The following is a 56,639-nucleotide window of genomic DNA, read 5'->3' on the forward strand; positions in this document are numbered from 1 at the left end:
GGCCGACGACCCGGTGGCCGTCGACCAGCGCGCCGATGACCTGCGGGCCGTCGACCGGTGCGCCGATGACCGGGGGGCCGTCGACCAGGGGCCCGCCGACCATCGTGCCGACGACCGGGGGCCCGAAAGGCGGCGTCCCGACAGCCGTCGGCCTGATGACCGTCCGCCCGTCGACCGTTCGCCCGTCGACCGTCGGGACGTCGACCGTTCGCCTGTCGACCGGCGGCCCGTCGGGCGTTCCGCCGCCGCCCCGGTCTACGGCAGCCATGGGGCACGGCTGAACGCCACCGCCGGGTATGGCACGACCTGGGCGCGTCGGGCGGCTCACGCGCGCGAGGGCGTCGACGAGGACACGGTCGCCCTGTTCGTGGGACGCCCCGGGTACGAACGGGAGGCGCTGCTGGCGGACACGCCGACGCTGAAGGGGCGGCCCGCTCAGGCGTCCGACCCGGTCGAGCGAGGCGAGGGGGCGGGGGAGGGCGGGGCACGGGGCCGGGGGGTCGGGAGGGGACGGTCGGCTCTGGGCGGGGGGCGGGAGCGGTGGGTCGGGGGCGGGTTGTGGGGCCTGCTCGGCTTGGCCACCGTGGGCTTCTGGGTGGCGCTGCGCGATCTGCCGTGGTTCGACGGCCCGACCGAGGACCTGCCGACCGGACGTCGGCTGCTGGCGGCGCTGCCGCCCACGGCGCTCGCAGCGGGGGGCCTGCTGCTCGTGGTGTTCGTCGGCGCGGTGACGCTGCGCACGGCACGCGGCGCGCTGTTACCGGGGACGGCCCTGGCCTCGGTGCTGCTCGCCCTGTACGCCGTACCCTGCGCCTTCGGCCGGCAGCCGACAGCGGTGGACGGGGGGCCGTACGCGAAGGCGGCCGGGTCGCTCGCGGCGGGGACGGGGCTCGACGGGCCCGAGCCGCTGCTCCGCTGGGCACCCCCGGCCGTGCAGCTGCTGTGTCTCGTACCGCTGTGGCTGCTGCTCGCGCGGGCGGACCGGTGGCTGACGTGGCCGGGGCGCTGGGGCCTCCTTCACCTCGTCGCGGTGGGCGGTTGGGTGTGGCGGCGGGAGCTCGCGCCGGCGGCCCTGCCCCTGCTCGTCGTCCTCGTCCTCGCCGCCGTGTTCCTGCCGCTCGCCACCCGGGCCCGGGCGATGGCCGGACGGCCGCGGGGTGCCGTCGCGGTCAGCGGGAGGGCACCGGCTGGTGGAAGTAGCCGTTCCGACCCGCCTCCCGGTACCCCTCGAGACCGGCGCCCTCGTTGACGGTGAGGTCGCACTCGGGCTTCTCGGAGGTGGGCCGGTTCCAGTGCACGAGGGCCTTCACCTCCGGGAGCTTGCGTACGGCGGCGGGGATCCGCCGGTACCAGTCGCGCTGGCGGTGCGGGGCGCCGGCGTCCGGGGCGGTGGCGAACTCGGCCAGCATCACCGGCTTCTCGTCGCTGATGTTCTCGCGCAGCCATGCGTAGCTGGGCTGTTGACTGCGCAGGAAGTCCTTCCAGTCCGTGGTGCCGTGGCACCGGTAGTAGTTGTACTGGTCCATGGCGATCCAGTCGACGTAGTCGTCCCCGGGGTAGAGCGCCTTCATGTCGGCCGCGCTGCCGAGGTAGCCGGAGACGGTCCACACCCACACCACGTTGTCGGCGCCCAGTTCACGGAACCGGTCGCGGACATGGCGGTAGGCGGCGACGAACTCCCGCGGGGTGCCCGCGCCTTCCTTGATGCGGGCGTCGGTCTCCTGGTCGAAGGAGAGGAAGACGCGTTTGCCGTAGGCCTTGATGCGCCGGATCTGCGGATCGAGGATCTCCTCGTCGAACTTGCCGGAGGCGATGTTCTTCCAGCCGAGCTGGGTCTCCGTCCAGTTCTCGTGGTGCGGCTCGGTCCAGACGGTGGACTCCCAGGCCAGCATGAGCAACCGGTCCCTGCCGAGCTCCTGTTCGTCCGGGGTGAGCAGTTCGCCGTCGGCCTTGGTGCCCGACATGTCGTGGTAGTTGTAGACGAGGTCCAGCTTGCGGCCGATCCTCTTCTCGAAGCCGTGCACGGCGTCCTTGAGGGAACCGTCCTCGGCGTACGGTACGGCGGCGCCCCACCATGCGCCGCAGGGCGGGACCAGGGTGTCGGTGGGGGCGCAGGAACCGGTGGGCAGCTCACCCGAGGCGGCGTTGTCGGGCAGGGCGTCCGCGGCGGAGTCCGGGTCCTCGGAGTGGCGGGCCCAGATGCCGAGCACGGCGAGCAGCGCGGCCACCGCCACCAGCGCGACCGCCGCGTAGGCGCGCCTGGCACTTCTCGGGTCGTCTCCCGGGCCCTGCGCTGATCGACTCCGCACGCTGTCTGCCCGGGTGCCGTCCGCCCGCAGGCTGTTCGCCCGGGTGCCGTCCGCCCGTGCGCTGTTCGCCCGGGTGCCCTCCGCCCCCGCGCTGTCAGCCCGGGTGCTGTCCGCCCGGGCGCTTCCCGGGCCGTCCGCCCACCGGCGGGCTCCTGTGCGTCGGTCCGTCATGTGCCACTGCCGCGGTAGGGCCCGCGCCTGACCCCGGCGCGCTCGACCGCTCCGCGCCGGGCGGCCGGCAGCGGCAGCCCCGGCAGGGCCGCGGTGAGCGTGGTGAAGCAGGCGAGCGAGACCAGGAAGGCGGTCATCGAGAATGCCTCCACCAGGAACAGCGAGGTGGCGGTGAGCACTCCGAGCGAGAGGCTGACGGGCGCGGCGAGCGCGACCGCCTCCAGCCTGGCGCCGGAAGCCAGGGGACCCGGTTGCGGGTACAGCGCCGCACAGCCGGGACCGAACAGGACGAACAGCAGCACCGGGATCCAGCGCAGGGGGGAGGGGCCGGGCACGGCGGTGGCGGCCAGCGCCGACCAGCCCGAGACCGCGACGAGAGCCCTCAGCTGCACCGAGGTGAACCGGACGCCTTTGGTCTCCCCGGACACCCTGGCCTCCCCGGGCGCCCCCGCCCCTCCATCCTCCCCGGTCTCGCTGGTTCTCCCCGCGTCGCCCGCCACCCCGCTGCCCAGATGTCCGCTGCCCAGATGTCCGTGGCCCAGATGTCCATGGCCCGGGTTCACGCCGCCCCCGTCGGCGGTGTTCCCGTTGCCGATGTCCTCGGAGTCCGTGGTCGTCACTTCGATCACCTTGTGTCCGTCAGCGGGCGGCCGGGTGGGCGGGTGGCGTGGCGGCCGGGCGGTACTCCAGGACGACGCCGTACGGATGGCTCTCGACGGTCCGGAAGAGGGGCGAGGCGGCCAGCTTCGAGCGCAGGGTCTCGAAGCCGTCGGGCGGCAGCAGGCCCTCCCCGGCGGCGTAGATGTCCTGGGTGCGGGTGAGGACGACGTACGCCTTCGTGCCCGGTGGGATCCCGTCCGCGAGGTGGCCGGCCGGGTCCCTCAGCATCCTCACGTTCTCGGACAGCGCCTGTTCGGCGAAGAACCAGTGCTCGAGACGGTCGTAGCGGTGGAGGGCCTGTGGGAAGGAGCCGCTGGTGGCGAGGATCAGCGAGCCGTCGGGAGCGTTGTCGAGGGCCCTGGTGACCAGCGCGGTCTCCTCCGGCGGCGTGTAGAACATCCTCTCCTTGCCGTAGTACGACGGCAGGAAGCCGGCCAGCAGCACCAGCAGGACGGCCGGCAGGGCGACGGCCGCCGTCCTGCGCCGCAGCGCCTTCGCCCTGCTGCGGTGTGTCCCCGCGACGGCCGGCACGAGCGCGGCGGCGGCGAAGAAGGCCGCGCCGGGCAGGGCGAACAGATAGACGCGGAAGAGCATTTCGCCGCCGTAGTCGTTGACGGCGAACAGGGGCACCGGGGCGACGGACACCAGCAGCAGGGGCAGCGCGCCGCGGGTCAGGCGGCGCCGCAGGACGACGGCGGTCCCGGCGAGGACGGCGATCGCGAGCACCATCACCACGTTGGCGGTGCCCGCGAGTTCCGGTCCGGGGCCGGTGAGCCGGCCCGTGTAGCCGGCGCGGGAGTTCTCCGTCAGCTCGCCGATCGACTTCCTGATGGTGGAGAGCGTCTCGACGAACAGGGGCCGCCCCATGGTCAGGTCCCAGGTGAGCATCAGCAGCGCGGCGACGGCCAGCAGCCCGTAGTTGCGGTAGCGGCGGGTGAGGCAGAGCACGGCCAGACAGACGGTGAGCATCACCGGGGTGAGCTGGTGGGTGGCGTTGATGGCGGCGATCAGCGGCGCCAGGATCACCACGCACACCGCGCGCTGTCTCCTGTCCGTCGGCGGCGGGACGGGTGCGGCCACCGGGTCGAGGAAGGTGCGGTCGCGCAGCCGTCCGGCGGACCCGGGCCGCACGAAGTGCCGGAGCACCACCGCGAGGACCGTCAGATGCAGCGGATAGGCGAGCGCCTGCGGGGCGAAGTAGTCCTGGCCCACCCAGTTGGCGAGCTGGAAGATCCACACGGCGGTCCAGATCAGCCGCCAGTCCTCGCAGAAGGTGCGGTAGATCAGGACCAGTACCGGCAGCATGAGCAGGCCGACGACGATCGGGGCCCAGTTGGCGTACACGGCGGCGCTCTGCACGCCGAAGGCGCGCACCAGACCCGCGTCGAGGGTGAAGAAGCCGGGCCACTGGTCGTACGCGGACATGTTGCCCGACAGCGCCGCGCCCGGTCGCAGCTCACCGTTGGCGAGCAGGGTGTCGACGACGGCGTCGTGCTTGGACGCCCACGGGTAGCGCACCGCGTCGTACAGCACGGCCGGTGGCGCCTTCAGGGCGAGGAGCAGCGCGGCGCAGTGCGCCGCCGGCCACCAGGGCGCGGTGCCCGCGCGCCGCAGAGCGAGGACGAAACCCGCCGTGAGGACCAGCAAGGAGAGGTAGTAGGTGACCGGCAGCCGGTCCAGCAGGCCGTACTCGCCCATCTCGCGAAAACCGATGCGGGGCAGCGCGTACACCCACAGCCCGGTGGCGAGCAGCAGCGTCAGCAGGCCCGCGTCGGGTGCACGGCGCGGGACCCGCCACGGTCCGCGATCACGGCCGACACCTGGATCCGGCCCTGAACCCGGATCGGGCCCCGAATCCGAATCAGAGCCCGAGCCCGAGCCCGAACCCGGACCCGAACCCGGACTCGGCCCCCGAACCGGACCGCCCGGGTCTTCCGGGCCGGTGGGGAGCTCAGGGGTGGGCAGGTCGCTGCTCTCGGTGCTCGGTGCGGGCACGTGGTGATGCACGTCGAGGCCCCCCTCCCTCAAGTCGACTATAGGAATTTCCGCTTCTTTTCACACCAAAATCGTCGAACCCGGCTCAACCCGCGAACACCGGACCCTGTACGACGGCGCGGGCGCGTCGGTACCAGCGCCAGCCGACCGTCTTCGGCCCGTCGCGGTACGGGGCGACACGGGCGCCTGATCCCGCCAGCCAGGCCCGGACGTCGGCGACGGTGTGACCGCGGCGCACGATGAGCCGGGCGATGCGGTAGGGCTCGTCGTGGTCCGAACTCAGCGCGTGCCGCACGGCGGTGGCCGTCTCGTAGCCCAGGGCCGCGGCGGTCCGCCGCACCCGGCCGCTGTTGTAGCCGTGCGGATAGGCGAGATGACGTATCCGGTGACCGAGGGCGTCCTCCAACACCGATCGGGAGAAACGCAGTTCGTGTGCGAGCGCCCGGGGTGCGAGGGTGTCCAACTGGGCGTGGGTGACGGTGTGGCTGCCGATCTCCATGCCGTACGACTCGAGTCGCGCCGCCTGATCCAGCGTCATCATCGGCGCGGGCGGCAGCAGACTGCGCCCGCCCCGGGTGATCGCCCCGGTGGTGAGGTAGGCGGTGGCGGACAGTCCGCGTCCGGCCAGCGCCTCGGCGGTCGCGCCGGGCAGATCGGCGAAGCCGTCGTCGAAGGTGAGCAGCACCGGCCGGGGCGGCAGCGGCGCCCGCCCCGCGAGGTGGTCGGCGAGCGCGCTGATCGTGACAGGCGTACGGCCGCTGTCCACGACGGCGTCCAGATGCTGGCCGAACTGCTTCGGGCTGACGGTGAACTCGGCGATCCAGCCCGGCGGTTCCTCCATCACCGCGTGATAGAGGAACACCGGGATACTCGCGCCGCCCCCGCCCCCGCCCCCGCCCCCGCCCCCGCCCCCGCCGTCGCCGCTACGACGGTTGCCGTCATAGCGACCGCTGCCGCCGCCACGAGGGTGACCGGCAGCGCTGCCGCCCCCACGAGGGTGACCGGCGGCGCTTCCGCCTTCGTCGGATCCGCGCGCGGACGCCGTCATCGCGCGGCACCTCGCAGCGCGTGCCGGGCCCGCAGATACCCCACCGGCCCGTAGAGCATGCCGCGCCGCTGGAGCCGGGAGAGCCGGGCGGGCCAGGCGTGGGTCCGGGCGTCGTGCCCGCCCGGGGCGCCGTCGGGAGAGCCGTGCGCCCCGGGTTCCGCCGCCCGGCTCGCCGTCAGCGTGCGCGCGTGGACGAGCCCCCGGGGCAGCCGGGCCAGGAACGCGGGCAGCAGGGCGGGCCGGTGGACGAGGATCGCCGTCAGGTAGGCGGTCAGGCCGGCGCCGTAGCCGTACGCCTGGGTCTCCAGGTCCCGCCAGGTCTCCCGGTGGTGGTGCCAGACCAGGGCCAGCGGCGTGTAGTGCAGCCGGTGGCCCCCGGCGAGGACCCGGACGAACCCGTAGAGGTCGTCACCGCCCCGCGCGCGAGTCCCCGCGCCGGTCGCCGGGTCGAAACCGCCGACCGCCCGCAGCACCTCCGTACGGAACGCCATGTTGGCGCCGGAGCCGAAACGGCCGGCGGTGAACGGGAACAGCGGTTCGTCGGCGGGCGGGTCCTGCGGGTCGTACGTGCGGGCCGAGAAGCCCTTGGCGAAGCCGCCGTGGCTCTCCAGGAGGACCTGGGCCGGGGTCCGCAGCCGGGCCGGCAGGATCAGGCCGGTGACGCAGCCGAGGCCCGGGTCGGCGGTGAAGGGCACGGTGAGTTCCGTGAGCCAGCGCGGGTCCGCCACGACGTCGTCGTCGGTGAAGGCGATCACCTCGCCGTGCGCGCTCCCGACGCCCCTGTTGTGGGCGACGGCGAGGCCCGGCACCGGTTCGGTGATGTACCGCACGCGCTCCGCGTACTTGCGTTGGACCAGCTCCCGGGTGGCGTCCGTCGCGGGGGCGTTGTCGACGACGACGATCTCGAAGTCCGGGTGATCCTGGGCGAGCAGCGAGTCGAGGGCGTGGGCGAGCTTCTCGACACGCTCACGGGTGGCGACGACGACGGTGGTGAAAGGCACGGTGGCGGTCGGGACTACGGCGGTCGTGGCGGTGGCGGTGGCGGTGGCGGTGGCGGACGGGACGGCGGCGGTCGCGGTCGGGGTCGGGGCGGCGGCGGTCGTGGCCCGGGCGGTCGGGTTCGGGGCGGTCGGGGTCGGGGCGGCCCCGGGTGCGGGCTCCGCCGAGTGCGGCGGGAGTGCCCGCTCGCCGACGGCCAGGCCCATCAGTACCGCCTTCGGGTCCGCGCCCTCCGGTACCGACCCCAGCAGTGTCCCGATCGGCCGCCCACCCCTCCTGACCAGGACGAACACCTCGCCGTGGGTCACGGGCGGACTTCCCGGCCCCGGCCCGAGGACACCCCCGTCGTCCAGTTCGAGCTCGGCGACCTGCACCGGCTCGATGTCCAGGAACCTCTGGATCTCCCGCTGTGCACGTGCAGCGCGGTGCATGAACCCCCCTTGTCTCACGCCGATGACGGCCCTCGCATCCGTCGGCCCGTCCCGCCCGTCCCGCCCGTCCCGCCCATCCGCCCATCGGCCCGTCCCGCCCGTCGGACCCCTTACATCCCCCGGCGTGCCTACTGGCCGCCGCCGCCCGTTGCGGTCACCGTCACCGTCACCGTCACCGTCACCGTCACCAGCGCCAGCACCGGCACCAGCACCGGCACGGTCATGGTCATGGTCGGCGCAGTCGGCCCGCACCCTTCAGGGTCCGCGCGGCCGCCGCGGCGAGTCTCGGTCGGTTGCGCACGAAGTGATGCGCCCGGCGGGACGGCTCACGGCTGAGCCAGTGGAGCGCGGCGCCCACCCCCGGGCACGACCACGCTCCCTCGTACACGGGCAGCTCCCCGGTCTTCAGCGAGTCCTTGTACTCGGACGCGCCCCGCCCCAGGTCGAGCAGTGCGATGCCCTCGGCGGCGGCCGACTCGGCCATCCGCAGATGCAGCACCAGGCCGGGCGAGAACTTCGCGAACTCCGGTTCGTAGGAAGGGAACCAGCAGGCCAGGACGGTCGACGAACGCAGCCCGAAGTGCGCGGCGACCGGCCGGTCACCGGCGTAGAGGACGGAGAGCGTGCCGGAGCACTCCGGCGCGCGGGTCGCGGAGAGCAGGTCCACGAGCCGGGTGATCCACTCCTGCGCGAACCGGTCCCGGCGGCCGGTCCTGCGGTACTGCGCGGACTTCCACGCCCTGAGCGTGCGCAGCGCGGCCGGATCACGCTCGTCGAACACGAACCGCAGCTCCCCGACCTGGCGGCCGAGCCTGCGCTCCTTGGCCAGGGTCGTCTTCAGGAACTTCGGCGACTGGGCGCGCAGCACGGACTCGTACGTCTCGTAACCCTTTGCCACGTCGATGACATAGGAGGCGTACTCCTCGGCGGCGTGCGCGGTGAACAGCCCTTGCCCCGCCTCCAGGTTGTCGAAGGCGAAGCTCGACAGGGCGCACGCCCCCATCAGTTCGGCGGCGTCCAGCCCGATGCCCGGGGCCAGCACCGCGCCCTGCGCGTCCGAGACGCCGTACGCGAGGGCCTGACCCTGTCCGAGCCGGCCGCGCTCGTGCGGCAGGAAGCCGACCGGATCCCGCCCCTCGTACACCACGGCCACCCGCGAGCGTGGCCGTACCAGGCCCACGGCGTCGGTGAACTCCGGTTCCATGAAGGGGTTTCGCGGAAGCGCCGACGCGGCGCGCAGCGTGCGCCAGCACTCCCTCTCCCCCTCGCCGAGGTCCTGCGGACTCAGCACACGAATGCGCCCACTGCTCAACCCGACCCCCCGATCAAGTCCCCCTGGACACCTGGACGGTACCGCTCCAACCGGGCGTGGCGGTAGGTAGCGTCATATGTTGCTGCCAACCGGTGCAGAGGCCTTCAACCGTGCGCTACCCGGCGATGTGCCAGAAAGGCACTTCAATGAGTCGGTCGGCAGCCAGTCGTGAGCCAGGCGCACAAGGGGAGTTGGCAGAACCGGACAGGACTTGGACGTCGTCCGGTTCGCGTCGAACCCGGGGGGCTCGGGATCCGTATTCTCTGATCATGGCCGCACCCACCGCATATGCCGAGCGCACCGCGTACTCCCTCATCGCCACCGATCTGGACGGGACGCTGCTCCGCGGCGACGACACCTTCTCCGACCGGTCGCTCGACGCGCTCGCGCGGGTGGCGGCCGCCGGCGCACGCCATCTGGTGGTGACGGGACGGCCCGCGCCCCGGGTGCGCCCGTTGCTCGACCGGCTGCACAGCAGGGGGCTCGCGGTGTGCGGACAGGGCGCGCAGTTGTACGACGCCGCCGCGGACCGTCTGCTGTGGTCGGTCACCCTGGACCGGGAGCTGGCCGAGACCGCGCTCGGCAAGATCGAGGCGGAGGTCGGGCAGCTGTACGCGGCCGTCGACCAGGACGGGGTGGACGGGCTGACGCTCATCGAGCCGGGCTACCGGATGCCGCATCCGACGCTGCCCGCCCTGCGCGTCGGTCGGCGCGACGACCTGTGGTGCGAGCCGATCAGCAAGGTGCTGCTGCGCCATCCGACGCTGTCGGACGACGAGTTGGCGTCGACGGCCCGCTCGGTGGTCGGTTCGCTGGCCACCGTCACCATGTCGGGGCCGGGCACGGTCGAGCTCCAGCCCTGCGGGATCACCAAGGCGACGGGCCTGGCCCTGGCCGCCGGACATCTGGGGCTGCGGCCCGAGGACACCATCGCCTTCGGGGACATGCCCAACGACATCCCGATGTTCGACTGGGCGGCTCGTGGCGTCGCCATGGCCAACGCCCATCCGGAACTCAAGGTGGTGGCCGACGAGGTCACGACGTCGAACGAGGACGACGGCGTGGCCGTCGTCCTCGAACGCATGTTCCCTTAACCGGTCACCTCGGCTACCGGCTACCGGCTACCGGGCGCCGGTCACCGGCCGCCGGGCCCCGGGCCCCGGCGGTCGGTGAGCCGGTGACCGGTCTGGGTCGATCAGTACGCGCCGAACACGTTGTCGATCGAGCCGTAGCGCGCGGCCGCGTAGTTGCAGGCGGCGGTGATGTTCGCGACCGGGTCGTAGGAGTCCCACGACGTACCGTCGACGTGGTAGGCGCGGAAGGTCGGGTCGATGACCTGGAGCAGCCCCTTGGACGGGATGCCCGCGGCCGCGTTGGAGTCCCAGAGGTTGATGGCGTTGGGGTTGCCGGAGGACTCGCGGATGACGTTGCGGTAGATGCCGTTGTACGTCCCCGGGATGCCGTGCTGCCCCATGACCTGGAGGGAGGCGCGGATCCAGCCGTCGAGGTTGTTGGCGTAGCCGAGGCTGGTGGCGGTGGAGACGGCCGGGGTCGCCGCGGAGGCGGTGGTCGCCCCGAGTACGGGGAGAGCGAGCACGGCCGCGCCGGTGGCGGCGACGGCGAGCGTGCGGACGAAACGGTTGCGGCGCGGCTGAGCGGCAGCGGGCATGACGAATTTCCTCTCCGGCGCCTGCGAGGTGAGCTGTCGGGTTCGGGCGGGAGCTGCCCGGTCGCGTCCTGACGGTCGCGGCTTGACCCCTAGCCGTACGGCTTGTCCGTTTCGTCTTGCATATCCAAGACATCCGGAAAATCCGTTTCGGCGACTTACCTGGTTCCCCCGCTCCTGCCGAGCGTTATCGATGGGTGTACGGGCGGCGGCAGGATTCGGCGTTCCGCCCGACAGGCCGGGAACGTATGCGAGAGCACATGTCCGGAACAAGTACCGGATTCACAGATGACCCCTATTGACCTTGGTCTGTGGCCTATGGGGTGCTTGATCCTTTGTGGGTGCAAACCTCCAACTTGCTTGAGGGGTGCGGAGGATAGGTGAGGAAGCGGCCTAAACCGGATCTTCGTCGGGAGTGAGCCAACTCACCGGCATCCACAAGTGCGGCAAATCGGGCATTAATCCCAACTCATTGTTAAAGGAACGGCAATGGAGTGTGGAGGAAAAAGCCCGCCGCCATAGGTGGCGCATTACGGGGGGCGGGCGGCGCATTGAGGGGAACGCGGGAGGAAATGCGTGATCGTCGTCACGTGGCGAAGAGGCGGCCGGACGTGCCGGGCCGGCGGATGCCGCGGTGCGGGACATGAATCCCGGCTTCGCGGAAACTCTCTCCATGTCCGCTCATATGAGCTGATCAACAACATATCGGGCGTGATCCCATAGCGCCTGGCCTGCGCGGCGCCTCCCGGGCGGGCCCATTCGAGCCCGCGGGACGTGGGGGCTATCGGTGATCGAAACGTGACCGGATACGCTGACTTGAGTGATGGCAGAGACCTATCGACAAACCGCGTAATCGCCAGTAGACACCAGCAGACAGGAGACCCCTCGTGACCGTCGTCGGGCCGTTCGGGCTGAGCGTGCGGGACCAGGCTCTGGAAGCCGATGTCCAGGCCGGATTGGCGGCTGTCGAGGAAGGCTTGCTCGAGGCCACCAAGAGTGAGGTCCCGTTCATCACGGAGGCCGCCCAGCACCTCGTACGCGCGGGCGGGAAGCGGTTCCGTCCGCTGCTCGTGGTGCTCGCGTCGCAGTTCGGTGACCCGTACGCGCCGGGTGTCGTGCCCTCGGCCGTGGTGGTGGAGCTGACGCATCTGGCCACGCTGTACCACGACGACGTCATGGACGAGGCGGCCGTGCGGCGCGGGGTGTCCAGCGCGAACACCCGCTGGGGGAACTCCGTCGCCGTCCTCACGGGTGACTTCCTCTTCGCGCGGGCCTCGCACATCCTGGCCGACCTCGGGCCCGAGGCGGTACGGGTGCAGGCGGAGGCGTTCGAGCGGCTGGTCACCGGGCAGATCCTGGAGACCGCGGGGCCGACGGACGGGCGGGACCCGGTCGACCACTACCTCGACGTGCTCGGCGGCAAGACGGGTTCGCTGGTGGCCGTGGCCTGTCGGTTCGGCGCGATGATGTCCGGCGCCGACGAGACGGTCGTCGACGTGCTCACGCAGTACGGCGAGCGGCTCGGCGTCGCCTTCCAGCTGGCGGACGACGTCCTGGACATCGCCTCCGACTCGCACGAGTCGGGCAAGACGCCGGGGACGGACCTGCGCGAGGGCGTTCCCACGCTGCCGGTGCTGCGGCTGCGGGAGCGGGCGGCACGGCTGTCGCTGCCCGAGGACATCGCCCTGTGCGAGCTGCTGGACTCCGACCTGACCGACGACGACCGGCACACCGAGGCGCTGGAGAGGCTCCGGGCCCACCCGGCGCTGGAGCAGGCCCGCCGGGACACCGTGCGCTACGCGAAGGAAGCACGGTCCGCGCTGGCGCCGCTGCGGGAGTGCGACGCGAAGGCGGCGCTGCTGGAACTCTGCGACGCGGTGGTCCACCGAGCGGGCTGACCCCGGCGGCCCCCCTACCAGTCCGGGACTGACCCCGGTGGCTCCGTACGGGTCCGGGGCTGACCCCGAAGGCCCCCGCCGGTCCGGGCTGATCCCTGGGACCCCTACGGGTCGGGTGTCGGCTCGTCACCTTCGTGTCATACCGCAGGCGTATGTGGAGTTGAGCCCTCGGGTTGACGCTTCCCCTTGGCTGATTTGGTCAGATGGGAACCACGGAAAACACCACTCCTCACCGATTCGGGTGAGAATGGCGGCTTGGGGTGGGGACGTTAAAAGCGTGAGTTGACCAGCCGCCGCCGACGACGGAGGTAAGGCACACATGGCACCGAAGGCATCCGACGACACCATGACCGGCGGGGAGCCGACCGCCGGCGAGGCCGACGACCTGCGCCTCGGACGGCGCAAGGCCGCCCGGTACATCGTCCCGGTCACCGTGATCGGTGTCGCGGCGGCGACGATCGGGCTGGTCCCGGCGCTCGCCGACTCCGGCGACCCCGACCTGCCGAAGATCACCGCTCAGCAGCTCCTCGACAAGATCGCCGCTTCGGACGTGCAGCAGCTGTCCGGCACGGTGAAGATCAGCACCGATCTCGGGCTGCCCGACCTCGGTGGACTGGAGAGCGGACTCCTCTCGGGCGCCACCCAGGGCGGCGACGGTTCGTCCGCCGACCCGTCCACCAAGCTCACCGAGCTCGCCGCCGGCACGCACACCCTGCGGGTCGCCGCCGACGGCCCGGACCGGCAGAAGCTCTCGCTGCTGGAGAAGGCCGCCGAATACAGCGTCATCCACAACGGCAAGGACGTGTGGGGGTACGACAGCGCCTCCAACGAGGTCTACCACTCGACCGCCGAGGAGGGCTCGGACAAGGGTTCCGGCAAGGCGGAGACCCCGGTCCCGGCCACGCCCCAGGAGCTCACCGAGGACGCCCTCAAGGCGGTCGACGACACGACCTCCGTGACCGTCGACGGCACCGTCCAGGTCGCCGGCCGTGACGCCTACAAGCTGCTGGTCGAGCCGAAGCAGTCCGGTTCCACGGTCGGCGCGATCAGTGTGGCCGTGGACGCGAAGACGGGCCTGCCGCTGAAGTTCACGCTGACCCCGGCGAGCGGTGGCGCCGCCGTCGTGGACGCGGGCTTCACCCAGGTCAGCTTCGCCAAGCCCGCCGCGTCCACCTTCGACTTCACCGTCCCCAAGGGCGCGAAGGTCACCGAGGGTGACGAGGCCGGGGAGAGCGCTCCCGGCCACGCGGGCAAGCCCGGCGACCTCGCGAAGGACCTCAAGGGCGCCGAGGGCGCGGAGGGCCTCGAGGGGCTCGACGGTCTCAACGTCCTCGGCGAGGGCTGGACGTCCGTCGCCGTCATCGAGACCGGCGGCGAGGGCATGCCCTCGGGCGCGGAGGCGGGCGGCGACCTCGGCGGCTTCCTCGGCTCCTTCGGCGACAAGGTGAGCGGCAAGTTCGGCTCCGGCACCGTCTTCTCCACCCGCCTGATCAACGCCCTGATGACGGACGACGGCAAGGTCTACGTCGGCGCGGTCACCAAGGACGCCCTGGTGAAGGCGGCGAACGCGGCGAAGTAGGCCGTGCGGCCGAGGCGTACGACATGGTCCGGTGGTGACATGCATGGTGAAGCAGGGCAGAGGCCGGCCCGCGCAAACCCGACACCGCGGGCCGGGAAGCCGGAGGGGGAAGCCGATGGGCGATTCAGTGCGGCGGTCCGAACCGGGGCCCGGGTCGGACTCCGCGAGGGAGTCCGGGTCCGACTCAGGGCGGGAGTCCGTGCCGGAGTCCGGGTCCGACTCAGGGCGTGAGTCCTTGCCGGAGCCCGGGCCGGACGTCGCGCGGCGGTCCGAACCGGAGTCCGTGCCGGAGTCTGGTTCGGACTCAGGGCGGCCGTTCGTGCCGGAGTCGGTGGGGGACGACGCCGTCATCCACACCCGCGGCCTCACCAAGCGCTACCGCGGCGGACAGCTCGCCGTGGACGGCCTCGATCTGACCGTCCCGGCGGGCAGCGTCTTCGGCTTCCTCGGCCCCAACGGCTCCGGCAAGACCACCACCATCCGCATGCTGATGGGGCTCATCGAGCCCACGTCCGGCTCGGCCCGTGTCCTGGGGCAGCCCATGCCGCGGGCCGTGCGCGCCGTACTGCCCCACGTCGGCACCCTCATCGAGGGCCCCGCCCTCTACGGCTTCCTCTCCGGCCGTGACAACCTGCTGCGCTACGACGCCGCCGACCCGACCGCCGACCCGCGCACCCGGCGTGCGCGGGTCTCGGCGACGCTGGAGCGGGTGGGCCTGACGGCCGCCGCCGGCAAGAAGGCGAAGGCGTACTCCCTCGGTATGAAGCAGCGGCTGGGCCTCGCCGCAGCCCTTCTCCAGCCCCGTCGGCTGCTCGTCCTCGACGAGCCGACCAACGGTCTGGATCCGCAGGGCATGCGGGAGATCCGCTCGTTGATCCGGGAACTTGCCGCGGAGGGCACGACCGTCTTCCTCTCCTCGCACCTGCTCGACGAGATCGAGCAGGTGTGCACGCACGCGGCGGTGATGGCACAGGGCCGACTGCTCGTCCAGGGCCCGGTGGCCGACCTCGCCGCGGGGACACGCGGCCGGCTCGTCGTGACGACCCCGGACCCGGCGGACGCGGCCCGGGTGCTGAAGGAGCAGGGGGCGGACGACGTGATCCTCGGCGAGGACCGGGTGAGCGCCGAGGCGCCGCCCCCGGACCGCGATCTCGCCGACCTGAACACCGCACTGGTGACCGCGGGCGTCCGCGTCCGTGGTTTCGCCGTCGAGCGGGCCTCCCTGGAGGACGCGTTCGTGGCGCTCACGGGGGAGGGATTCGATGTCGCGGGCTGACACGGTGGACGACGGGAACCGGACACCGGTACCGGCACCGGAACCGTCACCTGCGCCGGCGCGCGCACCGGAACCCGCGCCCGCGGCGGCGCGGACGGCGAACCAGAGCTGGACCTGGACCTTCGGGCTGCTCCGCAGCGAACTGCTGACCACTTTCCGGCGCTGGCGCACCCTCGCGCTCCTGGGTGTGCTGGCGGCCGTACCGGTCCTGGTCGGGATCGCCGTGAAGATCGAGACGGGGGACGGATCCTCCGGCGGACCCGGCGGACCCGGCGGCGGGGGAGGGGGCGGTGGCGAGGGGCCGGCGTTCATCTCGCAGGTCACCAACAACGGCCTGTTCCTGGTCTTCACGGCGCTGGCCGTGACCCTGCCGTTCTTCCTGCCGATGGCGATCGGTGTCATCGCGGGCGACTCGATCGCCGGCGAGGCGAACGCGGGCACGCTCCGCTACCTGCTGGTCGCCCCGGCCGGCCGCACCCGCCTGCTGCTGGCCAAGTACGCGACCGTCATGGTCTTCTGCCTGGTCGCCACGCTGGTGGTCGCGGTCTCGGCCCTGACGGTCGGGGCGCTCCTCTTCCCGCTGGGCGACCTGACGACGATCTCCGGCACCCGGATCGGCTTCGGCGAAGGGCTGCTGCGGGCCCTTCTGATCGCCCTGGTGGTCGCCGCCTCACTGACCGGCATGGCGGCGCTCGGGCTGTTCGTCTCCACCCTCACCAGCAGCGGCATCGCGGCGATGGCGACGACGGTGGGCCTGCTGATCACGGTCCAGATCCTCGACCAGATCCCCCAACTGCACGCCCTGCAACCGTACTTCTTCTCGCACCACTGGCTGTCCTTCGCCGACCTGATGCGCGAGCCGGTCTACTGGGACGACCTGGAGAAGAACCTCGGCCTCCAGGCCCTGTACGCCGCCGTCTTCGGCTCGGCGGCCTGGGCACGCTTCACGACGAGGGACATCACCGCATAGACGGCGCGGGCCGTAGGTCTCAGCGGTCCTCAGTGGTCCTCAGTAGTCCGCAGCGGTCCTCAGTGGGTCTCGTACAGGAAGCGGGCGGGCGGCGTCCGGCCCGCGAAGAACGTCTTCGCGCGGGTCAGCGCCTCCGTGTCGCCGAGGACGTCACCGGGCTTGCTGCCGTTGCCGAGCAGCACCCCGCCGAAGGACATCCGCAGATACGCGGCCGAGTTGTTGAGCGTCCCGATGAGCGGATCGGCGACCACGGGCTCGTCGTCCGCGAGCACGGTGACGCCCCACAGGGTGCGCCCGGCGAGCGTCGCCTTGAAGTCGACGCCGGGGGTGCGCAGCCAGCCCGACCAGTGGTCCAGATAGCGCTTGGTCTGGGCGGAGACCGAGTACCAGTACAGCGGGGACGCGATCACGATGTCCGTCGCGGCGAGCGTGGCGTCGAGCAGCAGTGCCGCGTTGCCCTCGGTGGGGCGGGGACGGTCGCCGTCGTGCCGCTGGTCCTCGAAGTCGGGCAGCGGGTGCCGGGCCAGGCTGATCCATGTCTGCTCGACGTCGGAGGGCAACTGCTCGGCGGCCGCGCGGGCCAGCAACTCGGTGTTGCCGTCCGGACGGCTGCTGCCCAGCACGAACAGGAAACTGCGGCGGCTCATGATCCATCCCCCAGATGGTCGGCGTGCGACGATAGCTTGCACCTGCATTATATGTGTACGCAAGTATCTGTCGAGGGGTGGAGGCGGAGTCAGGGCGCGGCCCGGGCGGCCGGGGTGGTCCCTGCGGCACCGGGGACACAGGCGGCACCGGTGGCACCGGCGGCCGCCAGGAGTGTCGTCTCCCCGCCGTGTGCCGCGACCATGTGCAGCCCCAGGGGACAGCCGTCCGTGCCGAGCCCCGCCGGGACGCTGACCGCCGGATGTCCGCTCAGGTTGAACGCCCAGGTGAGCGCCGTCGAGTACCGGTCGCCCGGGCCGTCGTGGCCGTGCGCGGCGGTCGGCGTCGTCGGGGTCAGCAGCAGGTCGACACGGGAGAAGAGGTCGGCCAGCAGACGGTCGTTGAGGTTCCGCACGCGCGCGGCGTCGCGGAGGTCCGCGCCCGGAGTGCGCAGCGCGAGCCAGGCCGCGGCGGGGTCCGCCAGCCGCAGGGGCGGGTCGTCGGAGGGCGGCAGCAACCGGACGACACCCGCCTCGGCGAGCCGGCGGGCGGCGGCACGGGCCAGGGCGAGCGGCTCCGGGTCGGGATCGGCGAAGCCGAGGTCGGCGGAGAACACGGCGAGGGGCGGCACCCGATCCGCCGAGGGAACGGGAACCGCCGAGGCGACGAGACCCACCCCCGTCGTGCCCGTGGTGACGGGACCCGCCGCTGTCGTGCCCGTGGTGACGGGACCCGCCGCTGTCGTGCCCGTGGTGACGGGACCCGCCGCCGTCCTCGGTGACATGGCCTGCCGGTAGGCCTCCGCGTCTGCCGCGTGGCGGACGAGGACGCCGGGCGCGGCCAGGCCCGTACGGTCCCGGGAGGCCGGTGCCGCCTCTCGGTCGGGCGGCGGCGGCCGGAGGTTCGTGGTCTTCAGGCCGATCACACCGCACCAGGCGGCCGGGATCCGTACCGAGCCCGCGCCGTCGCTGCCGGTCGCCAGGGGGACCAGGCCGACGGCCACCGCCGCCGCGGACCCCGCCGAGGAGCCGCCCGGCGTCCGGTCTGCCCGCCAGGGGTTCACGGTCCGTCCGTGGGCGCCGAGACCCCAGGTCTGCCAGGGAGTGCCCGGTCCCGGTACGGCCGTCGCCCCGACCGGCACGCATCCGGCGGCGACCAGCGGGCCCGCGGCACGCAGCCCGTGCCGCCCCTTCACGCCGATCGGCACCCCGGCCAGCGGCAGCCCCTCGCCCGCGGCGATCCGGGCGTCGACCTCGCGCGCCCAGGCCCGCGCCCGCGCCTCCCACACCTCGGCGAAGGCGCACAGCGCAGGGTCGGTCCGCGCGATCCGGGCGAGCGCCTCGCCGGCCATGTCCGCGGCCGACAGCCGTCCCGCCCGCACGGCCGCGGCGATCTCCACGGCCGGCGGCCACGCCGGGGACAGGGATTCCACGCCCGGCCTCCCGTGCCCGCTCAGCGCGTACCGGTGAGCCGGGCCAGCGGTTCCGTCTCGCGCGGCGGGGTCCCGCCCAGTTCGCCGAGGCGCCAGTTCGCCACCCAGGGGACGCGGTACACGTCGATGACCGATTCGATCACCTTCACCCGCTGGACGAGGGGCCGGGGCAGCCGGCCCGGCGCGTCCGCGACGAGCACCACCGCGTCCAGGTCGAGCCCGTGCGGAGCCTCCCCGCGCCGGAAGACCTCCAGGGTCCGCAGAATGGAGTCGAGCCCCGCCGCGTGGGTGCGGGCGACCAGCAGCACCGACGGCGGATCACCGGCGCCGGGCCACGCGCGGCCGCAGTCGTGGCCGCCGTAGACCGCGGCGAGCGTGGAGCCGCCGGCCCCGCCGTGCGTGCAGACCCAGGAGAAGCGCCGGGGCGCGGCGGTGGAGGCGTACGGCATCGGTAACGGATCCGGTGCGGCCACCGGCCCGCGGATCCAGATCTCCGGCCCCCGCTGCCCGTGCGTCGTCCCCATGGCCCGTGTTCCTCCCGCTCGTCGCCGTCCCTCCGGGGCGCCCCTGATCGTGGTTGGTCCCGGAGCTGCCCCGGGAGCGGGGCGTGGGTTCCTGGAACGAGGCTGTGACGTCGCGGTGACGCGTGGACCGGGAGCGCTCGGAGAGACTCAACAGTACGTGTCCGTGTACACGTACCTGGACGACCGGATCGTGACGACGCATCCGAGTGAGGAACCGATGTCTCGACTCAGCCGCGAGAAGAAGCGGGAACAGCAGTACGTCGGCCCCCCGGCCGTCGTGGTGGCCCCGCTCGATGTCCATGTCCGCGAGAGCGGGACGGCGACGATAGGGGGTGTCCCGGTCGTGGCGGCCGACGGCGAGGAGATCCAGCGCGCCGTCCTGAGTCACCTCCACCGCATCGCCCTCGCCACCGGACACCCGGTCCTCGCCACCGTCCACGACGAACGCATCGGTTACGTCGTCGCCCTGCGCGTGGACCCGGACGGTTCCAGCCACTTCACGGCGGACCCCCTGCGGACGGCCCCGGCTCCGGCTCCGGCGGCACCGGATGCGGCGGCGTCGGCACCGGCCGCGGCGGCACCGGACACGCGGAGCACCGCCCCGGCCGACGCCCACGTGCCCGCTCCCGTACCCGTTCCGACCGACGCCCGTGTGCCCGCTCCCGCGATCGCCCCGACCGACGCCCACGTGCCCGCTCCCGTACCCGTTCCGACCGACGTGCCCGTCCCCGCTCCCGCGGCCGTGGACCCGCCCGCCGTCGTCGACGCCTCCGAGCCCGGCCCCGTCGATGCCCCCGCCGTCGTCGACGCGCCCAGGTCGGCCGACGCGCCCGCAGCCCCCGCTGCCGCCGAGCCGCCCGTGACCTTCGAAGACGGACGGCCCGCTCAGCCGCGGCGTGACGAGCCCACGCATCTGCTGCGCCAGGTGCCCGAGCCGGTGCGGGACGCGGCCCCGACGTTCCCGTTGCGCGCGGTGCCCGAGGACGCGGCGACTCAGGGAGCCCCGTCGGCCCCCGACCCGGCACCCGGGTACGTGGGGGAGACCCCGGCGCCCGGCACCGTCACCGCCCCTACGGGGGTGTTCGGCCCGCCCCCGACGATGGACCGGCCGCCGAACCCCGACACGACCCCGACCACAGCCCTGCCCTCGATCCCGACCGTGACCCCGACCCCCATCCCGACCCCGACCCCCATCCCGACCCCGGGTCCTCCCTCGGCTCCGATCCCGCTGCCGCTCCCGACGCCTGCCTCCACCCCCGCCCCCACCGCCAAGCCCGCGTCCACGCCCACCCCGCTGCTGCCCGACGGTCTCGTCTCCGACGTGGCCCTCGACCCGGATCCCGGCTCCAAGCCCACCCCCGCCCGTGGGTTCGACGCCGTAGCGGAGGCGGTGCTCGGGGACGACCCCCGTACCCCGCCCGGCGACGGCGGTCCCCCGGCCCTCCTCGCGGAGCCGCTCGCGCGGATCAACGAGGCGGTACGGGCGGGCCGTACGGACACCGCGGCCGCACTCGCCGAGCGGACCGTGCTGGAGGCGTCCGCGACGCTGGGGCCGGAGCACCCCGAGGTGCTCCGGCTGCGTGAACTCACGGCGTACATCGCCTACTTGGCAGGCGATCCGCTGCGCTCCTTCCACACCTCCCTCGACCTGGCCGGCATCCACCGCCGGAGCCGGGACGCGGAGGCCGCGTACGGCAACGTCCAGAGCGCGGCCACCGCCTGGCGTGCCGTACGCGACCCCTTGCAGGGACTGAACCTGGGGACCGAACTCCTCGGTCTGTGGACGGAACTCACCACCGAGGAGGGCCCGGCCGCCGACGACCTCGAGGAACTGGAGTCGGCCCGCGCACGCATGCTCCGGCTGGCCGAACGCGCCCGCAGGTCCGGCGCGTAGCGGCCGTCCGGCCGGTCAGGAGGACAGGGTCCAGACCGCGTACGCCAGCGCGTCCGCGTTGCGGTCCAGGGCCGTGTCGTTGATGTTGGCGGTGGTGTCGCAGGAGGAGTGGTAGCACCGGTCGAAGGCCCGCCCGGCCGTACCGCCCCACTTGGCCGCCTGGGCCGCCGTCTTGAGGTAGTCGGCGCCGCTGAACAGACCGCCCACCGGCACGCCCGCGTTCTTGAAGGGCGCGTGGTCGGAGCGGCCGTCGCCCTCGGTCTCGATCTCCGTCGGGACGCCGAGGCCGGTGAAGTAGTCCTTGAAGGTCTTCTCGATGGCCGGGTCGTCGTCGTAGACGAAGTAGCCGGGGTTCGGTGAGCCGATCATGTCGAAGTTCAGATAGCCGCTGATGCGGGCCCGGTTCGCCGCGGAGAGGCTGTTGACGTAGTACCGGGAGCCGACCATGCCCAGCTCCTCCGCGCCCCACCAGGCGAACCGCAGGTGCTTGGTGGGGTGGAAGCCGGCTCTGGACACGGCCAGCGCCGTCTCCAGGACGGCCGCCGAGCCGGAGCCGTTGTCGTTGATGCCGGCCCCCGCGGTCACGGAGTCCAGATGGGACCCGGCCATCAGCACCTGGCCGGTGTCGCCGCCCGGCCAGTCGGCGACGAGGTTGTAGCCGGTGCGGCCGGAGGAGGTGAACTGCTGGATGGTGGTGGTGTATCCGGCGGCGTCCAGCTTGGCCTTCACGTAGTCGAGCGACGCCTTGTACCCGGTGCGGCCGTGCGCGCGGTTGCCGCCGTTGGCGGTGGCGATGGACTGGAGCTGGGTGAGGTGGGCCTTGACGTTGGCCACCGGGAGGTCGGGGGCGGCGGCGATCGCCCCGGCCTCGGGGGCGGGTGCCGCCCCGGCTATGGATCCGGTGGCGAGCAGGGTGGCGGCCGCGACGACGGCGGTGGCCGTCGCCCGCCCGGAAACGGGGAGCTTCATGGTGGGGGGCTCCGAATTCCAGCGGGACACCCGTGGGCGACCGTCGAGCACCTGGACGCCCACAGGTAATCCACAGTGAATGGGGTGACTGGATGGTGAAGCCGGGGCCAACACTCCGTCAAGAGCGCTATCCGGACAGCGGTTTCACATACCGAAGCCCTCGAAGTCCCTCAGTGCACGCAGAACTCGTTGCCCTCCGGGTCCGCCATGACCACCCACTGCCCGGACGGCTCCTTCACCTCTCGCAGCACGCTCGCCCCCAGCGCCGTCAGCCGCTCGACCTCCCCGGCGCGCAGCCCGTCGCCGGGATGCAGATCGAGATGGAGCCGGTTCTTCACGGTCTTGGCCTCCGGCACCCGCTGGAACAGCAGCCGCCGCCCCAGCCCGGTCCCGCTGTCGGGGTCGTACGGGTCCTCGGGGTGCCGTACGGCGATCAGGTCCCGGAAGGCGGGACGGCCGTGGAACTCCAGCGTCGCGGCCCCGGGCAGCGCGCCGAGCTCCAACAGCCGCTCGACGAGCGCGCTGTTGTCCTCGACCTCGTAGTGCAGCGCTCCGGCCCAGAAATCGGCCTGCGCGTGCGGGTCGGCTGAGTCGACGACGAGCTTCCAGTGCACGGGCGTGGGCCCGGCCTCGGGTACTCCAGATGTCTCGGTCATGCAGCCACTTCTAGCAGGCCCGCCCCGGCTGGGCCGCCTACGCGCCGAACGCCGTCGCCCCTCGCGACGACGGCGACGACGGCACTGACGGGTGGGGTCGGTGACGGGTGGGGCCCGTGACGGGGGTCTACGGCTTGGTGAGGGGAGGGACTCCCGCCTCCGGAGCGGGGGCGCCGGTCACACCGTTGACGGCGACGACACCGGAGACACCGGAGACACCGGAGACACCGGAGACACCGGGGTCGGCCGTGCCCGCGGAGCCTCCGGCGGCCACGCCGGACACCTTCGTCCTGCTCTCGGTGATCGCGGGGCCGAGCGTGCGGGCCGCCCGGCGTGAGGTGCGCAGCGCGTCGCCGGTGAGCAGGACCAGCGCCAGCCACACCAGCGCGAACCCGGCCCAGCGTTCGAGGGGCATGGCCTCGCCGAAGTAGAGGACGCCGAGCAGGAACTGGAAGACCGGCGCCAGGTACTGGAGGAGCCCCAGCGTGGACAGCGGCACACGGATCGCCGCCGCGCCGAAGCAGACGAGGGGGAGCGCGGTGACGAGACCGGTGGAGGCGAGCAGCGCCGCGTGTCCGACGCCCTCGGTCGCGAAGGTGAGGCCGTCGTGCGCGGACAGCCACAGCAGGTAGCCCAGCGCGGGCAGGAACTGGACGGCGGTCTCGGCCGCCAGCGACTCGACCCCGCCGAGGTTGACCTTCTTCTTCACCAGCCCGTAGGTGGCGAAGGAGAAGGCGAGGGTGAGGGAGATCCACGGCGGGCGGCCGTAGCCGATGGTCAGGACCAGCACCGCCGTGAAGCCGATGCCGACCGCCGCCCACTGCACGGGCCGCAGCCGTTCCTTGAGGATCAGTACGCCCATGGCGATGGTGACCAGCGGGTTGATGAAGTACCCGAGGGACGCCTCGACGACGTGGCCGCTGTTCACGGCCCAGATGTAGACGCCCCAGTTCACGGTGATGACCGCCGCGGCGATCACGACCAGCCCGAGCCGGCGCGGCTGGCGCAGCAGCTCACCGGCCCACGCCCAGCGCCGTACGACGAGCAGCGCGACGGCGACGAAGGCCAGGGACCACACCATGCGGTGGGCGAGGATCTCGGTCGCCCCGGCGGGCTTGAGCAGGGGCCAGAAGAGGGGGACCAGCCCCCACATCCCGTAGGCGGCGAGGCCGTTCAGCAGGCCTGTCCGGCCCTCACTCTTCGACGTCCCGGCCACGGGCCCCTCCTTCTCACGTACAGGCATGCGTGGACGAAGGTAACGCCGGGCACCCCGGTCTGTCATGCCCGTATCGCCATACGGTCATGACAGACCGGTCATGGCAGCCAGGGGTGACCGGTCATGGCGGACAGGAGTGACCGGTCATGGCGGACAGGGGTGAGGTGGCGCGGATGAGCCGCGCGGCGCCCGGGGGGCCGCCGGAGGGGTGTCAGCACCCCCGGGGAGTGGCAGCGCCCCGGGGAGTGTCGGCACGCCGGGGGAGGGTCAGCCCTTGAGCGCGGCCGTGATCGCCTCGGCGAGCGGAGTGGTCGGGCGGCCCGCCAGCCGGGACAGGTCGCCGCCGGAGACGACGAGCTCACCCTTCTCGATCGACGCGTCCACGCCCACCAGGATCGTCGCGAACGCCTCGGGCAGGCCCGCGCCGGTCAGGATGCCGGTGAGCACCTCGCCGGGCACGGAGTTGTAGGCGATCTCCCGACCGGTCTGCCTGCTCAGCTCGGCCGCGTACTCGGCGAAGCTCCACGCCTCGTCGCCGCCCAGCTCGTACGTCCTGTTCTCGTGGCCCTCGCCGGTCAGCACGGCGACGGCGGCGGCCGCGTAGTCGGCGCGGGAGGCGGAGGAGACCCGGCCCTCACCTGCGGCCGACACCACCGCGTTGTGCTCCAGCACCGGGGCGAGCTGCTCGGTGTAGTTCTCGTGGTACCAGCCGTTGCGCAGCAGCGTGTACGGCAGGCCGGAGGCGAGCAGCGCCTTCTCGGTGGCGCGGTGGTCGTCCGCCAGCGCCGCGGTCAGGCTGCCCGGCGCGCTGGTGTACGCGAGGAGCGCGACCCCGGCCGCCTTCGCGGCGTCGATCACGACCTGGTGCTGTGCCGGGCGGCCCTTGTCGAACTCGTTGCCCGAGATCAGCAGCACCTTGTCGCCGGCGGCGAACAGGCCGCCGAAGGTCTCGGGGGCGTTGTAGTCGGCGACGGCGAGGCGTACGCCGCGGGCCGCGAGGTCGGCGGCCTTGGCCTCGTCGCGCACGACGGCCGTTATCCGCTCCGCCGGAACCTTCTCCAGCAACTGTTCGACGACGTGACGGCCGAGGTGTCCGGTGGCTCCGGTGACGACGATGCTCATGGCTCGGAAACTCCTAGGGGGGTTGCGGGTCTGCCACCGACCCTAGGAGGTGCACTAACCGAGCGAAAGTACCCACTTTGAAGTAAGGTACTGGCATGACAGTAAGTGCGCGGGTGGGAGCGTCCGAGGCGGAGGGCATGTGTCCTCACCGACTCGTCCTCGAACATGTCACCAGCCGGTGGGGTGTCCTGGTGCTGATCGAGCTGCTCGACCGCGCGCACCGGTTCAGCGAGCTGCGCCGGGCGATCGGCCGGACGGGCCGTCCGGTCAGCGAGAAGATGCTCACCCAGACCCTCCAGACGCTCGAACGCGACGGCCTGGTGCATCGAGACGCCAAGCCGGTCATCCCGCCGCGCGTCGACTACTCCCTGACCGACCTCGGCCGGGAGGCGGCCGGACAGGTGCGCGCGCTCGCCCTGTGGACACAGACCCGGATGTCGGACGTGGAGCAGGCCCGCCGGACGTACGACGAGGCCCGGGAACCTCGTTCCCGGGCCTCGTAGCCGAACCGGTACCCCTCGGTCGCCTGCCTCTCGACCGCATCGGCACCTCTCGGACCGGTCGGTACCGCTGACTGTCAGCCGACGACCGTCCAGGTGTCCCCGCCCGCCAGCAGCGCCGCGAGATCGCCCTTGCCGTGCTGCTCGATCGCCACGTCCAGCTGGTCCGCCAGCTGGGTGTCGTAGACCGGCCGCTCCACCGAGCGCAGCACGCCGATCGGCGTGTGGTGCAGGGTGTCGGGGTCGGCCAGCCGGGAGAGCGCGAAGGCGGTGGTCGGAGACGTGGCGTGCGCGTCGTGGACCAGGACGTCCGCCTCGTTGTCCGCAGTCACCGTGACCACCCGCAGATCGCCGCTCGCAGGGTCGCGCACGACGCCCCGGGCGCCGTCCGCACCGAAGCGGATCGGCTGCCCGTGCTCGAGCCGGATCACCGCCTCCTCGGCCGACTCGCGGTCCTTCAACGCCTCGAACGCGCCGTCGTTGAAGATGTTGCAGTTCTGGTAGATCTCGACCAGTGCCGTGCCAGGATGGGCGGCCGCCCGGCGCAGCACCTCCGTCAGATGCCTGCGGTCGGAGTCGATGGTCCGGGCCACGAACGACGCCTCGGCGCCGAGCGCCAGCGACACCGGGTTGAAGGGCGCGTCCAGCGAGCCCATCGGCGTCGACTTGGTGATCTTGCCGATCTCCGAGGTGGGCGAGTACTGCCCCTTGGTCAGCCCGTAGATCCGGTTGTTGAACAGCAGGATCTTGAGGTTCACGTTCCGCCGCAGGGCGTGGATCAGATGGTTGCCGCCGATGGACAGCGCGTCGCCGTCGCCCGTGACCACCCACACGCTCAGGTCCCGCCGGGACGCGGCGAGCCCGGTCGCGATCGCCGGCGCCCGCCCGTGGATGGAGTGCATGCCGTACGTGTTCATGTAGTACGGGAAGCGCGACGAGCAGCCGATGCCCGACACGAAGACGATGTTCTCCTTGGCCAGCCCCAGCTCCGGCATGAAGCCCTGGACGGCCGCCAGGATCGCGTAGTCACCGCAGCCGGGGCACCAGCGCACTTCCTGATCGGACTTGAAGTCCTTCATGGACTGCCGGCCCACGGCCTTGGGGACGAGCGAGAGCGCCTCGATCGTGCCGGTGCCTTCCGTCGTCGAGGTCTCAGTCATCGATGGCCTCCTTGAGCGTCGCGGCGAGTTGCTCCGCCTTGAACGGCATACCGTTGACCTGGTTGTACGAACGGGCGTCGACCAGATACTTCGCCCGTACGAGAGTGGCGAGCTGGCCGAGGTTCATCTCCGGGATCACGACCTTGTCGTAGCGCTCCAGCACCGCGCCCAGATTGCGCGGGAACGGGTTCAGGTGCCGCAGATGGGCCTGCGCGACCGCCTCCCCGGCGGTGCGCAGCCGCCGTACCGCCGCGGTGATCGGCCCGTAGGTGGAACCCCAGCCCAGCACCAGGGTGCGCGCCTCGTGCGGGTCGTCGACCTCGAGGTCCGGGACGTCGATGCCGTCGATCTTGGCCTGCCGCACGCGGACCATGAACTCGTGGTTGGCCGGGGCGTAGGAGATGTTCCCGGTCCCGTCCTCCTTCTCGATCCCGCCGATGCGGTGCTCGAGACCCGGCGTGCCCGGGACCGCCCACGGCCGGGCCAGGGTCTGCGGGTCGCGCTTGTACGGCCAGAAGACCTCGCTGCCGTCGTCCAGGGTGTGGTTGGGCCCCTGCGCGAACTGCACGGCCAGGTCCGGGAGCTCGTCCAGCTCCGGGATCCGCCAGGGCTCGGAGCCGTTGGCCAGGTAGCCGTCCGACAGGAGCATCACCGGAGTGCGGTAGGTGAGCGCGATCCGGGCCGCCTCCAGGGCCGCGTCGAAACAGTCGGCGGGCGTGCGGGGCGCGACGATCGGCACCGGAGCCTCGCCGTTGCGCCCGAACATGGCCTGGAGCAGGTCGGCCTGCTCGGTCTTGGTCGGCAGGCCGGTCGACGGGCCGCCCCGCTGGATGTCCACGATCAGCAGCGGCAGCTCCATCGAGACCGCGAGCCCGATGGTCTCGCTCTTCAGCGCCACCCCGGGCCCGGAGGTGGTCGTGACGGCGAGGGACCCGCCGAAGGCCGCCCCCAGCGCCGCGCCGATCCCCGCGATCTCGTCCTCGGCCTGGAACGTCCGCACACCGAAGTTCTTGTGCTTGCTCAGCTCGTGCAGGATGTCGGAGGCCGGCGTGATCGGATACGACCCCAGGAACAGCGGCAGATCGGCCTGCCGGGAGGCGCTGATCAGCCCGTACGACAGAGCGAGATTCCCGGAGATGTTCCGGTAGGTGCCGACGGGAAACGCTTTCGCCGCCGGGGCGACCTCATAACTGACCGCGAAGTCCTCGGTCGTCTCGCCGAAGTTCCACCCGGCGCGGAAAGCCGTGAGGTTGGCGGCCGCGATGTCGGGCTTCTTCGCGAACTTCGACTTCAGGAACTTCTCGGTGCCCTCGGTGGGCCGGTGGTACATCCACGACAAGAGACCGAGCGCGAACATGTTCTTGCTGCGCTCGGCCTCTTTACGGGTGAGGTCGAATTCCTTGAGTGCCTCGACGGTCAGGGTGGTCAGCGGGACCGGATGGAGCTGGTAACCGTCGAGGGAACCGTCCTCCAGCGGCGAGGCCGCGTACCCCACCTTCTGCATCGCCCGTTTGGTGAACTCGTCCGTGTTGACGATGATCTCGGCGCCGCGCGGCACATCGCCGATGTTGGCCTTCAGCGCCGCCGGATTCATGGCGACCAGCACATTGGGCGCGTCGCCCGGCGTCAGGATGTCGTGGTCGGCGAAGTGCAGCTGGAACGAGGAGACGCCGGGGAGGGTGCCGGCGGGCGCGCGGATCTCGGCGGGGAAGTTCGGCAGGGTGGAGAGGTCGTTGCCGAACGACGCGGTCTCCGAGGTGAAGCGGTCGCCGGTGAGCTGCATACCGTCACCCGAGTCGCCCGCGAACCTGATGATCACCCGGTCGAGACGACGGACGTCCTTCGTCCCGCCCGGTCTGCGCTGTTCTCCCACGACGGTCGTATCGTTCCCGTCGGTTCCGTCGGCCTGTTCCGCTGGGCTGCTGACCTGACTGGTCACTGAACTGGACCTCCCTCGAGGTGGCTGTCCCGGAGGTCCTTCCCGAAGGCCCTCCACGGATCAACCCTACGTCTGTAAGGGTCGCCTTACCTCGGCCATTCGTATGACGGTTCGCTGTCCCGAGACGGCCCGGCACCCCCGCTTTTCATGATTTCCCGCCGCCCCGTGTGATCGCGGTAGACGCTCCGGACCACACCACGGTTCTGCACCATGACTCCATCGCGGCTCCACCGCCTTTCGTCGCCTCCACCGAGTTCCCCGTCTCGACGAAAGGCACAGTGCCACCTCGCTACGAATTGAGATAGGTGAGGACCGCCAGTACCCGGCGGTGATCCCCGTCACTGGGCGACAGGCCGAGCTTCAGGAAGATGTTGCTGACGTGCTTCTCCACCGCCCCGTCGCTGACGACCAGCTGCCGGGCGATCGCGGAGTTCGTCCGCCCCTCGGCCATCAGCCCCAGGACCTCCCGCTCCCGCGGGGTCAGCCCGGTCAGCACGTCCTGCTTCCTGCTCCGCCCGAGCAGCTGCGCGACGACCTCCGGATCGAGGGCGGTACCGCCCTGCGCGACCCGCACCACGGCGTCCACGAACTCCCGCACCTCGGCCACGCGATCCTTGAGCAGATAGCCGACCCCGCGGCTGGAACCGGCCAAAAGTTCGGTGGCGTACCTCTCCTCCACGTACTGCGACAGCACCAGCACCCCGAGCCCCGGATGCGCCTTGCGCAGCTGTACGGCGGCCCGCACCCCTTCGTCCGTGTGGGTCGGCGGCATCCGCACGTCCGCGACGACGACATCGGGCAGCGCGCCCTCGTCCCCGAGCTCCGTGATGGTCTTGACCAGAGCGTCCGCGTCACCGACCCCGGCGACCACCTCGTGCCCCCGGTCGGTCAGCAACCGGGTCAGCCCCTCCCGCAACAGCACCGAATCCTCGGCGATGACCACCCGCACCCTGTCCTCCACGATCCTCGGCCCCCCAGCCGTCCACCCCGTTGGTCGAACCAGTCAAGCATTCCAGCAAGCGGCCCGTCTGCACCCGCCGAAAGCCCTGCCCGCGACGAGGACTTCGAGAACAAGGCGCGAACAAGGCGCGAACAAGGCCTTGACCCAGCCGGTTTCGGCCTCGGGGGAGAGGGAGGCAGGAGAGACGGACACGGGGCGGAACCGGCGCGACGGCAGCGGGCCCGCCCGGGCGCAACCCCGGACGGGCCGATGCGAAGACGAGAGCCGTGCCAGAGGACGAGGGGCGCGACGAGAGCCGCGGGACGAGGACTGCGGGACGAGGGCCGCGGGACAAGGCTGCGGGACGAGGGCCATGGGATGAGAGGTGTGGGACGAGGGCCATGGGACGAGAGGTGTGGGACGAGGGCCGTGGGGCGAGAGGTGTGGGACGAGGGCCATGGGACGAGAGGTGTGGGACGAGGGCCGTGGGGCGAGAGGTGTGGGACGAGGGCCGTGGGGCGAGAGCGGCAGGACGAGGGCCGTGGGGCGAGAGGTGTGGGACGAGGGCCGTGGGGCGAGAGCGGCAGGACGAGGGCCGTGGGGCGAGAGCGGCAGGACGAGGGCCTGGGGGCGGCGGAGGGGCGGGCTGTGGGGCGGACTTCCGCCCCTCAGACCCCCTCCCCGCGCCAGGGCAGCTCCGCGGTCACCCGCGTAGGCCCGCCCGCCGGGGAATCCACCACCAGAATCCCGTCCACCGCGTCCAGCCGCCCCGCGAGCCCGGCCAGCCCCGACCCCCCGCCGGAGGCATCCGCGCCCCCGACCCCGTCGTCCACCACTTGCAGCATCAACCGGTCCTCCGCTCGCCACACGTCGACCGAGGCGGACCGCGCCCCACTGTGCTTGCTGATGTTCTGGAGCAGCTCGGAGACGGTGAAGTAGGCGATCCCCTCGATCGCCGGCGCCGGCCGCTCCACCAGATCCACCTCCACCCGCACCGGCACCGTGCACCGTGACGCCACCGCCGACAGCGCCGCGTCCAGCCCCCGGTCCGTCAGCACCGCCGGATGGATCCCGCGCGCCAGGTCCCGCAGCTCCTGAAGCGCCGTCTTCACCTCACCGTGCGCCTCGTCCACCATCCGCGCCGCCGCCCGCGGATCCTCCCGCAGCTTCTCCTTCGCCAGCCCGAGATCCATCGCCAGCGCCACCAGCCGGGCCTGCGCCCCGTCGTGCAGATCGCGCTCGATGCGCCGCAGATCGGCGGACGCCGTGTCCACCACGACCCCCCGGTCCGACTCCAGCTCCACCACCCGCGCCCCCAGCGACGACGGCCCGAGCAGCCCGTGCACCAGCAGTCGGTCCACCGTCGTCAGCGCCCGCACGATCCACGGCGTGGCCAGCGTGATCAGCAGGCCCACCAACGCCGTCACGGTGATCTCGAAGGGGTTGTCGAGGTAGACGCTGTGCAGCTCGTCGCCGTACAGCTGAAGCCCGCCCTGACCGCCGTACATCGGGAAGACCCAGAACCAGAGCGGATACGTCAGCATGGTCCAGCCGAAGGACCACACGGTCACGGCGACGGCGAAGGAGAACACCGCCCACGGGAACTGCACCACCGCGTACAGCGCCTGCCGCCAGGACGTGCCGCTCTTGAGGACGGCGGCCATCCAGGCCATCGCGCCCCGGCCCCGTGGCCGCAGCGGCTCGGGATCGGCCACCTCCAGACCCAGCAGCCCGCGCGCCCGGGCCCGTTCCAGCGCTCCGAAGCCCCGGCCCGCGGCCAGTCCCGCCGCCAGCACCGGAATACCGAGGAAGGTCACCAGCAGGCCGGCCCCCAGCGACAGCATAGTGATCGTGAAGGTGAACAGCAGGATGCCGATCGGCAGCCCGAGCAGGACGTAGACGAGTTCCCGCCAGTGGCGCGCCGTGAGCGGCTCACGCAGCCCCGCGGGCAACAGATGACGGCGCCGCCCACCCTCACGGTCCCCGTACTCCGGCCCGTACGGGTCATGACTCCCGTACTGCCCGAACCGGTCCGGCTGCCCGTACTGCCCGTACTCCCCGTACTGCGTGGCCATCGACGTCATCCGTTCTGCTCGGCCTGCTCGTCCTGCGCCTGTCGAATCCCTACCTCCCACCCTGCTCCGCGGCGGGCCCCCGGACCATGGAGTCCGTCGGCCTCTTGAAAGGGGGGTTTTCCCTACCCTCCACGCCGGCCCTCGACCTCCACCAGCCCCCGCGCCCACGGCCGCCGAACGCCCCCAGCCGCCACCGCGCCCATGGCCGCCACACCCTCGCGGCCGGCGCTCCCACACCCGCCCCGTCCATCCGCTGTCCGCTATCCGCGGTCACGCCAGGGCAACTCCGCGGTCACCGTCGTGGGACCCCCCTCCGGCGACTCCACGACGAACAGTCCGTCGACGGCGTCCAGCCGCTCCGCCAGCCCCCGCATCCCCGACCCGCCGTCGAGCCGCGCCCCGCCCCGGCCGTCGTCCCACACCTGGATGAGCAGCCGGTCGTCGGTCCGCCACACGTCGACCGAGGCCGACCGGGCCGCGCTGTGCTTGCTGACGTTCTGGAGCAGCTCGGAGACGGTGAAGTAGGCGATCCCCTCGATGGCCTGCGCCGGCCGGGACGGCAGGTCGGCCGTCACCTTCACCGGCACCGTGCAGCGCGAGGCCACGGACGACAGCGCCGCGTCCAGCCCCCGGTCGGTCAGGACCGCCGGATGGATGCCGCGTGCCAGGTCCCGCAGCTCCTGGAGCGCGAGCTTCACCTCGCCGTGCGCCTCCTCCACCATCGCCGCCACGACGTCGTCGGCCTGCCCCTCCAGCAGCTTCTCCTTCGCCAGCCCCAGCCCCATCGCCAGGTTCACCAGCCGGGCCTGCGCGCCGTCGTGCAGATCGCGCTCGATGCGGCGCAGATCGGCGGCCGCCGTGTCGACCACGACCCCCCGGTCCGATTCCAGCTCCGCGATCCGCCGCTCCAGCTCGTCGGACGGGGACAGCAGGGCCCGCACCATCGCCCGGTCCGCGTTGGTCAGACCGCGCGCCAGGAACGGCAGCACCGGCCACAGCACGAACAGCGACGGAACGACCACGCTGAACGTCAGCACTCCCCACGGAAGCCGGATGAGGTCGTACAGCACCGAGCGCCAGGCCACCGGGTCCTTCAGCGCCAGCCACACCCGCTGGAGGAGACCGCCCGCCCTGCGCAGGGGCAGCGGGCTCGGCTCGTCGATACGCACCCCGAGCAGCAGCCGCGCCCGACCGCGCTCGAACCGGCCCATCAGCCGCGCCCCGGCGAGCCCGAGCGCGAGCAGCGGGAACCCGATCACGGTGACCGTCATCGCGGCCCCGGTGACGATCACCGTCATCACATAGATAAACCCGATCAACGCCATCGGGAAGTTCGCCAGCAGGTACGCGATCTCCTTCCACGTCTGCGGGTCGTACGCGAACCTGACCGGTGGCAGCCGGTCGCCGTCGAAGCCGCTGCGGTCGGGGCTGCTGCGATCGGGGCTGCTGCGCTCGGAGCCGTCGGGGGCGGATCTGATCGGAGCGGAGGCGGATCGGCTGGTGGAAGCGGTCATATGGGCTAGCCTGCCGCGCCGCACGGCGCCGCGCCATGAGGTCTGCTGCCTTCCTCGGCCGGGGGAAAACCCCCGTACCGCAAGACGAGGCGTGACGGGCTGCTTACCGTCTCTTTATCAGGGCCTAGACTCCCGTGCGTACAGATCGTCGAACGGGCCTGTCGTCGAAGAGACTGAGGTCAGGGAGCGAGGGACGGGCGTGCGGGAACGGACCGTCGATGTCGCGGCACAATTCGCGGCGGACTACTTCCAGTCCTACTCCGTCGTCGGGCTGCTCGCCGTCGTCGGCGTGCTGTTCGTCGCCGTGGCGTTCGGCGCCGGGCATCTCCTGCGCCCGGTGGTCCCCACCCCGGAGAAGCTCCTGACGTACGAGTGCGGCGTCGACCCCGTGGGCGAGGGCTGGGCCCACACCCAGGTCCGCTACTACGTCTACGCCTTCCTCTACGTGATCTTCGCGGTCGACTCGATCTTCCTCTTCCCCTGGGCGACGGTCTTCGCGGCCCCCGGCTACGGCGCGACCACGCTCGTGGAGATGTTCATCTTCCTCGGCTTCCTGGCCGTGGGCCTGCTGTACGCCTACAAGAAGGGCGTCCTGACATGGACGTGACGCCGAAAGTGCACACACCGGAACAGCCCGGCCGACCGGACCAGCCGCAACAGCCGCAACAGCCGGAACAGCTCGAGCGAGTGCCCTCGGAACCGGTTCCGCTGCCGGAGCCGAAGCGTCTGGGCACCCTCGCCCGCCTGGCCCCGGAGCCGATGAAGGTGATCCTGAACTGGGGACGCCGCTACTCGCTCTGGGTCTTCAACTTCGGCCTCGCCTGCTGCGCGATCGAGTTCATCGCCGCGTCGATGGCCCGCCACGACTTCATCCGTCTCGGTGTCATCCCCTTCGCGCCGGGACCCCGCCAGGCCGACCTGATGGTCGTCTCCGGCACGGTCACGGACAAGATGGCCCCGGCCGTGAAGCGCCTCTACGAGCAGATGCCCGAGCCGAAGTACGTCATCTCCTTCGGCGCGTGCAGCAACTGCGGCGGCCCCTACTGGGACTCTTACTCGGTGACGAAGGGCGTCGACCAGATCATCCCGGTGGACGTCTACGTGCCGGGCTGCCCGCCGCGCCCGGAGGCGCTTCTCCAGGGCATCCTCAAGCTCCAGGAGAAGATCGCCCGGGAGTCCCTGCACGAGCGTTACGGCCCGACCCCGTCCCGCCCTGCCGTCTCCCGCCCCTCGCCGGCAGCCCTTCAGAGCGACCTGGTGCGGCCCCCGGCCACCGGGTCCCCGGCGGCGCCGTCCACGGACGCGGGTCCGGAGGAGGGCCGATGACCACGATCGGCTGGCTCCCCGCCCCCGCCGAGGAGCTCTTCGGTCCGCAGGCCACGGCCGAGGAGTCCTACGACGTCCTGACGGTCGACGTCCCGCCGGCCTCCTGGACCGACGCCCTGCGCATCGCCCGCGACCGCCTCACCTGCACCTACTTCGACTGGCTCAGCGCGGTCGACGAACCCGGAACGGGCTTTCGCGTCTCGGCGCACGTGGTGGCCCTGTCCCCGGTACGGCGCCTGCTGCTCCGCACGACGATCCCGCACGAGGCGCCGGCCCTCGCCTCCGCCGTCGACGTCTACGCAGGCGCGGCCTGGCACGAACGCGAGACGCACGAGATGTTCGGCGTCACCTTCACGGGCCACCCCGCCCTGAACCACCTCCTCCTCCCGGAGACCTTCGAGGGCCACCCCCTGCGCAAGGACTTCGTCCTGGCCGCCCGCGTCGCCAAGGCCTGGCCCGGCGCGAAGGAGCCGGGGGAGTCCGAGCACGGCGGGCCCAAGCGCCGCCAGATGCTCCCCCCGGGCGTCCCCGACCCCAACGAATGGGGCCCCCTGAAGGGCCAACTCCCGCCCGCCCCGGCCCGCCCGGCCCGAGCGGCGGCGGGACGCACGGCAGGCGACCGCCCGGTCCGCCGCGCCCGTACGGCATCGGAAGGCTCGGCGAGCCAACCGCCCTCCCCGCCCACAGAAACCCCACCGACCCCCTCCACTTCCCCAGCCTCTCCGGCAACTCCGGCCTCCCCGCCCCCCTCGGCCCCGGCGACCTCCTCGGCTCCGGCGGCGCCTGCCGGGCCTCGCCGCGCCCGAAGCGCCAGCGCCGGCTCGGCGTCCCAGCGGGCGAGCGCCACGGAATCGCCGGCCCCCGCGGCAACCGAGCCCTCCGCCACAGAGCCCGCCGGAACCAGCCCCGCCGGAACCAGCCCCGCCGCGCCGACGGAGCCGACGGCCCCCGAGCCGACGACCCCGCAGCCCCCGGCAGGACCGCGTCGCGCCCGCAGCGCCTCCCAGGGCTCGGCCTCCCAGCGCACCCGGCCCCCGACGTCACCACCCGACACCCCGGCCCGCCCCTCCACGGCCCCCCGCAGCTCCGACGCTCCGTGGCACCACGCCCGCCCGGCCTTCGACGAGCCCCAGCAACCCGCGGAGCCCAGCGAGCAACGGCAACCGGCGGATGAGCAAGCCCCGGAGTCGAGCCCGAAGCCGAGCCGGGAGTCGGAGTCAGGCCAGCAGCAAGATCTGCGCCCGAAGCCGAGCCAGGAGCCGGACAACGAGTCGGATCAGCAGCCGGAGCCGGGCCAGAGGCCGGAGCGGGACGACAAACCGACGCCGGACGCGAAGTCCCAGCCCGACCAGGAGCCGGACCGGAAGCCCGAGCCGGACCGGAAGCCCGAGCCCGACCGGAAGCCCGAGCCCGACCAGAAGCCCGAACCGAACCCCGAGGACCCGAAAGGAGGCCCGCAGTGAATGACGTTCTCGACGTCGCCCTGCGACTCCTGGTCGTCTTCGTCGTCTTCCTCACCTTCCCCCTGATCGTCGGTCAGACCGAGCACAAGGTGATGGCCCATATGCAGGGCCGCCTGGGGCCGATGTACGCGGGCGGCTTCCACGGCTGGGCCCAGCTCGTCGCGGACGGCGTCAAGTTCGTGCAGAAGGAGGACATCGTCCCCGCGGGCGCGGACCGCCGTATCTTCCAGCTCGCGCCCGCCGTGGCCCTCCTCCCGTACCTCCTGGTCCTCCTCGCCATCCCCATCAGCCCGGGTGAAGGCGCCGTCGGCCAGGTCGTGGACGCGGGCATCTTCTTCGTGCTCGCCGTGATGGGCGTCGGTGTGCTCGGCTCCCTCATGGCCGGCTGGGCCAGTGCCAACAAGTTCTCCCTCCTCGGCGGCCTGCGCACCGCCGCCCAGCTCCTCGCCTACGAACTCCCGATGCTGCTCACCGCCGCCTCGGTGGCGATGGCGGCCGGCACGGTCTCGCTGCCCGGCATCGTCGACGCCTTCGAGTGGTGGTGGCTGCCCTGGCAGATCGTCGGCGCGATCGTCTTCTTCGTCGCCGGTCTCGCCGAACTACAGCGGCCCCCCTTCGACATGCCGGTCGCCGACTCGGAGATCATCTTCGGCGCGTACACCGAGTACACCGGCCTGCGTTTCGCCCTGTTCCTCCTCGCCGAGTACGCCGGAATCGTCGTCCTGTGCGGCCTGACCACCGTCCTCTTCCTGGGCGGCTGGCACGGACCCTGGGGCGCCGACGGCCTCGGCTGGGTCTGGACCCTCCTCAAGGCGGCCGTCCTCGCCTTCGTCGTGATCTGGCTCCGCGTCACCTACCCCCGCCTGCGCGAGGACCAGCTTCAGAAGCTCTCCTGGACCCTCCTCGTTCCCCTCTCCCTCGCACAGATCGCCCTCACCGGCATCGTCAAGGTGGTGATCCGGTAATGGCCCCCATCCCCGGCAGCGGCCTCGCCAAGGGTCTGGCCGTCACCCTGCGCACGATGACGCGCAAGACCGTCACCGAGCAGTACCCGGACGCCCAACCGGAGCTCCCGCCCCGTACCCGTGGCGTCATCGGCCTGTTCGAGGAGAACTGCACGGTCTGCATGCTCTGCGCCCGTGAGTGCCCCGACTGGTGCATCTACATCGACTCCCACAAGGAGACGGTCCCGCCCGCCGCCCCGGGAGGCCGCGAGCGCAGCCGCAACGTCCTCGACCGCTTCGCCATCGACTTCGCCCTGTGCATGTACTGCGGTATCTGCATCGAGGTCTGTCCTTTCGACGCGCTGTTCTGGTCACCGGAGTTCGAGTACGCCGAGACCGACATCCACGAACTCACCCACGAACGCGACAAGCTCCGCGAGTGGATGTGGACCGTCCCGGCCCCACCCGCCCTCGACCCCGCCGCCGAGGAGCCGAAGGAAGTCGCGGCCGCCCGCAAGACGGCCGAGAAGCTGGCGACAGCGCAGGCCGGGCCGAACGCCCCCCAGGCGGCCGAGCCGAACACACCCCAGGGAGGAGAATCGTGACCCTTGCTCAGGCACCCCACGGCTTTCTCTCCCCGACCGGCGTCGAGATCGCCTTCCTGCTCGTCGGACTGGTCACCTTCGGCGCCGCCCTCGTCACCGTGACCACCAGGCAACTGGTGCACGCCGCCCTGTGGCTCGTGGTCACCCTCGGTGGCCTCGCCGTCGAGTACCTCCTGCTCACCGCCGAGTTCATCGCCTGGGTGCAGGTCCTCATCTACGTCGGTTCCGTCGTCGTGCTCCTCCTCTTCGGCCTGATGCTCACCAAGGCCCCCATCGGCCGCTCCCCGGACGCGGACTCCGGCAACCGCTGGGCCGCTCTCACGGTCGCCGTCGCCGCGGCGGCCGCGCTCGTCTGGGTGGTCGTCGACGCCTTCCGCGCCACCTGGATCGATCTGGACGGGCCGGCCGCCGGCTCCACCGAGGCCACGGGCGCGAGCCTCTTCCAGAACTGGGTCCTTCCCTTCGAGGCCCTGTCCGTCCTTCTCCTCGCGGCACTGGTCGGCGCGATCGTCCTGTCCCGCAGGGCGAAGGCGGAGTCGAGCTCTCCCCCTATGAACTCCCGGGCCGCCACCAAGAGTTCCCGAACCGTCACAGAGAGTTCCCTTCCTGTTCCGGACTCCCGCGAGAACCCGGCCGAGCAGGAAGGCACCCGCTGATGCACCTCGCCTATCCCGCCGTCCTGTCGGCCCTCCTCTTCTGCACCGGCCTGTACGGCGTCCTCGCCCGCCGCAACGCGATCCTCGTCCTGATGTCCGTCGAGCTGATGCTCAACGCCGTCAACCTCAACCTGGTCGCCTTCGACGTCTGGCTGAGCAGGACCGCCGAGGACACCCTGCACTCCGGCCAGGCCCTGACCCTGTTCACCATCGCCATCGCCGCCGCCGAGATCGGCATCGGCCTGGCGATCGTCCTCGCCGTCCACCGCAACCGAGGCACCGCGGACATCGACCGCCTCCGTGACACCGCCGAGGGCCACGAGAGCCCCGCGGCCGACGGCCCCGACAGCGACACCCCCGCGACCGGAACGGCCGCCGAGAAGGCTGAGGCCAGCGCGTGACCACGACCACCCTCGCCGTCCTCGTCCCCCTTCTCCCGTTCCTGGGCGCGGCCGCCGGACTGCTCCTGGGCCACACCGCTCCCGGCTTCGTGCGCCCGCTCGCCGTGCTGCCGACCCTCGCCGCGCTGGTCCTGGCCGCGATCGTCGCCGTACGCCAGGGCGGAGACGCCACCGTCACGGCGGCCACCGAACTGACCCCCACCGGCTCGGTCCCGATCGAACTGGCGCTGTACATCGACGGCTTCGCCGCCCTCGTCGCCGTCCTGGTCGGCCTCGTCGCCACCTGCGTGCAGATCTACTCGACCGGCTACCTGCGCGAGGACCCGCGCTACCCCTCGTACGCCGCGCTCGTCTCCCTCTTCACCTCCGCGATGTTCCTGGTCGTCTACTCCGGCGACCTGATCGTGCTGCTGGTCGGCTGGGAAGTCATGGGCATCTGCTCCTACTTCCTGGTCGGCCACTACTGGGAGACCCCGGAGGCCCGCGCCGCCTCCCTCAAGGCCTTCCTCGTCACCAAACTCGGAGACGTCCCCTTCCTCATCGGCCTGTTCGCCCTGGCCACCGACGCCGGGTCCTTCCGGATCACACGGGTCCTCGCCACCGTCGCCCACGGCGGACTCGACCACCCCACGCTCGTCGCCCTGCTGCTCCTCGCGGGCGTGGCCGGCAAGTCCGCGCAGTTCCCCCTGCACACCTGGCTCCCGGACGCCATGGCGGGCCCCACACCCGTCTCCGCGCTGATCCACGCCGCGACGATGGTCGCCGCCGGCGTCTACTTCATCGCCCGTCTCCTCCCGGTCTTCGAGGCCTCCTCGGCCGCGATGGTGACCCTGGCCGTGATGGCCGCCGTCACCATGGTCGGCTCGGGCCTGGCCGCCCTCGCCCAGGACGACATCAAGCGGGTCCTCGCCTACTCGACGATCGGCCAGCTCGGCTACATGACCGGTGCTCTCGCCGTCGGCGACCGCGGTGCCGCCGTCTTCCACCTCCTGTCGCACGGCGCCTTCAAGGCGCTGCTGTTCCTCGCGGCCGGCGTGATCATCCACGCCTCCGGCACCAACTCGCTCGCCGCCATGTCCCGCATGAGCCACCTGCGCGACCGCATCCCCGACGCCTACTGGACGATGACCGTGGCGCTGCTCGCGCTCGCCGCGATCCCGCCGTTCAGCGGCTTCTTCTCCAAGGAGTCGGTGCTCGGGGCCGCCGAGCACATCACCGCGGGCCACACCGAGCACGCGCCCGGCGCCACGGGCTGGATCGTCCTCGTCGCCGGCCTGCTCACCGCCCTCCTCACGGCCGCCTACGCGACCCGCCTGTGGCTGCTGGCCTTCCACGGCCGGGGCACCGAGGCCCCCGACCACGGCCGCCAACCCCGCACCATGACCGTGGTGCTGTGGGTCCTGGCCGTCCCGTCCCTCGCCCTCGGCGGGCTCGCCTACCGCTCCCTTCCCGACTGGTTCGACGGCAACGACCTCGCCCCGACCCTCACCACGTCCGTCCTCGGCACGGGTGTGGCCCTGGCCGGCGGACTGGTCACGTACGCCGCCTGGCGCCATCTCACCGGGCTGGCCGCCCGCGTACCCCTGGGCGCGGTCGCCGCCCATCCCGAGGGCGACGCGGGACTCGTCGAGGCCGAGGCGATCGCGACGCACGCGCCGGCCTACGGAGACACGGCCTCCGCCCCCGACCCGGCGGACCCCGGCCGGCTCCTGCTCGGCCCGCTGCACCGCCACGCGGCCGTCGGCTTCCACCTCGACGCCGTCTACCGGGCGCTGTTCGTCCGCCCGGTCCAGGCCGGCGCGAGCCTCGTCCGGTTCCTCGACCGCGAGGTCGTCGACACCTACGTACAGGGCGCGGGTGCCCTGCCCCGCTTGCTGGGGGCCGCCGTACGGCGCGCCCAGACCGGCAACCTCCAGACCTATGTGAGCGCGCTGCTCGCCGGCACCGTCGTCCTGGCGGTCGCCGCCCTTCTCGTCGCTTCGGGAGCGTGAGCGGGCGTGATCGATATCAACGAGTCCGTGATGCAGTTTCTTCTGGCGTTCATCGTGGTCGGCCCGCTCCTCGGTGCCGTCGCCGCCCTGCTGCCCGCCCCGCCCGGGCTGAAGGGGAAGTCACCCGAGCAGGCCGTGCTGCGCCACGGCATGACCGTGACCGGCGCGATCCTCGTCGCCGCGATCGTCCTCGCGCTCGGCTTCGACCACGACCATCCGTCGAAGATGCAGGCCACCACGGACATCAGCTGGATCCCCGCACTCGACGTGCGCATCCACCTCGGCATCGACGGCATCTCCCTCCCCCTGCTGGTCCTGACCGCGCTGCTGACCTTCCTCTGCGCGGTGTACTCCTACTTCAAGCGGCAGCAACAGCCGGTCACGGCACTGGCCGCGGAGCCGTCCCCGAAGGCCTTCGTCGCGCTGGTGCTCGTCCTGGAGTCCGGCACCCTCGCCGCCTTCGCCGTCCTGGACCTGCTGCTGTTCTTCCTCGCCTTCGAGATGGTCCTCGTCCCGATGTACTTCCTCATCGCCCGCTGGGGCGGTGCCGGCCGGACCCAGGCCGCCTGGAAGTTCATCCTGTTCACGCTGCTCGGATCCGTGGTCATGCTGCTCGGCCTGCTCCTGATCGGAATCAACGCGGGCACTTTCGACATGGTGGCACTCGCCACTGACAACGGCCGGTCGCTGAGCACATCCGTGCAGGTCATCGCCGTTCTCGCGATCGGGATCGGGCTCGCGGTGAAGACCCCGATGTGGCCGCTGCACAGCTGGCTGCCCGACGCCCACACCGCCGCCCCGACCGTCGGGTCGGTCCTGCTGGCCGGGGTGCTGCTGAAGATGGGCACGTACGGGTTCGTCCGTATCCTGCTGCCCGTCGCGCCGGACGGCTTCCGGACCTTCGCGCCCTACCTCGCCGCCTTCGCCGTCGTCGGGATCGTCTACGGCTCGCTGGCCTGCCTGGCCCTCGCCAAACAGGGCGCGAAGGGCGACCTCAAACGCCTGATCGCCTACTCCTCCGTCGGGCACATGGGCTTCGTCCTCCTCGGCATCGCGACCATGACCCCGACCGGTGTGAACGGCGCCCTCTTCGCCAACATCGCCCACGGCCTCATCACCGGCCTTCTGTTCTTCCTGGTCGGAGCGCTGAAGGACCGCACCGGCACCACCGACCTGGACACCCTCGCCGAGCAGACCGGCGCCGCGCTGTACGGCAGGACGCCCCGTCTCGGCGGCCTCCTCGCCTTCGCGGCCGTCGCCTCGCTCGGCCTGCCCGGCCTCGCCGGCTTCTGGGGCGAGATGCTGGCCCTGTTCGGTGCCTTCGACCCCGCCGACGACCTCAGCCGCCCCGCCTTCCTCACCTTCATGGCGATCGCCGCGTTCGGCACCCTGCTGACGGCCGCGTACCTGCTCGTCGTGGTCCGCCGCGTGTGTATGGGTGTCGTCCCGCAGGACGCCCCTCGCCTCGCCGACGTGCAGACCTACGAGTTCGCTGCCTGGTCCCCTCTCGTCGCCCTCACCGTCGTCGCCGGCCTGTGGCCGAAGGCCCTCCTCGGGCTGACCGATCCGGCCGTGCAGCAGCTCCTCGCAGGAGGCACCCGATGAGCGCCCCGACCCAGTCCGCGCTCCAGCCCGTGGCCCAGCCCCTGGCCGAGTCGGTCGTCCAGTCCGTCGACTGGTGGGCCATCGCGCCGCCCACCCTCGCGGCGGTCGTCGCCCTCGTCGTCCTCGTCGCCGACCTCTTCGTCGGCGACGCCCGCAAGCCGCTCCTCGGATGGCTGTCGGTCGCGGGACTGGCCGCCTCCACGGCCCTCCTCCTGCCCCTCCTGGACGGCGACCGCGCCACCTTCTGCCTGACCGGCGACACGCGCGTGTGCAGCTACACGGCGGACCGCTTCACCCTCGTCATCCAGTTCCTGGTGCTCGGGGGAGCGCTCCTGGCGGCCCTGCTGTCGGTCACCGCCCTGAAGGACGCGCGCGGACGACTCCCCGAAGGCGAGTTCTGGTTCCTGCTGCTGTCCTCCGCGGCGGGCGCCGCCCTGCTGCCCGCATCCCGCGACCTCGCCACCCTCGTCGTCGCGCTGGAGGTCGCCTCCCTGCCCGCCTTCGCCCTCGTCGGCATCCGGCACGGCGACCGCCGGTCCTCCGAGGCGGCCCTGAAGTTCTTCCTGTCGTCCGTCACCGCGACCACCGTCAGCCTCCTGGGCATCAGCTTCGTGTACGCGACGACCGGAACCCTCTACCTCACGCAGGTCGCCGACCGCATCCAGCACGTCGACGGGCGGCTGGACACCCTGGCCCAGACGGGTGTCGTCCTCACCCTCATCGGCTTCGCCTTCAAGACGGCCGCCGTCCCCTTCCACTTCTGGGTCCCCGACACCTACGTCGGCGCCCCCCTGCCCATCGCCGCCTACTTGTCGGTCGTCGGCAAGGCCGTCGGCTTCTCCGGCCTCATCCTGGTCACCGTCATCGGCTTCCCCTCCTACGCCGACGTCTGGGGCCCCGCACTGGCCGTGCTGGCCGCCCTCACCATGACCGTCGGCAACGTCGGCGCCCTCCGCCAGCAAGCCACGCGCGCGTACAGCGCGGTACGCCTGCTCGCCTGGTCCTCCGTGGGCCAGGCCGGCTACCTCCTCGTACCGATCGCCGCCGCCGCGTACACCGACGACGCCGAGCACGCCATCGGCTCCACCGTCGCCTACGCCCTCATGTACGCCGCCGTGAACCTGGGCGCCTTCGCGGTGGCCGCCCTGGTGGGTCGTACCCGCGCGACGAACCGGATCACGGACTACCGGGGCCTCTACGCGAAGAACCCGGCGGCGGCCCTGCTCCTGGCCTTCTTCCTGCTCTGCCTCGCCGGACTGCCGCCGGGCATCATCGGCCTGTTCGCGAAGGTCACCGTCTTCTCGGCAGCCGTCGACGCCGGCCTCGGCTGGCTCGCGGTCGTCATGGCCGTCAACGTGGTGATCGCCCTGTACTACTACCTCCAGTGGACGGCCCTGCTCTTCCGCACGCCCGAAGGCGAGCCCGAGAAGCACCGCGTCCCCGCCCCGCTCACCGCCGCGATCACGCTCACCGCGGCCCTCGGAATCGCCCTGTCCGGAGCACCCCAGCTGGTCCTGCGCTTCACCGACACCGGCCTCTTCTGAGCCCGCACGCGCGCGGATGCCCTCGTCCTCACCCGGACGGCCCACACCCGTGCCCGCAGGCACAAGGGAACTAGTGCCTCCCGCCTGGCGTTGACCAGTACGGGAAGGTGCACTGGATGTGACACCACGGCACCATCCACCGCACACGAGCAAGATCCGCAAGCAAAGGGTTCCCCTGCTGCACGACTTGGAGGGCGTACCGTGCACCGCCGGCACAACGGGCTCAGGACCGCAGTACTCCTCGGGGGACTGTCCGCACTCATCATCGTCATCGGCAGTTTCTTCGGCCGCATGGGGCTGGTCGTCGCGGTCCTGGTCGCACTCGGCACCAACGCGTACGCGTACTGGAACAGCGACAAGCTGGCGCTCCGCGCGATGCGTGCCCGTCCGGTCAGCGAGTTCGAGGCTCCCGCCCTGTACCGGATGGTCCGCGAGCTCTCCACCCAGGCCCGTCAGCCCATGCCCCGGCTGTACATCTCCCCGACGGAGGCACCCAACGCCTTCGCCACCGGCCGAAACCCGCGCAACGCCGCCGTGTGCTGCACGGAAGGCATCCTGCGCCTCCTCGACGAGCGCGAGCTGCGCGGTGTCATCGGCCATGAGCTCAGCCACGTCTACAACCGGGACATCCTCATCTCCTCGGTCGCCGGCGCGCTCGCCTCCGTGATCATGTTCCTGGTCAACTTCGCCTGGCTGATCCCGATCGGCCGCTCGGACGACGACGACGGTCCCGGCATCCTCGGCATGCTCCTGATCATGATCCTCGGCCCGCTCGCCGCCAGCGTCATCCAACTCGCCATCAGCCGCTCCCGGGAGTACGAGGCGGACTCGTCGGGCGCACAGCTCACCGGCGACCCGCTGGCCCTCGCGAGCGCGCTGCGCAAACTGGAGACGGGCACCAAGCAGCTTCCGCTTCCCCCGGAGCCCCGCATCGAGACCGCGAGCCACATGATGATCGCGAATCCCTTCCGCCCGGGCCAGGGACTCTCCAAGATGTTCTCGACGCACCCGCCGATGGCGGACCGTATCGCCCGGCTCGAGAAAATGGCAGGTCGCCACCAGTGAAGACCATCCTGAACGTCATCTGGCTGATCCTGAGCGGATTCTGGCTGTTCCTCGCCTACCTGGCCGCGGGAGTGCTGCTCTGCATCACGATCATCGGCATTCCCTTCGGCATCGCCGCGTTCCGCATCGGCGTCTACGCCCTCTGGCCCTTCGGCTACACGACGATCGAGCGCCGTGACGCGGGCGCGCCCTCCTGCCTCGGCAACGTGCTCTGGCTGGTCCTCGCCGGCTGGTGGCTGGCCATCGGGCACATCGTCACCGGCCTCCTGCTCTGCCTCACCATCATCGGCATCCCGTTCGGCATCGCGAACTTCAAGCTGATCCCGGTCTCGCTGTTCCCGTTGGGCCGCGAAATCGTGCCCACGGACGAGCCGTTCGCGGCGCGCTGACGACGGCCCGAGTCCGGGTTCGCCCGTCGTCCGCGGCCCGTCGGTTGTCCACAAGCCGCGGGTTGTCCACAGGCCGGCCCGGCTGTCAGTGGCGGCCTGCATCATGAACACATGACCGAGAACGAGCAGTTGTGGGAAAGAGTGGCGGCCAAGGCGGCCACCACCCGCCCCTGGGGTTGGCCCTCGCTCCCCGATCCCGTGGACGCGGCCACCCTGGCCCGTGCCGAGGCCGTCCTCGGCTTCCGTCTGCCGCCGCTGCTCGCCGACCTCTACCTGCGTATAGGGGACGGCGGATTCGGCCCGGAGTACGGCCTGTTGCCCCTGCTCGACAACTCTCCGGCCGGTGAGCCCTCCGCGGTCACCCAGTACCTCGCCAACCGCGCGAGCGGCCGCGAGGATCCCGACTGGCCCTGGCCCGAGGGCGTCCTGCCGATATCCCACTGGGGCTGCGCGATGTACGCGTGCGTGGACTGCCACTCCCCGCAGGCGACGGTATTGCTCTTCGAGCCGAATCCCGGCGACCCCGATCACGCCTGGTTCGTCGACGCCCCCAGCCTCACCGCCTGGCTGCACGCCTGGCTCGACGGCAGGGGCTGGTACGACACGCCGGGCGACGACCTGGAATCGACCCCCTGGACCGAGTTCCGCATACGCACGGCGGCGCCCGCTACGACGGCGCCGTAGCGGCCCGCCGTCACGCACCGGCCGCCCGGGCAGGCACCCACCGCCCGGGCAGGCACTCGCAGCCTGGCATGCACCAGCCGCCCGTGCAGGCACCGTCGCCCGGGCATGCACCGGCTGCCACGGCTCGCGCCCGCCGCCGTCGGTCGCCGCCACCGGAGGGGCTAGCGCGTGCCCGCCCGGCGCCGCCGTACCGCGTACGCCAGCACGCCCACGGCCAGCACCCCCGCACCCACGGCCACCGAGGTCCCCGGCAGCGCGAACGCGAGCACCACACAGCCCAGGAGCCCCACCGCCGGCAGCGCCCGCCGCACCGGCGCCGGATCGAGCGTCCAGGCCGATGCGTTGGCCACCGCGTAGTACGTCAGCACACCGAAGGAGGAGAACCCGATCGCGCCCCGGACGTCCACCGTGGCGGCCAGGACGGCGACCACCGCGCCCACGGCGAGCTCGGCCCGGTGCGGCACCTGGAAGCGCGGATGCACGGCGGCCAGGGCGCCGGGCAGATACCGGTCCCGGGCCATGGCCAGTGTCGTGCGCGAGACGCCCAGGATGAGGGCGAGGAGCGAGCCCAGCGCCGCCACGGCGGCCCCGACGCGTACGACAGGCACCAGCCCGGGCACCCCAGCCGCCCTCACCGCGTCCGCCAACGGCGCCGCGGCCCGCCCGAGATCACCCGGTCCCAGCACGGAAAGGACGGCGACCGCCACACCGGCGTAGACGACCAGGGCGATCCCCAGGGCCAGGGGGATCGCGCGGGGAATGGTGCGTGCCGGGTCACGCACCTCCTCACCCAGGGTCGCGATACGGGCGTACCCGGCGAAGGCGAAGAACAGCAGCCCGGCGGCCGTCAGCACCCCGCCGACACCCCCGGAGACCCCGATGTCCAGCCGCCCGTCGTCGGACGCGTCGGACCCCAGACACACGACCAGCACGGAAGCGAGGACCGCCAGGACCACCGCCACGATCGCCCGCGTCAGCCAGGCCGACTTCTGGATGCCGCCGTAGTTCACCGCGGTGAGCGCCACCACGGCGGCGACCGCCACCGCGTGCGTGTGCGCCGGCCACACGTACGCACCGACCGTCAGAGCCATCGCCGCACAGGAGGCCGTTTTCCCGACCACGAACGACCAGCCCGCCAGATAACCCCAGAAGGCGCCGAGCCGCTCACGCCCGTACACGTACGTGCCGCCCGAGGCCGGATACAGGGCGGCGAGCCGCGCCGACGACATGGCGTTGCAGTACGCGACCAGCGCGGCGAGCGCGAGACCGAGGAGCAGTCCGGAACCCGCGGCCTGTGCGGCGGGGGCGAGTGCCACGAAGACTCCGGCACCGATCATCGAGCCGAGCCCGATGACCACCGCGTCGCCGAGGCCCAGTGTCCGTCGCAGTTCGGCGCGCGATCCGGGCTGTGTCATGGGCCGCACCCTACTGATCTGCGGAACCACGGGGCGACGTCCTGGCGTCGTGCTCATCAACACGACCCGAACCCGCGTGCGACATCAGGACACAGGCCGAACGACACAGGCCGAACGACACCGGCGGAATGACGCCGGTGGTAGAGCACCGGCCGAAGGACGCGGGGCGCGGGGCGCGGGGCGCGGCGCGACGAGCACAGCCCGTCCGGGGTGCGCGAGCGAGCGACATCACAGCGCCCGGACAGTGCGGGCACAGCGCGGAAGGGCAGGTTCAGGGCATGAGCATCATCAGCTTGATCATCCTGGGGTTGTTGGCCGGAGTCATCGCCAAGGTCCTGCTGCCGGGGCGCGACCCGGGCGGCTTCATCGGCACGACCCTCATCGGTGTCGCGGGCGCGTTCATCGGCGGCTGGATATCGGCCCGCTGGCTGGACCATCCCATCACCAAGGACTTCTACGACGGCGCGACCTGGGCCGCCGCGATCGGCGGTTCGCTGGTGCTGCTCATCGTGTACCGCCTGCTGTTCGGCAACTCGCGCGACTGAGGGTCTTCGCCGCGGGCCCGGCAAGGAGGGTGGGCGTCCGACGGGCGCCCACCCCCGCGCGCGGCCGGCTACCGGTAGTTCACGAACTGAAGGGCGAAGTCGAAGTCCTGGCCCTTGAGCAGGCTGATGACGGTCTGGAGGTCGTCGCGGCTCTTGGAGCTGACACGGAGTTCCTCGCCCTGCACCTGGGCCTTCACGCCCTTGGGGCCCTCGTCGCGGATGAGCTTCGCGACCTTCTTCGCGTTGTCCTGGGAGATGCCTTCCTTGATCTCCGCGAAGAGCTTGTACTCCTTGCCGGAGAGCTGGGGCTCGCCCGCGTCCAGCGCCTTGAGCGAGATCCCGCGCTTGATCAGCTTGGACTGGAAGACGTCGAGGACGGCGTTCACCCGGTCCTCGGAGTTCGCCTCCATCAGGATCTTGTCACCGGACCACGAGATCGAGGCACCGACGCCCTTGAAGTCGTAGCGCTGTGAGATCTCCTTGGCGGCCTGGTTGAGGGCGTTGTCGACCTCCTGCCGCTCGACCTTCGAGACGATGTCGAAACTGGAGTCGGCCATGTCCTGTGGCTCCTTGTATCGGGGTGCGTGTCGGGTGCGTATCGGCGTAGGTGGGGCGACCGCCGAGCCCGGCGTGGTCCCGGGCCGCATCCGCACAAGCCTAGTCACCCCGCTCCCTCCGGGCGGCGAGGAATCAGGTGGCGAAGCACCCCTGGGCATCGGGTATCGTTTACGTCGTTGCCAGGGAGCACCGCCGAAAAGCGGTTCGAACAGGCGGCAAACCCGGCGGTGTGCCCGAGCGGCCAAAGGGAGCAGACTGTAAATCTGCCGGCTCAGCCTTCCCAGGTTCGAATCCTGGCGCCGCCACGCTGAGGGAAACCCCCTCCGACCAGCCTTAACGGCAGGTCGGAGGGGGTTTCTTCGTTCCGGGCGCTGTTCGATTGACCGTGGACGACGTGTGGACGTGTCTCACCTCGTACCGCCCGTTTCCCACTTTCGATCAGCCTGTGTCCCCCAGGTGTCCCCCGGGGGAGAGCTTGATCACTCTGGCTCGTTCCACTCCCGAAGGGCCGCGTCGATTCGGCTGTTCGCGTGCTCCCGTGTCTGGTCGAGCACCTTGGCGTACACCTTGTGCAGTACAGCGATGCTGTGGCCGGCACGCCGGGCACACTCCATCGCGTCCACCCCGGAGCTGAGCCAGAACGAGACGCCGGCGTGCCGAAGGTCGTAAGGCCGACGGGCCAGGAGTGAGGCCGTTTCCGCCTCGTTGAGCACGTCTTTCCGTGCCTTCGCCCACACCTCTCCATAGCCGGTCTCTTGCAGCAGGCCGTCACGGTTCGTCCGGAAGAGTCGGCCGTCGGGCGCTGTGCCGTGGGTGGCGACGTGCTGACGCAGCAGACGGACGAAGTGTGGCGGGATCGGCACCGGACGGGAGTCTTTCTTGGCGCGGGCCTTGAGGTGGCGCGTTTCGTGGGCCGTCCCATCATCGGTCCAGCTCCGGCCGGCCCGGACGACTCCTTGCCGCAGGGTGAGCATCCCCCATCCCGTCTCCGGGAGCTTGCACTGACTCACGCGCAGTCCGGCGGCCTCAGCCGGACGCATGGCCGCGTAGTACAGGCATCCGAAGAACGCTTCCAGGTGCCGCCCACGCGGGCCCTGCTCGCGTACTCCTGCCAGCAGTGCACGGACCTGGCGGGGGTTGGCAACGCTCTCGGGGTCGACCGCTTCCACCGACTTCGGGGCGGTCCACTTCACGGCCGTGATCGGGTTGACCGGCATGGTGAAGTACTGCTCTTCCACGGCAAGCCCGAGAACGTCACTCAGGCAGGCCCGCTTGCGCTTCGCGGTGCGCGGCGCTGCCTCCTTCCCGTCCAGCCGTAGGGACAGTGCGTCCAAGGCTAGGCGTACGGCCGCCGGGTCCTCCAGCGCGGAGACCGGCATGGAGTGCTTGCGGATCCAGGCAAGAGCGCGGGCCACATCGTCCGGCGGCGTCTCGTTCCAGCGGTTCCGGTTGTACGCCCATCCGTACAGCGCGCGCCGCATGAGTGCGATATCGGGCATTCCTGTCTTGGTCTTCACGAGTGCGGGCGTGATGGTTGCCAGTGCATCGGCGTAGTTCTTCCGTGACTTCGCGGGAGCCAGCGACCACTTGCGGTCGACGTATGCGCGGCTGTGCTCGTACCACGTGATGGAGCCTTGCTTGGCGCGCAGTTCGGAGACGGGCAGGCCCGTCTCCTCATCGAACTGGTCGCCGCGTCGCACGGCAGACATGAATTCCGAACGGCGGCCCTCGGCCTGAACCTTGAGCGTGTAACTCTTGGAGTGCTTGCGCTCCCCGACCAGCCAGCGCAGACGGTAGGGCTTCGGGCGATCCTTGCGAACTTCGATGGAGTAAAGGCGAACGTCATAGGTCAGAGCCATAGGAACTCCAGAGGGGCCCGCCGGAAGCGGGCCCCTCGTGTCTCGTGTGTGCGGACGATGGTCAGGCGGCTGCGTCTTCCATGGATGACCACCACGCGTCCAGATCGGTGCGGCGGCATCGGATCTGCCCGTTGGGAAGCTTGATGAGCTTGGGCGCCTTGCCTCGGGCGCGCATGCGGTAGAAGGCGGCGCGGCTCATGTCGATCTCTTTGAGGACTTCGGGGAGTTTGAGCATCTGGGGGCGAGCCATCGTTGCGACTCCTCGTGTGGGCCGTCTGGGGGATCCGCAACATCCGCCACGCCGCAACATTGCTGGTCAGCGGCTTGAATCTGTGGCGGATGCCGTTTCTGTTGCGGATAGGTCCCGCCGCACGCGGGTGCGACGGCACCTATCCGGTTGGGTGGTGTCAGCCGACGCTGCGGAGGGGGCGTGTGTCGGATTCCGCGAACATGTGGCGGGTCTCGGAAGGGTCTGCCGCCACAGATTCACCCCCGTTGACCTGCGGTGTTGCGGCTGTTGCGGATGTTGCGGATTTCTGGGGGTCGGGGCGGCAGTAGCGGTTCCACGCGTCGGTGAGGTCTTCGGCGTAGTAGCCCTTGGGGGTGGTGCTGCCGACCCGGATCCCCTTGGGCTTGATCGGGGTGTTGTCGGGGCGCACGTACTGGCTCAGCAGCTTGGACAGCCGGCGGGCGGTAAGCGGCTTGATGGCCTGTCCGTCCTCGCTCATATCGGCCCACGGGGCGTCATCGAGGGAGAGAAGGACTTCGAGGATGGCCGCGGTGGGCATCTTGTCCACGCCGCAGAACACCTTGTCGCGCAGATCGGTCAACAACCGGACGCCGAGGGAGGCTTCGTCGTTGCTGCTCGCTGACTTGATGAGTTCGACGCATGCCGCGCGGGCCCGGGCCGGCCAGTGCCCGCCGGCCGCGTCCGCGACCGCGAGCAGCGGTTCCCACACGTCCGCCGGCCGGTCCGTGACACCCTCCGGCATCTCCGGCCACGCCTCCGCGACCTGGTCGTGCAGGGTGGCAGTCCAGTCCGCGAGCCGGTCCCGCAGGACGTGCCCCTGCTTCTCATGAACGCGGCGCCGGTAGGGCTCACACTTCTCGTTGGGCGCTTTCTTCCGCATGCGGATGATGACCGACCTGGTCAGGATCGTGTCCGGAAGCGTGCCGAGTCCGGCCATGGCGACCGCGCAGAACGACGGGAAGAAGCCTGCCTTCTGGTCGGATCCGTCCCCTACGCAGCGCAGGGACTTGGCACCGCGCCGGTAACCGGAGTTCAGGAACCCGCGAACTTCCTCGTTCCCGCCAGCCTTGGGACCGAAGACGGTGTCGATCTCGTCGAACAGGAGCGTGGGCGTGCCCTCGTCTGCGGAAACGAGCCGGAACAGGGCGTTCGCGGAGGCATTGACGGTCGTCGCCGCGCGCGGCGTGAGCGTCTCGATGATCTCCAGCGCCCGCGACTTCCCGGAACCCGGTTCGGGACTGAGGAACGCGATGCGGGCGGTGCCGTCGAGGGCATCCATCAGGTGCGCGTGGGCATCCCACAGAGCCACGGCAACGTAGGCATGCTCGGTGGGGAAGACGTTGAAGCGACGGTGGAAGGCTTCCACCTCGTCCAGCAGCGCGGCCCCGTCGATGATCTCAGTCATGCGGCGGCCCTCCTTTCAGGCACGGTCGCGGGTGTCCCCGCGCAGACGGCTTTGTGGTCGGCGTATTCGGCCGCGAGCGCGGCCACCTTCGGCGCGCCGGTGGCGGTGCCGGTCTGCCCGCAGGCGCAGGCGTAGGCGGCATTGGGGGTGTCACCGGGGCGCTTGGACCAGCGGGCGCCGTCCCAGTGATCCCGGTAGACCGGCGGGGCGTAGATGCGGATACCGGGCCGCTCCGGGGTCGGGTCGGGGGTCCTGTGGCGAGCCTCGTCGCTGCGGAACTTCTCAGAACGAAGGGCAGAAGGGACGCCCTTGCGGGCGGCGACCCTTGGTTCGCCTACAGCCGCCTGGGGTCCGGCCGGTCGGGCGGGGCGCGGGCTGTCTGCTGGTCGGGGTAGGCCTTCCAGGTGGGGGGAGTTGGCCGCGGTCATGCGGCTTCCCGCGGGCGGGCGGTGCGGATGGAGCCGTCCAGTGCGCTGCGGATCGTGGTGCGGCACTCGGCAGCGGCGAGACCGGCCGACTCCCCCGCCGCCTGGAAGGCCTCCTCTACCACGTGGCGCGGAAGGTCGCCCCACGCGACGAACCGGCCCACCTTGAAGGCGCTGCGGTTGAGCACGGTGTTCCGGGTGCCGTCGGCAGCCGCGGCCACCGCGGCGCATTCGGCTTCCAGCGCGGCCTGCGCTGCGAGACTGCCCGCCACCACAGGCAGCTTCAGCGGCGCCGCTACAGGCGCGGGAGCGGCCGTCAGAGCCTCGCGGAGCCATTCCGGCAGCGGGACAGGCTCGCGGTCGTCCAGAACCGTGTACGTGCCGTCCGGGGTGGTGCTGCCCGGGGCGACGACGTACCCGCCCCACCCCCGGGTGTCGATCTTCTTCGCCAGCCGTCCAGCCGTGGAGTGCAGCCGGACTCCGGGGGGTTGGGTGAAGTACAGATGCTCACCGCCGCGCGCGGTCCGCACCCGGTAGGTGTCGGGCACGTGCTGTCCGGCGCGCTCGCAGAGCGCTGCAAAAGAAGTCGCGCCGTCAGGCGTTCCTTTCGGGTCTGTGGGCTTGAGTGTGTCCAGGTCGATGACCAGCAGCCCGGAGGGGCCGGTGGCGACACCGACGTTGTACGGCGCCTGCTCCCACGCGGCGACGATCAGTTTCACGTCGGTGGTCGCGCGCTGCTCGGGTGTCTTGTGCCCGTCGACGCACCGGCCGGTGGTGGGGCAGTACTGCTCCGCGTGGCCGGCCGGGCGCTTGTCTTCGGGGCGTAGCGGGATGACGTGCCAGCCTCGTTGTGCAGCCTGCGTGGCCCAGGCGAGCAGATCGAGCGGCTGTAAGCCGCGCTCTCGCCGGATGATGGTCGGTTGCGTCATGCTGGGTTGTCTCCAGTTCCGTAGATGGATGCTGGTTGGCAAGGGCGGCCCCGTTCTTTGGCGAGATGCGGGGGCCGCCCTTGGCGTAGCTAGTGGCTCTTGCCGCGGGCGAGCTTGAGGGTGATACCACCGACGCCGACGGGTCCGGCGGCGCCCGCGATGACGGTGAACGTGTGAGCGGCCGCGTCGAGCAGGAAGCAGAGGGCGGCGACCAGTCCCCAGCCGCCGGCGACGGTCGCGCCGGCGATCGCGAACGGCAGCAGTAACCGCCGCCACTCGGCACCCGCCGCGGGCCGGTCGTTGACGACGAACACGACCGGCTGCCCGGTCGCCTGGGCACGCTGGAAGACGTCCGCGGGGATGTGCGGGGCGATCTGCCCGGGCGGGGTGTGCTGGCTCATTTCAGGCTCCCTCAGGGTGTGCCGCGGGCCCGCGCCGGAAGGTGGCGCGGGCCCGTGCGGTGGGTGGGCGTGCTTGTCGCGTGGCTTGTCGTCTCTCTTGTCGTGCGGCTTGTCGTCTTGCTTGTCTTGTCGCTTGTCTTGTCGCTTGTCGCCTCCCAGGTCACAAGCCGGTTTTAGGGCTCCAGACCCAGGAAAGCGACATGCGGCGGGGCGGGGGCGACAAGCGACAAGCGATCAGTCGTCGGACGCGTGGGAGCGGTGGACGTAGCGGGCTTTGGTGCCCTCCCCGACGCGCACGCAGGTGCCGTCCTGCATCCACGTTTTCAGCCACCCCACGACCGTCTGACGCGTCGTGCCGTACGCGTCTGTGAGCGCACGGGCGATCGCCGATGCGCCAGTCCCCTCCGGTCCCGCGGCGAGCAGCGCGGTGAGCGCGGCGCGTTGTGCGGGGCTGTCCTGCTCGCCCCGCAGCGCCGACAGGTTCAGCCCGGCCGGCTGGTCCGGCCCGGCACCCTGCCCGCTGGTCTGCGGGTCTGGTGCGGTGCCAAATTGCGCGTCGATCTCCTGCCGGAAGCGGCGCAGCATCTCATCCTCGGGCGAGCCCTGCCCACCGTCCGCAGCGCGCAGGGCAGACAGGTTCAGCCCACCCTGCCCGGCCGGACCTGCCTCGCTCGGGCCGTCGTCCGTGGGGGTGAGGTCGAGCATCCATGCAGTGCGGTCGGCATCCCACCGACGGGCGTATGCCGGCCCGGCAGCCTTCGCAGATACGTCGTCGAGGCGGGGGTGCCGGTCGGAGGTGGCGACGGTGATGTCCCGGATCTGGTTCGGGAGGATCCGCCATGCCTTGAACAGCGCGGCCGGCGACTCGGGGGTGCCCATGAACCCGGCCCCCTTGTACGGGGCCTGCTCCACCCGCAGACCGCGGCGGCCGGGGAACATCTTCCCCAGGTCCATGCCCTCGGTCTCACCGCCGGTGAGGGCGACGCGGACCTTGCCTTCGCGGCGGATCATCAGGTTTCCCAGCACCGACCCGGTGGCGCCGAGGGCGGTGAGGACGGTGCGGATGCCCATGGCGCGCAGCATCCGGATGACTTCCAGGATCTTCTTCGCGAGTTCCTTCATCTGTCGGTCGGTGCTGACCAGGATCTCGGCTCCCTCGTCGACGACCAGCATGATCTGCGGGATCTTCGCGCTGATCGGCAGGAGGTCGGTGTTCGCCTTCGATAGCAGGTCCTGGTAGGCCTTCTTGCGGTGCAGCCCGATGGCCAGCACCGCATCCAGCATGACCAGCGCTTCCTCATACGTGCCGGCGAGCCAGTCGACTCCGGGACGGACGGGCTTGTCGTCTTCGGTCTTCAGTTCGCCCTTGAGGGCGGGCAGGACCCAGGGCAGGCCGGCTGATCCGGCGTTGAGGTCGATCACGAATGTCAGCAGGTCATCGGCGCGGGCGAAACTCGCGAGGATGCCGTGCAGCATGTTCGTCTTGCCCGACCCCGTCGGCCCCACGACCAGCGCGCACTGCTCGCGCAGGTAGGCGGAGACGGCCTCCCCGTTCGTGCGCACCCCCCACGGCAGACCGGTGAGGACTGACAGACGGCTGTAGTCGTCGGGGTAGTCCAGGGCTTCCTTGAGGACGTTGACCGTGGTCACGTCCAGGATCGTGCGGCCCTGATGGATGCCGGGCGAGGCGGCGGCGGTGCAGCCGTGCGGCAGCTTGGCATCCCCGGACAGGGGCACGGAGTATCCCGCGATGCGGTCCCAGGTGATCCCGCCCTGCGGCTCCAGATCCAGCGAGTAACCGGTACCGGTGGGCCACATCTCCACCGCGAGGACGCGCACGGAGATGCCACAGATCCGCTGGATCCGTTCCACCCACGCCTCAGCGATCGCCCGCCGCTCCGCGGACAACTCCAGCGCAACGGCCCGCTGCTCTGCTGCGATGGCCTCCTCCTCGCGCGCCTCTTCGTAGAGGGCGCTGGAGCGGGCGGCGGCGCCGATCCCTACGCCGATGGTGGCGAGGGATCCGAGGGCGGCCCAGGTGAGGGGGCCGGTGGTCATGGCCCAGGTGGTCCAGCCGGCTCCGACGAGCCAGCTGGCGGCGCGGGTGGCGAGGGTGCGGCCGGCGTTGCGGATCCGCAGGCCGGCGACGGTGTGCCCGAGGGCGCCCGCGGCGCCTGCCGCGAGGACCCAGCCGGGGGGCATGGCGGTGGCGGCGCCGGTGGTGGCCAGGGCGAAGGCTCCGGTGGTGGCGGACAGGGCGCCGGTCACGGGTCCGTGACCGGCCGCCCAGTCCAGCACCGGACCACTGCTGACGTGCTGCTTCTTTGCGGTGGCGGTGCTGCTCATGGTTAGACGTTCCAGCCCTTCTCAGCCTCGGGGCCGTTGCGGGGGTCCTCGTGACGGGCGATGTCCTGCTCGTGCGCCTGCCGGAACAGCGGCCCCATGTCTTCGGCGACCGCGACGGCGCTCATCAGGGCGCCGAAGATGTCGTTGAAGCCGTCCGCGACTTCCTTCTCCAGCGGGAACTCAGAGTCGGAGCGCTCCGCGAGGATCTTCATCACGTTCGCCACCGACGTGAGCGCGGCGGGCAGGCTCTCGACCATGGCGAGGATCTCCATGGCGTTCTCGGGGTCGTACTGGTTGGCGGCCTGCTCCATCTCGGAGGCGACCTCTTCGAACCGGAAACCGGACACGTGCTCTCCTTCACTCACCGCGGATGTGCTGGGGGTGGGAATGTCGGCGGCCGGGCGCTCCACCTGCTCGCCCAGGCCGTTCGTGCCGTCCTGTGCAGCCTCCGCATCGGCGGCGGCCTCCTGCTCGCGCAGGGTCTTGCGGGTGGCTTCATCCCGGGCCGCGCGCTGCTCGGTGGCGGTGCGGACGATTGCCTCGTACAGGCGGCGACCGGGGTGCATCAGCCACGGGATATCGAACCTGCGTCCGATTGGCGTGGTGAGCATGCCGAGCAGCCCGACCGGCAGCGCCAGCAGCGCGGCCAGCAGGCGACGGCCCTGGAAGCGGGCCGCGGACCTGCGCAGCGCCTTGCGCGCCGCCTTACGGGCCGGGGCCTTACGGACCTGCGCCCGCTGCGCCGCGACCGTGGCGCCGGTCTTGGCGTCGCGCTGGTTGCGCTGCTTGGCGATGGCCGCATCCCGGGCCGCGCGCGCCTTGCGGACCGCGCCACCCGTCAGCCGGCCCGCCAGACCCGGACGCTTGGCCGCCCGGGCGGTCCCGGCCGCGGTCTTGGCGTTGCGGCGTGCATCGGCGACCGCGCGCCGGGCG

Annotated in this window: 51 protein-coding genes, 1 tRNA gene and 1 riboswitch (2 of these 53 only partly in view); of the genes, 23 read left to right on the forward strand and 29 right to left on the reverse strand. The window is 71.5% G+C overall.

What is annotated here, in order from left to right; all coding sequences use genetic code 11:
* Positions 1-1,249, forward strand: the 3' portion of a protein-coding gene (locus AOQ37_RS41020) for a lipopolysaccharide biosynthesis protein (RefSeq protein ID WP_062640139.1). It extends 1,322 nt beyond the left edge of the window; 1,249 of the gene's 2,571 nt are visible here — the last part of the coding sequence; the start codon falls outside the window, past its left edge; it ends in the stop codon at positions 1,247-1,249.
* On the opposite strand, the gene AOQ37_RS00840 is transcribed toward AOQ37_RS41020, so the two are convergent.
* From AOQ37_RS00840 to AOQ37_RS00865, 6 genes are all read right to left on the reverse strand, one after another.
* A complete protein-coding gene (locus AOQ37_RS00840; protein ID WP_374701473.1) occupies positions 1,170-2,210 on the reverse strand; it encodes a glycoside hydrolase family 26 protein in 1,041 nt (346 codons plus the stop codon). The genes AOQ37_RS41020 and AOQ37_RS00840 overlap by 80 nt on opposite strands.
* A gap of 266 nt (positions 2,211-2,476) precedes the next feature.
* On the reverse strand, positions 2,477-3,100 hold the full coding sequence (locus AOQ37_RS41025; protein ID WP_234436756.1) for a DUF1616 domain-containing protein: 624 nt from the start codon (positions 3,098-3,100) through the stop codon (positions 2,477-2,479).
* Between the two features lie 19 nt (positions 3,101-3,119).
* The gene (locus tag AOQ37_RS00850) at positions 3,120-5,135 is read right to left on the reverse strand and encodes a hypothetical protein (protein WP_107085095.1); all 2,016 of its coding nucleotides are present in this window, start codon (positions 5,133-5,135) and stop codon (positions 3,120-3,122) included.
* An 85-nt stretch (positions 5,136-5,220) separates the two neighbouring features.
* Complete coding sequence (locus AOQ37_RS00855) at positions 5,221-5,976, reverse strand: polysaccharide deacetylase family protein (protein ID WP_234436757.1); 756 nt, start codon at positions 5,974-5,976, stop codon at positions 5,221-5,223.
* Between the two features lie 203 nt (positions 5,977-6,179).
* Positions 6,180-7,613, reverse strand: a complete 1,434-nt coding sequence (locus AOQ37_RS00860; protein WP_062640144.1) for a glycosyltransferase family 2 protein — start codon at positions 7,611-7,613, stop codon at positions 6,180-6,182.
* A gap of 226 nt (positions 7,614-7,839) precedes the next feature.
* Positions 7,840-8,904: a GNAT family N-acetyltransferase gene (locus AOQ37_RS00865; protein WP_199824910.1), complete on the reverse strand. Its 1,065-nt coding sequence runs from the start codon at positions 8,902-8,904 to the stop codon at positions 7,840-7,842.
* 290 nt (positions 8,905-9,194) lie between these two features.
* Here AOQ37_RS00865 and AOQ37_RS00870 point away from each other — a divergent pair, with 290 nt between their 5' ends.
* Positions 9,195-10,019 (forward strand): HAD family hydrolase, encoded by an 825-nt coding sequence (locus AOQ37_RS00870; protein ID WP_062640148.1) that lies wholly within the window; start codon positions 9,195-9,197, stop codon positions 10,017-10,019.
* A gap of 101 nt (positions 10,020-10,120) precedes the next feature.
* Here AOQ37_RS00870 and AOQ37_RS00875 read toward each other — a convergent pair whose 3' ends face one another.
* The gene (locus AOQ37_RS00875; RefSeq protein ID WP_062640150.1) at positions 10,121-10,594 is read right to left on the reverse strand and encodes a transglycosylase SLT domain-containing protein; all 474 of its coding nucleotides are present in this window, start codon (positions 10,592-10,594) and stop codon (positions 10,121-10,123) included.
* A gap of 3 nt (positions 10,595-10,597) precedes the next feature.
* Positions 10,598-10,825: riboswitch (cyclic di-AMP (ydaO/yuaA leader) on the reverse strand.
* A 653-nt stretch (positions 10,826-11,478) separates the two neighbouring features.
* Between AOQ37_RS00875 and AOQ37_RS00880 the strand changes: the two genes are divergently transcribed.
* The 4 genes from AOQ37_RS00880 (at position 11,479) to AOQ37_RS00895 (ending at position 16,314) form a co-directional block, all read left to right on the forward strand.
* The gene (locus AOQ37_RS00880; RefSeq protein ID WP_062640152.1) at positions 11,479-12,489 is read left to right on the forward strand and encodes a polyprenyl synthetase family protein; all 1,011 of its coding nucleotides are present in this window, start codon (positions 11,479-11,481) and stop codon (positions 12,487-12,489) included.
* A 319-nt stretch (positions 12,490-12,808) separates the two neighbouring features.
* Positions 12,809-14,068 (forward strand): LolA family protein, encoded by a 1,260-nt coding sequence (locus AOQ37_RS00885; protein WP_062640154.1) that lies wholly within the window; start codon positions 12,809-12,811, stop codon positions 14,066-14,068.
* A 319-nt stretch (positions 14,069-14,387) separates the two neighbouring features.
* Positions 14,388-15,344 (forward strand): ABC transporter ATP-binding protein, encoded by a 957-nt coding sequence (locus AOQ37_RS00890; RefSeq protein ID WP_234436758.1) that lies wholly within the window; start codon positions 14,388-14,390, stop codon positions 15,342-15,344.
* Entirely contained in the window at positions 15,331-16,314 is a 984-nt protein-coding gene (locus AOQ37_RS00895) for an ABC transporter permease (protein ID WP_062640156.1), read from the forward strand. The genes AOQ37_RS00890 and AOQ37_RS00895 overlap by 14 nt, the downstream gene beginning before the upstream one ends.
* 59 nt (positions 16,315-16,373) lie before the next feature.
* Here the strand turns inward: AOQ37_RS00895 and AOQ37_RS00900 are convergent, their stop codons facing one another.
* From AOQ37_RS00900 to AOQ37_RS00910, 3 genes are all read right to left on the reverse strand, one after another.
* On the reverse strand, positions 16,374-16,961 hold the full coding sequence (locus AOQ37_RS00900) for a flavodoxin family protein (protein ID WP_062640158.1): 588 nt from the start codon (positions 16,959-16,961) through the stop codon (positions 16,374-16,376).
* An 89-nt stretch (positions 16,962-17,050) separates the two neighbouring features.
* Positions 17,051-18,391: an amidase family protein gene (locus tag AOQ37_RS00905; protein ID WP_078889925.1), complete on the reverse strand. Its 1,341-nt coding sequence runs from the start codon at positions 18,389-18,391 to the stop codon at positions 17,051-17,053.
* 20 nt (positions 18,392-18,411) lie between these two features.
* Entirely contained in the window at positions 18,412-18,915 is a 504-nt protein-coding gene (locus AOQ37_RS00910) for a DUF6668 family protein (RefSeq protein ID WP_062640160.1), read from the reverse strand.
* A gap of 217 nt (positions 18,916-19,132) precedes the next feature.
* On the opposite strand from AOQ37_RS00910, the gene AOQ37_RS00915 reads away from it, so the two are divergent.
* Positions 19,133-20,809: a hypothetical protein gene (locus tag AOQ37_RS00915; RefSeq protein WP_063781113.1), complete on the forward strand. Its 1,677-nt coding sequence runs from the start codon at positions 19,133-19,135 to the stop codon at positions 20,807-20,809.
* A gap of 15 nt (positions 20,810-20,824) precedes the next feature.
* Here AOQ37_RS00915 and AOQ37_RS00920 read toward each other — a convergent pair whose 3' ends face one another.
* The 4 genes from AOQ37_RS00920 to AOQ37_RS00935 all read right to left on the reverse strand — a co-directional run bounded on the left by AOQ37_RS00920 (position 20,825) and on the right by AOQ37_RS00935 (position 24,772).
* The gene (locus tag AOQ37_RS00920) at positions 20,825-21,778 is read right to left on the reverse strand and encodes a M28 family metallopeptidase (RefSeq protein ID WP_062640164.1); all 954 of its coding nucleotides are present in this window, start codon (positions 21,776-21,778) and stop codon (positions 20,825-20,827) included.
* Between the two features lie 170 nt (positions 21,779-21,948).
* Positions 21,949-22,434 (reverse strand): VOC family protein, encoded by a 486-nt coding sequence (locus tag AOQ37_RS00925; RefSeq protein ID WP_062640166.1) that lies wholly within the window; start codon positions 22,432-22,434, stop codon positions 21,949-21,951.
* 127 nt (positions 22,435-22,561) lie between these two features.
* Positions 22,562-23,650, reverse strand: coding sequence for an EamA family transporter RarD (rarD, locus tag AOQ37_RS00930; protein WP_062640167.1), 1,089 nt, complete (start codon positions 23,648-23,650; stop codon positions 22,562-22,564).
* A gap of 267 nt (positions 23,651-23,917) precedes the next feature.
* Positions 23,918-24,772, reverse strand: a complete 855-nt coding sequence (locus AOQ37_RS00935) for an SDR family oxidoreductase (protein WP_062640169.1) — start codon at positions 24,770-24,772, stop codon at positions 23,918-23,920.
* Between the two features lie 95 nt (positions 24,773-24,867).
* Between AOQ37_RS00935 and AOQ37_RS00940 the strand changes: the two genes are divergently transcribed.
* Positions 24,868-25,275 (forward strand): winged helix-turn-helix transcriptional regulator, encoded by a 408-nt coding sequence (locus AOQ37_RS00940; protein ID WP_062640171.1) that lies wholly within the window; start codon positions 24,868-24,870, stop codon positions 25,273-25,275.
* A 74-nt stretch (positions 25,276-25,349) separates the two neighbouring features.
* Here the strand turns inward: AOQ37_RS00940 and AOQ37_RS00945 are convergent, their stop codons facing one another.
* From AOQ37_RS00945 to AOQ37_RS00965, 5 genes are all read right to left on the reverse strand, one after another.
* Positions 25,350-26,432, reverse strand: coding sequence for a 2-oxoacid:ferredoxin oxidoreductase subunit beta (locus AOQ37_RS00945; protein WP_062640173.1), 1,083 nt, complete (start codon positions 26,430-26,432; stop codon positions 25,350-25,352).
* Positions 26,425-28,371: a 2-oxoacid:acceptor oxidoreductase subunit alpha gene (locus tag AOQ37_RS00950; protein WP_062640175.1), complete on the reverse strand. Its 1,947-nt coding sequence runs from the start codon at positions 28,369-28,371 to the stop codon at positions 26,425-26,427. Before AOQ37_RS00950 ends, AOQ37_RS00945 begins: the two co-directional genes overlap by 8 nt.
* Positions 28,372-28,660: 289 nt before the next feature.
* Positions 28,661-29,320: a LuxR C-terminal-related transcriptional regulator gene (locus AOQ37_RS00955; protein ID WP_510185323.1), complete on the reverse strand. Its 660-nt coding sequence runs from the start codon at positions 29,318-29,320 to the stop codon at positions 28,661-28,663.
* A 659-nt stretch (positions 29,321-29,979) separates the two neighbouring features.
* Positions 29,980-31,386, reverse strand: a complete 1,407-nt coding sequence (locus AOQ37_RS00960) for a sensor histidine kinase AbrC2 (protein ID WP_062640177.1) — start codon at positions 31,384-31,386, stop codon at positions 29,980-29,982.
* A 260-nt stretch (positions 31,387-31,646) separates the two neighbouring features.
* A complete protein-coding gene (locus tag AOQ37_RS00965) occupies positions 31,647-32,900 on the reverse strand; it encodes a sensor histidine kinase AbrC1 (protein WP_234436759.1) in 1,254 nt (417 codons plus the stop codon).
* Positions 32,901-33,099: 199 nt separating this feature from the next.
* Here AOQ37_RS00965 and AOQ37_RS00970 point away from each other — a divergent pair, with 199 nt between their 5' ends.
* The 13 genes from AOQ37_RS00970 to AOQ37_RS01030 all read left to right on the forward strand — a co-directional run bounded on the left by AOQ37_RS00970 (position 33,100) and on the right by AOQ37_RS01030 (position 45,573).
* Positions 33,100-33,507 (forward strand): NADH-quinone oxidoreductase subunit A, encoded by a 408-nt coding sequence (locus AOQ37_RS00970; RefSeq protein ID WP_062640179.1) that lies wholly within the window; start codon positions 33,100-33,102, stop codon positions 33,505-33,507.
* Positions 33,498-34,226: an NADH-quinone oxidoreductase subunit B gene (locus tag AOQ37_RS00975; protein ID WP_234436760.1), complete on the forward strand. Its 729-nt coding sequence runs from the start codon at positions 33,498-33,500 to the stop codon at positions 34,224-34,226. Before AOQ37_RS00970 ends, AOQ37_RS00975 begins: the two co-directional genes overlap by 10 nt.
* Positions 34,223-35,689: an NADH-quinone oxidoreductase subunit C gene (locus AOQ37_RS00980; RefSeq protein ID WP_062640182.1), complete on the forward strand. Its 1,467-nt coding sequence runs from the start codon at positions 34,223-34,225 to the stop codon at positions 35,687-35,689. Before AOQ37_RS00975 ends, AOQ37_RS00980 begins: the two co-directional genes overlap by 4 nt.
* A complete protein-coding gene (locus AOQ37_RS00985) occupies positions 35,686-36,654 on the forward strand; it encodes a complex I subunit 1/NuoH family protein (protein WP_062640184.1) in 969 nt (322 codons plus the stop codon). The genes AOQ37_RS00980 and AOQ37_RS00985 overlap by 4 nt, the downstream gene beginning before the upstream one ends.
* Entirely contained in the window at positions 36,654-37,238 is a 585-nt protein-coding gene (locus AOQ37_RS00990; RefSeq protein ID WP_062640186.1) for a NuoI/complex I 23 kDa subunit family protein, read from the forward strand. Before AOQ37_RS00985 ends, AOQ37_RS00990 begins: the two co-directional genes overlap by 1 nt.
* Positions 37,235-37,894, forward strand: a complete 660-nt coding sequence (locus AOQ37_RS00995) for an NADH-quinone oxidoreductase subunit J family protein (RefSeq protein WP_062640188.1) — start codon at positions 37,235-37,237, stop codon at positions 37,892-37,894. The genes AOQ37_RS00990 and AOQ37_RS00995 overlap by 4 nt, the downstream gene beginning before the upstream one ends.
* The gene (nuoK, locus tag AOQ37_RS01000; protein ID WP_062640190.1) at positions 37,894-38,295 is read left to right on the forward strand and encodes an NADH-quinone oxidoreductase subunit NuoK; all 402 of its coding nucleotides are present in this window, start codon (positions 37,894-37,896) and stop codon (positions 38,293-38,295) included. Before AOQ37_RS00995 ends, nuoK begins: the two co-directional genes overlap by 1 nt.
* Positions 38,292-40,286 (forward strand): NADH-quinone oxidoreductase subunit 5 family protein, encoded by a 1,995-nt coding sequence (locus AOQ37_RS01005; RefSeq protein WP_062640192.1) that lies wholly within the window; start codon positions 38,292-38,294, stop codon positions 40,284-40,286. The genes nuoK and AOQ37_RS01005 overlap by 4 nt, the downstream gene beginning before the upstream one ends.
* Before the next feature lie 6 nt (positions 40,287-40,292).
* Positions 40,293-41,891: an NADH-quinone oxidoreductase subunit M gene (locus tag AOQ37_RS01010; RefSeq protein WP_062640194.1), complete on the forward strand. Its 1,599-nt coding sequence runs from the start codon at positions 40,293-40,295 to the stop codon at positions 41,889-41,891.
* The gene (locus AOQ37_RS01015) at positions 41,888-43,435 is read left to right on the forward strand and encodes an NADH-quinone oxidoreductase subunit N (RefSeq protein ID WP_062640197.1); all 1,548 of its coding nucleotides are present in this window, start codon (positions 41,888-41,890) and stop codon (positions 43,433-43,435) included. The genes AOQ37_RS01010 and AOQ37_RS01015 overlap by 4 nt, the downstream gene beginning before the upstream one ends.
* Positions 43,436-43,636: 201 nt before the next feature.
* Complete coding sequence (gene htpX, locus AOQ37_RS01020) at positions 43,637-44,500, forward strand: zinc metalloprotease HtpX (RefSeq protein ID WP_062640199.1); 864 nt, start codon at positions 43,637-43,639, stop codon at positions 44,498-44,500.
* Complete coding sequence (locus tag AOQ37_RS01025) at positions 44,497-44,889, forward strand: YccF domain-containing protein (RefSeq protein ID WP_062640201.1); 393 nt, start codon at positions 44,497-44,499, stop codon at positions 44,887-44,889. Before htpX ends, AOQ37_RS01025 begins: the two co-directional genes overlap by 4 nt.
* 111 nt (positions 44,890-45,000) lie before the next feature.
* The gene (locus AOQ37_RS01030) at positions 45,001-45,573 is read left to right on the forward strand and encodes an SMI1/KNR4 family protein (RefSeq protein ID WP_062640203.1); all 573 of its coding nucleotides are present in this window, start codon (positions 45,001-45,003) and stop codon (positions 45,571-45,573) included.
* Positions 45,574-45,734: 161 nt separating this feature from the next.
* On the opposite strand, the gene AOQ37_RS01035 is transcribed toward AOQ37_RS01030, so the two are convergent.
* Positions 45,735-46,988 carry an APC family permease gene (locus tag AOQ37_RS01035; RefSeq protein ID WP_062640205.1) on the reverse strand — a complete coding sequence of 418 codons (1,254 nt, stop codon included), beginning with the start codon at positions 46,986-46,988 and terminating at the stop codon, positions 45,735-45,737.
* Between the two features lie 278 nt (positions 46,989-47,266).
* On the opposite strand from AOQ37_RS01035, the gene AOQ37_RS01040 reads away from it, so the two are divergent.
* The gene (locus AOQ37_RS01040; RefSeq protein WP_062640207.1) at positions 47,267-47,533 is read left to right on the forward strand and encodes a GlsB/YeaQ/YmgE family stress response membrane protein; all 267 of its coding nucleotides are present in this window, start codon (positions 47,267-47,269) and stop codon (positions 47,531-47,533) included.
* A gap of 68 nt (positions 47,534-47,601) precedes the next feature.
* On the opposite strand, the gene AOQ37_RS01045 is transcribed toward AOQ37_RS01040, so the two are convergent.
* Positions 47,602-48,090, reverse strand: coding sequence for a YajQ family cyclic di-GMP-binding protein (locus AOQ37_RS01045; protein ID WP_062640209.1), 489 nt, complete (start codon positions 48,088-48,090; stop codon positions 47,602-47,604).
* 224 nt (positions 48,091-48,314) lie between these two features.
* Between AOQ37_RS01045 and AOQ37_RS01050 the strand changes: the two genes are divergently transcribed.
* Positions 48,315-48,396, forward strand: a tRNA-Tyr gene (locus AOQ37_RS01050).
* 174 nt (positions 48,397-48,570) lie between these two features.
* On the opposite strand, the gene AOQ37_RS01055 is transcribed toward AOQ37_RS01050, so the two are convergent.
* The 8 genes from AOQ37_RS01055 to AOQ37_RS01085 all read right to left on the reverse strand — a co-directional run.
* Entirely contained in the window at positions 48,571-49,950 is a 1,380-nt protein-coding gene (locus AOQ37_RS01055; protein WP_062640211.1) for a tyrosine-type recombinase/integrase, read from the reverse strand.
* A 61-nt stretch (positions 49,951-50,011) separates the two neighbouring features.
* Positions 50,012-50,200: a helix-turn-helix transcriptional regulator gene (locus tag AOQ37_RS01060; RefSeq protein ID WP_062640212.1), complete on the reverse strand. Its 189-nt coding sequence runs from the start codon at positions 50,198-50,200 to the stop codon at positions 50,012-50,014.
* A gap of 157 nt (positions 50,201-50,357) precedes the next feature.
* Positions 50,358-51,605, reverse strand: a complete 1,248-nt coding sequence (locus tag AOQ37_RS01065; protein WP_062640214.1) for a DUF3631 domain-containing protein — start codon at positions 51,603-51,605, stop codon at positions 50,358-50,360.
* Positions 51,602-52,033: a hypothetical protein gene (locus AOQ37_RS38230; RefSeq protein WP_078889926.1), complete on the reverse strand. Its 432-nt coding sequence runs from the start codon at positions 52,031-52,033 to the stop codon at positions 51,602-51,604. Before AOQ37_RS38230 ends, AOQ37_RS01065 begins: the two co-directional genes overlap by 4 nt.
* Positions 52,030-52,959 (reverse strand): bifunctional DNA primase/polymerase, encoded by a 930-nt coding sequence (locus AOQ37_RS01070; RefSeq protein WP_062640216.1) that lies wholly within the window; start codon positions 52,957-52,959, stop codon positions 52,030-52,032. The genes AOQ37_RS38230 and AOQ37_RS01070 overlap by 4 nt, the downstream gene beginning before the upstream one ends.
* 89 nt (positions 52,960-53,048) lie before the next feature.
* Positions 53,049-53,360, reverse strand: coding sequence for a hypothetical protein (locus tag AOQ37_RS01075; RefSeq protein ID WP_062640219.1), 312 nt, complete (start codon positions 53,358-53,360; stop codon positions 53,049-53,051).
* Positions 53,361-53,594: 234 nt separating this feature from the next.
* On the reverse strand, positions 53,595-55,706 hold the full coding sequence (locus AOQ37_RS01080; protein WP_062640221.1) for a hypothetical protein: 2,112 nt from the start codon (positions 55,704-55,706) through the stop codon (positions 53,595-53,597).
* A 2-nt stretch (positions 55,707-55,708) separates the two neighbouring features.
* On the reverse strand, positions 55,709-56,639 hold the 3' portion of the coding sequence (locus AOQ37_RS01085) for a hypothetical protein (protein WP_062640223.1). 614 nt of this gene lie beyond the right edge of the window; the window shows 931 of its 1,545 coding nt (coding positions 615-1,545); its start codon lies beyond the right edge, outside the window; it ends in the stop codon at positions 55,709-55,711.

The organism is Streptomyces maremycinicus, from assembly GCF_001184025.1.
In the GTDB taxonomy this organism is placed as follows: Bacteria; Actinomycetota; Actinomycetes; order Streptomycetales; family Streptomycetaceae; genus Streptomyces; species Streptomyces maremycinicus.

Excerpts from the sequence above, each read along its gene's own strand:
- AOQ37_RS00980 (WP_062640182.1), top strand. The coding sequence starts at position 34,223 with ATGACCACGATCGGCTGGCTCCCCGCCCCCGCCGAGGAGCTCTTCGGT.
- AOQ37_RS00945 (WP_062640173.1), bottom strand. The coding sequence starts at position 26,432 with ATGACTGAGACCTCGACGACGGAAGGCACCGGCACGATCGAGGCGCTC.
- AOQ37_RS01030 (WP_062640203.1), top strand. The coding sequence starts at position 45,001 with ATGACCGAGAACGAGCAGTTGTGGGAAAGAGTGGCGGCCAAGGCGGCC.
- AOQ37_RS00870 (WP_062640148.1), top strand. The coding sequence starts at position 9,195 with ATGGCCGCACCCACCGCATATGCCGAGCGCACCGCGTACTCCCTCATC.
- AOQ37_RS01055 (WP_062640211.1), bottom strand. The coding sequence starts at position 49,950 with ATGGCTCTGACCTATGACGTTCGCCTTTACTCCATCGAAGTTCGCAAG.
- AOQ37_RS01080 (WP_062640221.1), bottom strand. The coding sequence starts at position 55,706 with ATGAGCAGCACCGCCACCGCAAAGAAGCAGCACGTCAGCAGTGGTCCG.
- nuoK (WP_062640190.1), top strand. The coding sequence starts at position 37,894 with ATGCACCTCGCCTATCCCGCCGTCCTGTCGGCCCTCCTCTTCTGCACC.
- AOQ37_RS00915 (WP_063781113.1), top strand. The coding sequence starts at position 19,133 with ATGTCTCGACTCAGCCGCGAGAAGAAGCGGGAACAGCAGTACGTCGGC.
- AOQ37_RS01070 (WP_062640216.1), bottom strand. The coding sequence starts at position 52,959 with ATGACGCAACCGACCATCATCCGGCGAGAGCGCGGCTTACAGCCGCTC.
- AOQ37_RS01045 (WP_062640209.1), bottom strand. The coding sequence starts at position 48,090 with ATGGCCGACTCCAGTTTCGACATCGTCTCGAAGGTCGAGCGGCAGGAG.
- AOQ37_RS01035 (WP_062640205.1), bottom strand. The coding sequence starts at position 46,988 with ATGACACAGCCCGGATCGCGCGCCGAACTGCGACGGACACTGGGCCTC.
- AOQ37_RS00935 (WP_062640169.1), bottom strand. The coding sequence starts at position 24,772 with ATGAGCATCGTCGTCACCGGAGCCACCGGACACCTCGGCCGTCACGTC.
- AOQ37_RS00975 (WP_234436760.1), top strand. The coding sequence starts at position 33,498 with ATGGACGTGACGCCGAAAGTGCACACACCGGAACAGCCCGGCCGACCG.
- AOQ37_RS00855 (WP_234436757.1), bottom strand. The coding sequence starts at position 5,976 with ATGGAGGAACCGCCGGGCTGGATCGCCGAGTTCACCGTCAGCCCGAAG.
- AOQ37_RS01060 (WP_062640212.1), bottom strand. The coding sequence starts at position 50,200 with ATGGCTCGCCCCCAGATGCTCAAACTCCCCGAAGTCCTCAAAGAGATC.
- AOQ37_RS00860 (WP_062640144.1), bottom strand. The coding sequence starts at position 7,613 with ATGCACCGCGCTGCACGTGCACAGCGGGAGATCCAGAGGTTCCTGGAC.
- AOQ37_RS00990 (WP_062640186.1), top strand. The coding sequence starts at position 36,654 with ATGGCCCCCATCCCCGGCAGCGGCCTCGCCAAGGGTCTGGCCGTCACC.
- AOQ37_RS00885 (WP_062640154.1), top strand. The coding sequence starts at position 12,809 with ATGGCACCGAAGGCATCCGACGACACCATGACCGGCGGGGAGCCGACC.
- AOQ37_RS01040 (WP_062640207.1), top strand. The coding sequence starts at position 47,267 with ATGAGCATCATCAGCTTGATCATCCTGGGGTTGTTGGCCGGAGTCATC.
- AOQ37_RS01075 (WP_062640219.1), bottom strand. The coding sequence starts at position 53,360 with ATGAGCCAGCACACCCCGCCCGGGCAGATCGCCCCGCACATCCCCGCG.
- AOQ37_RS00960 (WP_062640177.1), bottom strand. The coding sequence starts at position 31,386 with ATGGCCACGCAGTACGGGGAGTACGGGCAGTACGGGCAGCCGGACCGG.
- AOQ37_RS00875 (WP_062640150.1), bottom strand. The coding sequence starts at position 10,594 with ATGCCCGCTGCCGCTCAGCCGCGCCGCAACCGTTTCGTCCGCACGCTC.
- AOQ37_RS00925 (WP_062640166.1), bottom strand. The coding sequence starts at position 22,434 with ATGACCGAGACATCTGGAGTACCCGAGGCCGGGCCCACGCCCGTGCAC.
- AOQ37_RS01015 (WP_062640197.1), top strand. The coding sequence starts at position 41,888 with ATGAGCGCCCCGACCCAGTCCGCGCTCCAGCCCGTGGCCCAGCCCCTG.
- AOQ37_RS00895 (WP_062640156.1), top strand. The coding sequence starts at position 15,331 with ATGTCGCGGGCTGACACGGTGGACGACGGGAACCGGACACCGGTACCG.
- AOQ37_RS00940 (WP_062640171.1), top strand. The coding sequence starts at position 24,868 with ATGACAGTAAGTGCGCGGGTGGGAGCGTCCGAGGCGGAGGGCATGTGT.
- AOQ37_RS00965 (WP_234436759.1), bottom strand. The coding sequence starts at position 32,900 with ATGACCGCTTCCACCAGCCGATCCGCCTCCGCTCCGATCAGATCCGCC.
- AOQ37_RS00900 (WP_062640158.1), bottom strand. The coding sequence starts at position 16,961 with ATGAGCCGCCGCAGTTTCCTGTTCGTGCTGGGCAGCAGCCGTCCGGAC.
- AOQ37_RS38230 (WP_078889926.1), bottom strand. The coding sequence starts at position 52,033 with ATGACCGCGGCCAACTCCCCCCACCTGGAAGGCCTACCCCGACCAGCA.
- AOQ37_RS00910 (WP_062640160.1), bottom strand. The coding sequence starts at position 18,915 with ATGGGGACGACGCACGGGCAGCGGGGGCCGGAGATCTGGATCCGCGGG.
- AOQ37_RS00920 (WP_062640164.1), bottom strand. The coding sequence starts at position 21,778 with ATGAAGCTCCCCGTTTCCGGGCGGGCGACGGCCACCGCCGTCGTCGCG.
- AOQ37_RS01065 (WP_062640214.1), bottom strand. The coding sequence starts at position 51,605 with ATGACTGAGATCATCGACGGGGCCGCGCTGCTGGACGAGGTGGAAGCC.